Raw genomic sequence first — 53,597 nt, forward strand, 5'->3', positions numbered from 1 at the left:
CGCGGCCTGCTCACCGACTACAAGGTGCTGGTCCTCACCGTTGAGGAAAGCGTCATCAACCGTCGACTTCAGGAAATGCTGAAGGACGAGAACAACCAGCTGAAAGTCGACGACGCCGCCAAGATCGTCGGGTGCTGGAAGGCTCTGGCCAAGCAGGGCCTGCACGAACAGCTGATTGGTGATGACGAGCCGATGAAGCGCGCCGTGGCCTTCTGCCAAGTCATCTCGCCCAACTACAAAGGCACCAAGCACAAGGTCAGCTCCGTCAACATCGCCAACATGTTCCAGTCCGTGGTGGAGGCGTATCAGGAGTCCGAAGAGATCGACGAAGCGTCCCGGCTGATCTGCGAGGCCGAGCACGTCGACGGCGGCATGAATGCCAGTGCCAAAGAGGCCAAGCTCAAGTGGCTCAAGGATGAACCGCCCGCCAACACCTGCCGCATTCTCAGCAACGTGCGCTGCCTCTCGGAAGGGGTAGACGTACCGGCGCTGGACGCCGTGCTCTTCCTCACCCCGCGCAACTCCCAGGTGGACGTGGTGCAGTCCGTGGGCCGCGTGATGCGCAACGCACCGGGCAAGAAGCGGGGCTACGTCGTGCTGCCGGTGGTCATCCCGGCTGGCATGGAGCCCCACGAAGCGCTCAACGACAACCAAACCTACAAAGTGGTCTGGCAGGTGCTCCAGGCGCTGCGCTCACACGACGACAGCTTCGACGCCATGATCAACAAGCTCGATCTGAATGTCCCGAACCCGCGCAAGATGGAAGTCATCGCCATCACCGACAAGGCGGTGAAGAAGGCGAAGAAAGCCAGCGGCATCAGCAATGGCCTGGCCGGTAAAGGCCAGTACGGCATCGGCGAAAAGCGCTCCAAATACGATGTAGAAGGCCAAATGACGCAGCAGGCTGAACTGGCCTACGAAGTGGGTGAGATTGAGAAAGCCATCTACGCCAAGATCGTCGCCAAGTGCGGCAACCGCTACCACTGGGAAGACTGGGCCAACGACATCGCCAAGATCGCCCGCACCCACATCGACCGTATCCACGCCATCCTGGAAAACCCGGCCAACACCCAGGAGCAGGCCGCTTTCAACGCCTTCGCCGCCGAGCTGCGTGACGACCTCAACGACAGCATCAGCGATGGCGATATCGTCGAAATGCTTGCCCAGCACCTGGTAACCAAACCGGTATTCGACGCGCTGTTTAAGGAATACAGCTTTGCCAGCCACAACCCTATGTCCAAGGCCATGCAGGGTGTGCTGGACGCGCTTCATGAGCACCACCTAGCGAAAGAAGCCGACACCCTGGAGAAGTTCTACGCCAAAGTGCGCCAGCGTGCCGCCGACATCGACAATGCCCAAGGCAAACAAAAGATAATCGTCGAGCTGTACGACAAATTCTTCCGCAACGCCTTCCCCAAGATGACCGAGCGTCTGGGCATCGTTTATACCCCGGTCGAAGTGGTCGACTTCATCCTCCACAGCGTCAATCACCTGCTGCAACAGGAGTTCGGCCAAACCTTGGGCAGCAAGGGCGTTCACATCATTGACCCCTTCACCGGCACCGGCACCTTTATTACCCGCCTAATTCAATCGGGTCTAATCAAACCGGAAGAACTGCCCCACAAGTACAAGCACGAAATACACGCCAATGAGTTGGTACTGCTGGCCTATTACATTGCTGCCATCAATATCGAAGCGGCCTACCACGGCGAAGTGCTCGACGAATACACCCCGTTTGAAGGCATCTGCCTCACCGACACCTTTCAAATGTATGAGAAAGATGATTTGGTCGACGCCCTGCTTCAGGACAACAGCGCCCGACGTAAGCGGCAGAAAGCGCTGGATATAAGAGTGATTGTGGGCAATCCGCCCTACTCTGTCGGGCAGAAGAGCGAGAACGACAATAACGATAACGTCGAGTACCCCACGCTCGACGCGCGCATCCGTTCTACCTACGCGGCACGATCCCAAGCCATGCTCTCCAAAGGGCTATACGACAGCTATATCCGCGCCATTCGCTGGGCCAGCGACCGTATTGGTGATGCTGGCATCATTGGATTTGTAACCAACGCGGGCTTCCTGGACGCCAGCACCACAGATGGACTGCGCAAGTGCCTGGCGGATGAGTTCTCTAGCCTCTATGTGTTCCACCTGCGCGGCAACCAGCGCACCAGTGGTGATACGTCACGCAAGGAAGGCGGAAAGATCTTCGGCAGTGGCAGTCGAGCCCCTATCGCCATATCACTGCTGGTCAAGAATCCGGCTTTGCTAGATCACGGTCAGATCTACTTCCACGATATCGGTGACTATCTGAGTCGCGAAGACAAGCTGGAGAAGATCGCCGGTTACGCCAGCGTCGCGGGCATTGAGCAATGGCAGAGAATCACCCCGGACGAGCACGGCGACTGGTTGAAGCAACGTGACAACAGCTTCAATCAATTCATCGTCTTGGGTGACAAGAAGGGCGATGCGCCCAAGCTGTTTGAAAACTTCTCGCTGGGCGTAGTGACCAACCGCGATGCCTGGGCCTACAACGCTAGCCAGTCCAAGCTGGCAACCAACATGACCAGCATGATCGGCTTCTACAACGGCGAGGTGGCGCGTTTCAATGCGAAGTATCCGGGGTTGGATACCAAGACCCGTCAGGCACAGGTGGATGGTTTCATCGACACCGATCCGACCCGAATCAGCTGGACGCATAACGTCAAACAGGACCTTGTCAGAAATCACATCTATGCCTTTGAAAGCGGAAATATGGTTTCTAGCCTGTATCGCCCTTTCACCAAGCAATGGCTGTATTACAACCGCCGCTTCAACGAGAGGGTCTACCAGATGCCACGCATCTTCCCTGATGCCAGCGCGGAGAATTTGGTGATTGGGGTTTCTGCCGCTGGAGAGAAGGTAGCCTTTAGCGCTTTGATTTCACGTCATGTGCCCAGCCTTCACTTCGTGGATATCGAAGGCTCGCAATGCTTTCCGCTCTACCTCTACGACGAAGCAGCCCAAGCCTCAGATAACGACCTTTTTGCGGAGCCTGATGAAGGCGGACTGCGTCGCCGCGACGCCATCACAGATGCAGGTCTGGCGCACTTCAGAAACGCTTACCCAGACGAACAGATCAGCAAAGAAGACCTGTTCTACTACGTCTACGGCATCCTTCACTCCCCGGAATACCGTGAACGCTTTGCCGACAACCTCAGCAAGGAACTGCCGCGCATTCCAGCAGTGAAGAAGGCAACCGATTTCTGGGCATTCAGCAAGGCTGGCCGCGCCCTCGCCGACCTTCACCTGAACTACGAAACCGTCGCCCCCTACCCGCTGACCATCGAAGCCAAGGGCACGCTGTCCAACGCTGACTATCGTGTGGAAAGGATGAAGTTTGCCAAGAAAGGCGACAAGAGCACCGTCATCTATAACCACCGCATCACGATCAAGGGCATCCCCGAAGCCGCCTGGGATTACGTGGTCAACGGTAAGGCCGCGCTGGACTGGGTGATGGAGCGCCAGGCCGTGCGCCCTGACAAAGCCAGCGGCATCGTTAACGACGCCAACGACTGGGCCATCGAGACCATGGGCAACCCCAAATACCCACTGGAGTTGTTCCAGCGTGTGGTCACCGTCAGCCTGGAAACACAGAAGATCGTCGCCAGCCTGCCGCCCTTGGATATCTGATCCCCCCTGCACTGCTCGCAAAAAAGACGCCTTCGGGCGTCTTTTTTGTGGGTGGCCATATTCCACCATTGAGCGACGTTGAGAGCCGAAGCGTTGGCCTTGTGCAGTCAACAGGCGCCCCTAAATCGCCCCGCCCTACCTCAACTCCACCACCCTCGGCTCGGTATCCGGGTAGTAGATCGTCAGGGCGTTGTCGTTGGCGTCGGTGACCAGCCAGGGGTGGGTGAGGTAGGTGTCGAAGCGCTGGCGTTGGCCGGCGCGCAGTTCCTTGTAGAGGACGCGTTGGCCTTCGTAGTTGAGCCAGTACAGCTTGCGGGTGGCGCGGCTGTGGTTGATGAAGGTGATGACAGTCGTCTGCTCGCCGCTGATGGAGTAGGCGAGGTTCTTGGTTTCGGCTTCGTGCAGGGTGGCGGCCAGCAGGGGGTGGCTGGCCAGCATCAGCAGTGCGAGGCACCAGGCGCGTTTCATGGGGGCTGTCCTTGGGCGCGGGATGCGCTGGGTCGGGAGGGCAGGATATGCGCTCCTGCTTTCTCCCGGCGTGCAGGCCGCCACAAATGCGTGGGACGCCCGGTGCTTCAGTCGCTCGGGCTCAGGGGCAGCAGGGTGCGGATGGTGTCCCAGAAGATTTCGTCCGGGAAGTCGCCGCCGTTGACGGCGTCCATGACGAGGAAGTGGCCGCTCTCATACACCCCGGCCATCGGCACGACGAGCCCGAGCACGTGGTAGATGCCCCAGGTGGACGTCGACTCGGCGGCCCAGCGCAGTTCCATGACCACGGTCTGGCCGAGATAGTCCAGCGCGGCAGCGGCGTTGGACACGGGAAGTGCCTGCATCCGAGATCCCTCCTTGGGTACGCGCCCAGGCTGGCCTTCACCCGCAAGGGACGGGTTTACCTCCACAGCCCATGGCTTTTATTGCACTATGTTCAACTTTTCGGGGTACGCAGCTCCCGGCACAAGCCAGGAACCTGCGTACATTACAACGGATAATACATTTTGTACGGTATTTTTGTACAGTACAAATGACACGCTATAGATCGATATGGAATCAATAGACGATCGGATCAGAGCTCTCGTCGACATCACCGGCCTGGATGAGCTGGTGAGAACGACGGACATCAGCGGCACCCGCTGGAGAACGGTTCGCTACGACAAGCGCACCCGCATCAGTACCCAGGAAATGACGGCCCTCGTGCAGCTCTACCCGCAGTACGCGCTGTGGCTCGCCAGTGGCGAGATCATCCCCGAGAAGGGCCAGACCAGCCCGGCCTACGACGCGCAACAACAACCCAACGCACTCCATTGACCCGCTCCGCCGACCGGGCCCGTCTGCTCATCAAGCAGATCGGCCCCAAGAAACTCAGCGTGTTGAGCGGCACCGAGCACAGCCGTTGGCTCAACGTCAGCAAAGGCGCGGTGCGCGTCAGCAGCGAAGAGATCGACGTGCTGGTGCAGCTCTACCCGCAGTACGCGCTGTGGCTCGCCAGCGGCGAGATCATCCCCGAGAAGGGCCAGACCAGCCCGGCCCACGACGCCCAGGCCGCCGACCCCGCCGAGTAATCCCCCCTCCTCCCCCTGCGCCGTTGCGCCATCCGACAGGCTGCGCGCGGCGCTGGGTTACCATGCGCGCCTTTTCGTTCTGCTGGCGGCTGGCCCCTATGTCTTCCAACGCGCTCTACACCGACCTCTCCGCCTACTACGACCTGATGTGCGCGGACATCGACTACCAGGCCCAGAGCCATTGCGTGCGGCGCCTGCACCAGCTGTTCGGCACCTCGGGGCGGCGGCACCTGGACCTGGCCTGCGGGACGGGGCCCCATGTGCGGCACTTCCTCGATTTCGGCTACGCCAGCGCCGGCCTGGACATCAACCAGCCGATGCTGGACCTGGCCCGGCTGCGCTGCCCCGAGGCGCAGTTCAGCCGGCAGGACATGGCCAGCTTCACGGTGGACGCGCCCCAGGACCTGATCACCTGCTTCCTCTATTCCCTGCACTACAACCCGGGCCTGGCGCCGTTGCAGGCCTGCCTGGAGCGGGTGCACGGGGCGCTGGCGGCGGGCGGGGTGTTCTGCTTCAACACGGTGGACAAGCGGCAGATCGACAACCAGTCCTTCGTGCGCCATTCGGTGGAGCACGAGGGCAGCGCCTTCACCTTCGGCTCCGGCTGGTTCTACCGGGGCGAGGGGGAGCAGCAGGCGCTGCGCCTGTGCATCGAGAAGACCACCGACGGCGTCACCCAGCGCTGGGAGGACGAGCACCCGATGGTCGCCACCGGCTTCGACGAGCTGCAGCAGCTGCTGGCGCCGCACTTCGAGGTGCAGGTGTTCGAGCACGACTACGAGCGCATCACCCCCTGGGACGGCCGCTCCGGCAATGCGCTGTTCGTCTGCGTGAAGCGCTGAGCGCGCACCTCACCCCGCCGCGCTGACCACCCAGGCGACCCGGCACAGGGCGCGCTCCAGGGTCGCCAGGTCCACCGAGCCGAGGGCCACGCGCAGCGCGTGGGGCACGTGGGGCGCGGTGCAGAAGGGTTCGGCGGTGGAGACGGCAATGCCCTCCTCCAGCAGGGCCTGGGTGATGCGGTCGGCCCGTGCCGCTTCCGGCAACGGCAGCCAGCGAAAGTAGGAGGCCGGGTGGCCGAGGTGCTCGATGCCGGCCAACGCCTGGGCCGCGAGGGCCTGGCGGGCGCGGGCGTCGTCACGCTTCTGCGCCTCCAGGCGGGCCACGGTGCCGTCTTCCAGCCAGGCGCAGGCCAGGGCGGTGATCAGCCCCGGGGTATTCCAGGTGGTGGCGCGCAGGCTGCGCTCCAGGCTCGGCACCCAGTCTTCGGGGGCGGCGACGAAGCCGATGCGCAGCCCGGTGGCGAGGCTCTTGGACAGGCCCGAGACGTACAGGGTGCGCGCCGGGGCGAGCGTGGCCAGGGGCGGCGGCGGGTCCTCGGCGAGGTAGGCGTAGGCGGCGTCTTCGATCAGCAGCAGGTCATGGGCCTCGGCCAGGGCCACCAGGCGCTGCCGGGTAGCCAGCGGCAGCACCCAGCCCAGGGGGTTGTGCAGGGTCGGCATGCTGTAGAGCGCGCGCACCGGCCGGCGTCGGCACAGCTGCGCCAGGGCGTCCAGGTCCGGCCCGTCGGGCTTGGCGGGTACGGCCACCACCTCCAGGTGCAGGGCTTCGGCCAGCACCTTGAAGCCGGGGTAGGTCAGCGCATCCGCCGCCACCACGTCGCCGGGGCGCAGCCGGGCCATGAGGCTGATCGCCAGGCCGTGCTGGGCGCCGCTCACCAGCAGCACCTGGGCGGCCTCCACGCTCAGCCCACGCTGCTGCAGGTGCCGCGCCACCACCGCGCGTTCATGAGGGCGGCCGGCGTGGGGCTGGTAGCGCAGCAACGCCTCCAGGTCGCCGGAAAGCGCCAGCTGCCGCAGGGCGGTGCGCAGCAGTTCGGCCTGGCCGGGGAGCGTGGGGTAGTTGAAGTTGAGGTCGGCCACCCCGGCCGAGACGCCGGGCTGGTCCACCCCGTGTCCCGGCGGCAGGGCCAGCTCGCGGACGAAGGTGCCGCGCCCGGTCTCGCCGCTCACCAGGCCCATCTGTTCCAGCTCGGCGTAGATGCGCGTGGCGGTGGCCAGGGCGACGCCTTCGCGGCGGGCCAGCTCGCGGTGGGTGGGCAGGCGGGTGCCGGGGGGCAGTTCGCCGCTGCGGATCTGCCGGGCCAGGGCATCGACGACGGCCTTGTAGCGGGAGCGGGGCATGGGCGCTGTATCCATGACAATTATTTGAGCGTATCAACCGCCGGATCGTACGGTGACGGCGCCCAAACAGCGAGGAGCCCGTCGTGGAACGCACCGTCACCCCCTCTACCCCCACCCGTCCCCTGGCCGGCAGCGGCTGGCTGAACGGCCTGATCGGCGTGCTGATCTTCAGCGGTTCGCTGCCCGCCACCCGCGTGGCGGTGCTGGAGTTCGATCCGCTGTTCCTCACCGTGGCGCGAGCCAGCCTGGCCGGGCTGCTGGCGCTGGCGTTGCTGCTGGTGGCCGGGGCGCCGCGCCCTTCCCGTAGCCAGCTGCTGCCGCTGGCGGTGGTGGCGCTGGGCGTGGTGGTGGGCTTTCCGCTGCTCACGGCGCTGGCGCTGCAAACGGTGACCTCGGCGCACTCCATCGTCTTTCTCGGCCTGCTGCCGCTGGCCACGGCGGCCTTCGGCGTACTGCGCGGCGGCGAGCGGCCGCGCCCAGCGTTCTGGGGCTTCTCGGTGCTGGGCAGCCTGCTGGTGGTGGGCTTCGCCGTGGCCCAGGGGCTGACGGCCTCGCCCCGTGGCGACCTGCTGATGCTGCTGGCCATCGTGGTGTGCGGGCTGGGTTATGCCGAGGGCGCGCGGCTGTCGCGCAGCCTGGGCGGCTGGCAGGTGATCTGCTGGGCGCTGGTGCTGGCGCTGCCGGTGATGCTGGCGCTGGCCCTGTACCGCCTGCCGGCGGGCCTTGCCGGCATCACGCTGCCGGCCTGGCTGAGCCTGGGCTATGTGTCGCTGTTCAGCATGCTGATCGGCTTCGTGTTCTGGTACCGGGGCCTGGCCCAGGGCGGCATCGCGGCGGTGGGGCAGTTGCAGCTGCTGCAGCCCTTCTTCGGCCTGGCCCTGGCGGCTGGCCTGCTGGGGGAGGCGGTGAGCCCGGCGATGCTGGGGGTGACGGTGGCGGTGATCTTCTGTGTGGCCGGGGCGCGGCGCTTCGCCCGGTGAAAAACGGGCTGCTTGGCCGCTGCGGCGGCTTCGCTCACGTTTCTCGACAGCCGATTGGTAAGGCTCTATCTGCGTTAAGAGTTGCCAGGAGGTTTTTGGCCAAGCCGATTGCCGAGTTTTGCTGAGGGTTTCTGTTTCGCCTTGCCAGGCGAGTTTCTTTTTTCAGTCGCCAAAAAAGAAACCAAAAAGGCTTGCCCCTGCATACGGGTCTGGCTTCGCCAGACTTCCCTCACTCCATCATCGTTCCAGGGGCCCGCGCTGACGGGCCATCCATGGCCCGGCAGCGCTCTCGCGACATCCATGTCGCTCAACCCCCTCCACGATGACTCCGCTCGGCCTCCTGAAAGGGGCGTTTGGTCGCTGCTCCAACGTCTTCGCCAGAATCTTCATCGGTGTACGCATCACCTTCGGGGCACAGTGGCTTCCGTAGGGTGGCGAGCCGCAGTAGGCATCACAGGAAGCCTTAAATACCCAGGAAGCACCGTACTTGAGCCTTCGCATTGAGCTCACAACAGCAACGCAGACAGAGCCATTGGTAAAGGGCTCCCCAGGGCATGGCGGGCCTGCCAGACTGCGCACCTCTCCCCTCTTCAGGCCCAGCCATGTCCACCACCGCGACCCGCCGCTGGTTCGGCGACCGTTTCAGTGAGCTGCATCCCCAACTCCAGCACCTGCACAGCCACGGCGGGCGCCTGCTGGGCGAGGTGACCATCACCTACGGCCACGGGCTGGCGGGGGTGCTGGGGCGGCGTCTGGCGAAGAAGATGCGCTTCCCCGGCCCCGGCCCGCATCGCCTGGAGGTGACCATCGCCCACCAGGACGCGGCGCTGCTGTGGTCCCGCAGCTTCGACGGGCAGGCGCCGCTCACCTCCCACTTCGCGCCGGTGGGCTGCCTGGCCGAAGGCGGCCACTGGGTGGAGTCCACCGGGCCGCTGCGCCTGCTGCTGACGGTGGACGTGATCGACGGGGGCTGGTTCTGGCGCTGCCTGGGCATCCGCCTGTGGGGCCTGCCGGTGCCCCGCGCGCTGCTGCCGCGCACCGATGCCTACAAGCGCATCGAGGCCGGCCGCTACCGCTTCCATGTGGCCTTCTCGCTGCCGCTGCTGGGGCCGCTGGTGACCTACGAGGGACTGCTGGAGGCGGCGGGCTGAATCGCGGTTGAAACGGCGGGCCGGCGACCAGGGCCGGCCCGCCGGGCTCAGCCTGCCGGCAGCGCCAGCACGTGGCCGATGCGCGGGTCGGCGTGGCCGGCGAGCACGTCGCGGTAGACCTGTTCCACCGCCTCGGCGCCGGTGCCTTCCTGCACCTGCAGCCAGTGCCCGGCGAAGGTGAGGAACTGCGTCCAGCAATCCGCCAGGCGCGCCTGGAAGCCGGGGCCGCCCCATTCCTTGAGGCGCTTCTCGGCCTGGCTGGGGGCGAAGAACAGCGTCGGCCGGGGGCCGGGCAGTTCGCGGGGCAGGCCGCCGCGCTGGTCCCAGTGGGCGGCGCCCACCAGGCAGCTGTAGCGCAGCTGCTCGCCCAGCAGGCGGTGCAGGTGGCCGAGCAGTTCGCCGTTGCCGGCGAAGTCCACGGTCAGGGTGGGGACCTCGGCGCCCAGCTCGGCCACCTCGTCATAGCCGATGACCCGGTCGTAGCAGCCCAGGCCCTCGACGAAGGCGCGGTTGCCGGCGGAGGTCAGCCCCACCACTTCATAGCCGCCCCGGGCTTCGCGCTGGCGGTGCAGCAGTTCGGCCAGGCCGATGGCGGTCTTGCTGGAGGCGCTGGTGAGCACCACGCGACGGGCGCCGAACAGCTGGTTGTCGGCGAGGAAGTCGTCCAACAGGAAGGAGGTGGTGAACAGCGGGCGCAGCAGCATCTGCAGCGCTTCGCTGCCGGTGGCGTAGAGCGGGTCGCGGGCGCAGCGCAGGTACTGGTTGTAGATCACCGGCAGCGGCCGGCGGTGCTCGGCGCCGTCGAGGAAGCCGCCCTCGCGCACCTGGGCCGGCTCCACCACCAGGTGGCTGGACATGGGGAAGTAGCCGTAGACGCGCTCGCCCACGGCGATGCCGTCGCAGGCGCTGGCCTCCACCTCGGCGAAGCCCCACACCGGGACCTTGCCCCAGCCCTCGGGGGCGGGGAAGAAGCGCCAGTAGTGCAGGCTCTCGCCCATGGCGGCGTAGGTGACGTTGTTGGCGGTGAAGGCGAAGTGGTCGAGGCGCAGGCGCACCTGCCCCGGCGCCAGGGCTTCGGCCAGCGGGCTGGCCTGGCACTGGCAGCGGGTGAGGTCGTGGCGGTCGACGAGGAAGTCGAGTTGCTCGGCCATGGTCAGTCCTCGAGGCGGAAGGTGAGGCCGGCGTGGGCGGTGAGCCGCTGGATCAGCGCCTCGCCCATGGCCGGGGCGGTGGTCCAGATGCCGCCGGGGGTCTGGGTGGCGTCGCGCAGCAGGCACAGGGCGCTCTCGGTGATCATCCGCGAGGTGGAGCCGTAGCCGGGGTCGCGCTGGCCGGTGACGCCGGCGCGCAGGGTGCGTCCGTCCGCCGTTTCGCCGACGAACAGCAGGTCGTAATGGCCGCTCTCGCGCTCCTCGCGGGTCGGGCCTTCGCCGGGTTTGGGTGCACTGTCGCTGGCCAGGGAGCGGTCCGCCGCCACGGCTTCGGCGATGGCCTTGCCCTTGTCGCCGGGGCCGGTGAGGAGCATTTCGTCGTAGACGAAGTCAGCGCCGTAGGCGTGCCCGAGGAGGAAGTTGGAGCGGTGCACGTTGCGGGTGTTGATGGCCGCCATGATGAAGGGCGCGGCCCAGCTGCCGAGGGCTTCGTCGTAGGCGGGGCGGTCCCCGGCCGGTTGTGCCGGGCCGTTGAAGCCGGGGGCCAGGGCGAAGGGGTTGACCAGCAGCTGCAGCACCGAGGGGTCGGCCTTGGCGGCGGCCAGGGTGGCCTTGAGGCTGGCGGCGGTGCCGCCGGAGAAGGTGCCCTTGAGCTGGCGCACGCGGCCCTTGATGCGCTGCAGCGGAACGCCGAAGCGCGCCTTGGCGGCCTGCTGGAGGAAGAACACGCCGAGGTCGAAGGGGATGGAGTCGAACCCGCAGGAGAACACGATGCGCGCCCCGCTCTGCTGCGCGGCGGCGCTATGGGCGTCGATCATGCGGCGCATCCAGGCCGGCTCGCCGCAGAGGTCGACGTAGTCCACCCCGGCCTCGGCACAGGCCGCCACCAGAGGCTCGCCGTAGAGCTGGTAGGGGCCGACGGTGGTGAGCACGGCGCGGGTGCGCGCCACCAGGGCGCGCAGGCTGGCGGCGTCGTTGGTGTCGGCCACCACCAGGGGGGTGTCGGCCGGGGCGCCGATCTCGTCCCGCACCGCCGCCAGCTTGGCCAGGTCACGCCCGGCCATGGCCCAGCGCAGGGCGCGGTCGTTGCCGTAGGCCTGCACGAGGTATTCGGCCACCAGCCGGCCGGTGTAGCCGGAGGCGCCGAAGACAATCAGGTCGAACTCAGCCGTCTTTTTCATCGCGGTGTCCTTGCACGGGAGGGAAACCCCAGACGCTAGGCGCGGCCCCGAGTGCCGTCAATTTCAAGGAACGCGGGGAATCACGGGGCATAAGCGCGGGCGAGCACGACGGGTATTGCGGGATACATATGGATTTCCATATATTCGCCTTCCCATATATCCGGACCCTGCCGCCATGATCGCCCCACCCGACCTGTTCAAGTGCCTGGCCGACCCGACGCGGGCACGCGCGACGCTGCTCATCGCCCAGGAGGGCGAGCTGTGCGTGTGCGAGCTGGTGTGCGCGCTGGGGGACAGCCAGCCGAAGATCAGCCGCCACCTGGCGCAACTGCGCGCCGCCGGGCTGCTGCTGGATCGCCGCCAGGGCCAGTGGGTGTACTACCGGCTGAACCCGGCCCTGCCCGCCTGGGTGGGCGAGCTGCTGCAGGTGGCGCTGCGCGGCGCGGCCGAGTGGCTGGCGGCGGACGCGGTGCGGCTGCACGGCATGGAAGGGCGTCCGGGGCAGGCCGCCGCCTGCTGCCCGGCGTGCTGAGGAGGTGGCCATGCTGATTGCCTTGGCGGTCTTTCTCTTCACCCTGCTGCTGGTCATCTGGCAGCCGCGCGGGCTGGGCGTGGGCTGGAGCGCGAGCCTGGGGGCGCTGATCGCCCTGGCGGTGGGCGTGGTGTCGCTGCAGGACATTCCCACCGTGTGGGCCATCGTCTGGAACGCCACGGCCACCTTCATCGCGGTGATCGTCATCAGCCTGCTGCTGGACGAGGCCGGCTTCTTCGAGTGGGCGGCGCTGCACGTGGCGCGCTGGGCCAAGGGCAGCGGGGCGCGGCTGTTCGCCTACTGCATCCTGCTGGGGGCGGCGGTGTCGGCGCTGTTCGCCAACGACGGCGCGGCGCTGATCCTCACCCCCATCGTCATGTCGATGCTGCTGGCGCTGCGCTTCTCCCCGGCCACCACCCTGGCCTTCGTGATGGCGGCGGGCTTCATCGCCGACACCGCGAGCCTGCCGCTGGTGGTGTCGAACCTGGTCAACATCGTCTCGGCCGACTACTTCGGCCTGGGCTTCGCCGAATACGCCTCGGTGATGGTGCCGGTGAACCTGGCCAGCGTGGCGGCGACCCTGGCGGTGCTGTACCTGTTCTTCCGCCGCGACATCCCCGCGCGCTACCCGGTGGAGGCGCTGAAGGCCCCCGAGGCGGCCATCCGCGACCGCGCCACCTTCGTCACCGGCGGCTGGATGCTGCTGGTGCTGCTGGTCGGGCTGTTCGCCCTGGAGCCGCTCGGCGTGCCCATCAGCGCGGTGGCGGCGGCCTGTGCGGTGCTGCTGTTCATCGTCGCCGCGCGAGGCCATGTGATCGCCACGCGCAAGGTGCTGCGCGAGGCGCCCTGGCAGGTGGTGGTGTTCTCCCTGGGCATGTACCTGGTGGTCTACGGGCTGAAGAATGCCGGCCTCACCGACGGCCTCACCGCCCTGCTCGACCGCTTCGCCGAACACGGCGTGTGGGGCGCGGCGCTGGGCACCGGGCTGCTCTCGGCGGGCTTGTCGTCGGTGATGAACAACATGCCCAGCGTGCTGGTGGGGGCGCTGTCGATCCAGGCCAGCGCCAGCGAGGGCGTGGTGCGCGAGGCGATGATCTACGCCAACGTCATCGGCTGCGACCTGGGGCCGAAGATCACCCCCATCGGCAGCCTCGCCACCCTGCTCTGGCTCCACGTGCTGGCGCGCAAGGGCGTGCGCATCACCTGGGGCTACTACTTCCGCGTGGGCATCCTGCTGACCCTGCCGGTGCTGCTCATCACTCTCTCCGCCCTGGCCCTGCGCCTGGGGCTCTGACCTTGCGAGAACCCACCATGCGCGTCCTGTTCATGTGCACCGCCAACAGCTGCCGCAGCATCCTCTCCGAGGCGCTGTTCAACCACCTCGCCCCGGACGGCTTCGAGGCGGTAAGCGCCGGCAGCCACCCCAAGGGCCAGGTCCTGCCGCGCAGCCTGACCACCCTCGCCCGCGCCGGCATCGCCACCGACGGCTTGAGCAGCAAGGGCAACGACGCCTTCGAGCACAACCCGCCGGACATCGTGGTGACCGTGTGCGACAACGCCGCCGGCGAAGCCTGCCCGGTCTACTTCGGCCCGGCGCTGAAGACCCACTGGGGCCTGGCCGACCCGTCCGACGTGCAGGGCAGCGACGCCGAGGTAGACGCCGCCTTCGACGCCACCCTGCAACGCATCGAAGCCCGCTGCCGCGCCTTCTTCGCCCTGCCCTTCGCCCAACTCGACCGCCCCGCCCTGCAAGCCGAACTCGACCGCATCGGCCGGCTTTGAAGCCGGCCGACCGCCGGGCTGGCGTAGGGTGGAGCATGCTTCATCGATCCACCGTTTCCCTGGGCTGAAGCCCAGGCTACGAGTCTGACGCGCGCAAACCGTAGGGTGGGCCGGGCGGCGCTCCGCTTCAGCCCACCATCGGACCGCCGGCAAAACTCTGGTGAGTCTCCACCGATGCACCGGCAGGGGATATCAGGCGGTGCGTTCGCTGCGGGGAGTGATGGCGCGGAGGATGCCGGCCAGCAGCACGCCGTACAGCGGTACGAACAGCAGCAGGCTGACGCCGAGCTTCACGCCGTAGTCGACGGTGGCGATCTCCACCCAGTGCTCGGCCATGAAGGGGTTGTCGCTCTGCCAGAAGGCGACGGAGAAGAAGGTGAAGGTGTCCAGCAGGTTGCCGGCGATGGTGGAGACCACCGGGGCGATCCACCACTGGCGCATCTTGCGCAGGCGGTCGAACACCTGGATGTCCAGCACCTGCCCGAGCACGTAGGCGAGGAAGCTCGCCAGGGAGATGCGGGCGACGAACAGGTTGAATTCGCCCAGGGCGCCGAAGCCCTGGAACGCTGCATCCTGGAACAGCACCGAGACGACGTAGGAGGCCGCCAGCGCCGGCACCATGACCCGGGCGATGACCCGCCGCGCTGCCTGCTTGCCCATCAGCCGCACCGTCAGGTCGGTGGCGAGGAAGATGAACGGGAAGCTGAAGGCGCCCCAGGTGGTCTGCCAGCCGAACAGGGTCATGGGCAGCTGCACCAGGTAGTTGCTGGCGATGATGATGAGGATGTGGAAAACGATCAGGCCGGCCAGCGCAGGGCGCCAGGCCGCGGGAAACGCGACGGACATGGAGGTCATCCTTTTTGGCTGATGGGGTGAGGGAACCCATGCCATGGCCCTATGCCACAGCGGCGCGCATTCTAACTTGACCCGCGCGTCAACAAAAGGCGCTTCGTCTGCTCAGCCGCCCTCCCCGGACAGCGCCTCCAGGGTCTGCCCACGGGTCTCCACACCGAACAGCGCCACCACCAGCGCGGCCAGGCCGAAGCACAGCGCCCCGAGGGCGAACACCCCGACCTGCCCCGCCAGCGGGATCAGCAGCCCACCCAGGGTCGGCCCCAGCAGCGAGCCGATGCGCCCCACGGCCGAGGCGAAGCCCGAGCCGGTGGCCCGTGCCGAGGTGGGGTACAGCTCCGGGGTCCAGGTGTAGAGCACCGCCCACATGCCGAAGAGGAAGAACTGCATGGCCAGGCCGGTGCCGATCAGCAGCGCCTGGTTGCCGCCGAACACCGCGCTCTGCCCGTAGCAGAAGGCCATGACACCGCCGCCCAGCAGCGTCATCACGCAGGTGGGCTTGCGCCCCCAGCGCTCCACCAGCCAGGCGGCGACGAGGAAGCCGGGGATGCCGCCGAGGGAGATCAGCACCGTGTAGTAGACCGACTGGGTCACCGCGAACCCCGATTGCTGCAGCAAGGCGCTGAGCCAGGAGGTGAGGCCGTAGAAGCCCAGCAGGGCGAGGAACCACAGGCTCCAGATCATCAGCGTGCGATGACGGAAGCGCGGCGACCACAACTCGCCGAAGGCCGCGAACAGGCTCGGCGCACGCACAGCCTGGCGCGGCAGCCGCGCGGGCTCGGGCAACTGCACCAGGCCCAGGGAAGCGGCCACCCGCCGCTCGACGTCGCGCAACACGCGGTCGGCGTCCTTGAGTCGGCCCACCTGCTCCAGCCAGCGGGGTGATTCGGGGATGAAGAAGCGGATCACCAGCACGAACACCGCCGGCAGGGCCAGCACCAGGAAGATGTCGCGCCAGCCGATGCGCTCCAGCAGCAGGTAGGAGAGCACCCCGGCGCTGACGAACCCCAGCGGCCAGAAGCCGTCCATGAGGGCGATGTAGCGACCCCGCCGCGAGGCCGGGATCATCTCCGAGAGCAGCGACTGGGCGATGGGGAACTCCATGCCCATGCCGATCCCCAGGAGGATGCGGAACAGCGTCAGGCTCTCCACGTCCTGGGCGGTGGAACACAGGTAGCTGGCCAGCCCCCAGAGCACGATGCTGCCCTGGAACACCGGCTTGCGGCCGAAGCGGTCGGCGAGCATCCCCGACAGCGAGGCCCCCACCACCATGCCGACGAAGCTGGCGCTGGCGAGCATCCCGGCCTGGGCGCTGCTGAGGCCGAACTCGGTGCGGATCGACCCGAGCAGGAAGGTCATCATCGCCAGGTCCATGGAGTCGAAGAAGAACGCCAGGGCGATGATCAGGAAGATGAGGCGGTGGTAACCGCTGATGGGCAAGCGCTCCAGGCGCTCGGCGGCGGTGTATCCGGGTGCGTGCATGCGGTGTCCCTCGCGGCTCGGTGCGGTGTCCGCCACGAGTATGGGAGGGAGGGTCGGCGCGGCGATTGGCTGGATGCGACCTGCGGGGGCCCGTCGCCGACCTGGCGGGCGTCAGTCGTGGGGCGCGCGGCGGCGGCCGGTGATCATCGACAGCGGCAGGTTCTCCCGCAGCCGCACGCTTTCCACCACGGCCGCCAGCAAGTGCACGCAGACCAGGCCGGCCAGGGTGTTGGCCATGAGCTCGTGGATCTCCTTGGGCAGGTCCTCGCCCCAGAAGTAGTCCACCTCCTCCATCAGGAAGCCGCTCACGCCCAGGCCGAACATCAGCAGCAGCATGAGCACCATCACCAGCGCGCCGATGGGCGAGTGCCCCAGGCGGTGGTAGGGACGCCCGCTGACCAGCGCCCGAGCGTGCTCGGCCAGCCGCGAGGGCCAGGGCCAGAAGTCCGACCAGCGTGCCGGCGTGGGGCCGACGAAGCCCCACACCAGGCGCACCAGCACCGCCACCAGGGCGCTGTAGCCGAGCCAGCGGTGCCAGTCCTCGCCCGCCTCGGTGAAGAAGTAGTTGGCCACGAAGGCGGTGACCAGGGTCCAGTGGCCGATGCGTACCAGCGGGTCCCAGAGGCGGATGCGGGCGTCGGTCATGTCAGCCTTCGACGTTTTCCTTCACGGCCTTGCCGGAGACCGGGTCGTAATAGATCTCGACCTTGCGCTTGTCCTTGTCCCAGCCATAGATCTCGTAGCAGTTGCCGCTGGTGACCTTGAACTTCTTGATCTCGTAGCCCTGGGCCTTGAGGGCCTCCTGGAACTTGGTCTGGTCCTGCCACTGGGCCTTGTCGGCGGTGGTGCACTGGGGCCCGGCGATGGCCAGGGGGCTGGCGAAGGCCAGGCAGAGCAGCAACGTGCGCATGGGAATGTCCTCGTGGTTCGGTTTGGGTCCAGCAGGTATAGGCCACGGCCGCCGTGGCTGCCAGGCGCGAAACCCTTGTAGCGCTTCGCGCCGGCCTCAGGCCCCCGCCGAGGACCCCGCGTGGATCGCCAAGCAGCCGCGCCCCGAGCGCTTGGCCTGGTAGCAGGCCGCGTCGGCCTGGCGCAGCAACTGCTCGGGGTCGCTGTTGCCCGACCGGATACGCGACAGGCCCAGGCTGGCGCCGACGCTGAAGGGCTGGTCCTCCCACTCGAAGGGCATCTGGGTGATGCCCTCGATCAGCCGGTTGCCCAGCAACTGGGCGCGATCCAGCGGGCAGTTGCGCAGGATCAGCGCGAACTCGTCGCCACCCAGTCGCGCCAGCACATCGCCGCTGCGTACCAGGGACTGCATCAGCCGGGCGATGCGCCGCAGCATCTCGTCGCCGGCGGCATGCCCGGCGGTATCGTTGACGTGCTTGAAGCGGTCCAGGTCGATGAAGCAGAGCACGCTGTGGCGGTCGTTCTGCTCGGCGTCTTGGCAGCTCTCGGCCAGGGCGCTCTCGAAGGCGGAGCGGTTGAGCAGCGCGGTGAGGGCGTCGTGGGTGGCGGCGTAGCGCAGGTGCTTCTGCATCGCCCGCGCCTCGCTGACGTCGGTGAACACCAGCACGCTGCCCAGCAGCTCGCCCTGGCCACTGCGGATCGGCGCAGCCTGGCCGCGCACCGCCACCAGGCCGCCGGCCGGGTGACGCAGGGAGGAAAGGCCGGGAATGCTGGCGTGGGTGCCCTGCTCCAGGCACTGCCGCACCGGGTTCTCCAGCACCTCGCCATGCTCGCCCTCCAGGGGCAGCACCGTCTCGATGGGCTGGCCCAGGGCACGCTCGTTGCTCCAGCCGCTGAGGCGCACCGCCACCGGGTTGAGGAAGTTGACCCGGCCCTGCAGGTCGGTGGTCACCACCCCGTCGCCGATGGAGTTCAGGGTCACCTGCAGGCGCTCGCGCTCGTCCCGCAGGCGCTCGGCCAGCTGGCGCAGCTCGGTCACGTCCCAGGCGGTGCCGACCATCCGCTCCGGCTCGCCCGAGGCGTCACGCACCAGGCTGCCGAGGGCACGCAGCACGCGCACCTGGCCGTCCGGGTGGATGACGCGGAACTCGATGTCCGCCTGCTCCTGGCCCTGGCGCACCTGCTGCAGCTGGCAGTGGACGCCGGGGGCATCCGCCGGGTGCAGGTAGCGCGCCCAGTCGCCGTAGCTGACCGCGCCGGGCCGGGGCGCCAGGCCGTAGAGGCGGAACAGGCTGTCGTCCCACATGATGCGGTCGCTGGCCAGGTACCACTCCCACACGCCCACGCCACTGCTTTCGGTGGCCAGGGAATAGCGCCGCAGCAGGTCGGCCTCGCGGGCTTCGGCGCGCTTGCGGCGGTCGATGTCCTCGATCTGGGCGATGAAGTATTGCGGCCGCCCTTCGTCGTCGCGCACCAGCGACACCGCCAGCAGCGCCCAGACTTCGCGGCCGTCGCGGCGCAGGTAGCGTTTCTCCAGGCGGTAGCTGGTGCGCTGCCCGGCCAGCAGCTCGTCCAGCAGCGCCAGGTCCCGGGGCAGGTCGTCGGGGTGGGAAATCTCGCGGAACGACAGCCGCAGCAGGTCGTCTCGGTTGTAGTCGAGCATCTCGCACAAGGCACGGTTGACGCGCTGCCAACGCCCGTCCAGGTCCACCAGGGCCATGCCGATGGCGGACTCGTCCATGGCCGAGCGGAAGCGCGCCTCGCTGGCCGCCAGGTCACGGCGACGCCGCCGGCCCTGCTCCACCGCCGCCGCCAGCAGCAGCGGCGGCAACAGCGACAGCAGCAACGGCAGGTAGATCGCCAGCTCGCGGGCCACGCCGTCGACCCGCGGCGCATCCAGCTCGCCGGCGGCGATCACCAGCCCGCCCAGCAGCGACATGCAGCCCACCAGCAGCGCGGTGCCACCGAAGCTCAGGCGCGCCGCCGCCAGCAGCAGCGGCAGGGACAGGTAGACGAAGGGGAACGGCACGTAGAGCAGCGTCACCGGTGTCATCACCAGCACCGCCAGGGAGTAGAGGCCGAACTCGCGGGGGCGGCGGCGGATATCCAGGGAGCGCAGGCCGTGGAGCTGCACCTGCACCATCAACGGCAGGATCGACACGGTGCCGAGCACCGCCCCCTCGAACCACGACAGCGCCGTGCGCCAGAAGCTGCCGTAATCGGCCCATTGCAGCAGGCCGGCCGCCAGCGGTGCGCTGAACAGCGGCGGCACCAGCACGCCGAGCAGGATGAAGCGCAGGAAGGCCAGGGGGCTGCGGTCCATGTACACCGCCACCCCGGTGCGCCGCAGCAGCCAGGCGGCCAGGCTCATCTCCAGCAGGTTGGCGGGGACGAAGCAGGCGGACATCTGCGGCGTATCGCCGATCAGGCTGCCGGCCAGCACGTTGGCGCCCGCCATCACCCCCAGCAGGGCGGGCCAGCGGCGCGGCGACTGGTTCCACAGGAAGGCGATGCCGAAGGCGTTGGCGTACCACAGGGTGGAGATGGTGCCCGGCTGGCGGGACAGCCACGCCGCCCCGAGGGCGAGCAGCAGGTAGCCGACGAAGAGCACCAGCAGGTGGAGGCCGAGCCGGGGTGGCGTCAGGTCGAGCGGGAAACCTCGCGAGGGCGGGCGGGGATCGGGGGGCAGCAAGGAGGTCTCCCTGGGTGCAGTCGCGGCGCTGCAGGGCGCCTTTGAAAAGGTAGGCGAGCCGGTCAGCGCAAGATCAAACAAGCGAAAGAGTGCAGTTTACGCGGTGTCGATGAGCATGTTGATCGGACTCGCGCACGAGGCCGTGCTTCACCCGGCAAGCCAGCACAGGTCGCGTCTGGAAGTGCCCTACAGGCGCCCACGATAGCCGAAGCCGGGCCATGAGCAACCCTGCGGGCGCGCTTTCCGTCAGCGCGTCCAGGGCGCGCGGCGCAGCAGCTCGTCGCAGCGCTCGCGGAGGAACTCCCGCAGCAGCTTCACCGGCTTGCCCAGCTGGTCGCGGTGCGCGCACACCAGGTTCAGCGGCGTGGGCTCGCCCCGGTAGCGCTCCAGGGCCAGTTGCAGGCGCCCGTCGGCCACGTCGCCGGCCACGTCCAGCCAGGACTTGTAGGTCAGCCCGCGCCCGGCCACCGCCCAGCGCCGCACCACGTCGGCGTCGTCGCAGAGGCGGTCGCCCGCCACGCTGACCAGGTGGGTGCGGCGCCCGTCCTCGAAGCTCCAGCGGTCGTGGGCGCGGCCGCCCAGCAGGTAGAGCAGGCAGGTGTGCCCGGTCAGGTCCTCGGGCTGGGCCGGGCGGCCGTGGCGGGCAAAGTATTCGGGGGCGGCGCAGAGCACCCGGCGGTTGTCCGGGGCGATGGGCAGCGCGACGAGGCTGGAGTCCTCCGGCTCGCCGTAGCGCAGGGCGATGTCCACCGGCTGGCGGAACAGGTCGGCGGTGCGGTCGCTCAGGTACAACCGCAGGGCCAGGCGCGGGTGCTCGGCCTGGAAGGCGTCGAGCCAGGGCAGCAGCACGTTGCGGCCGAAGTCCGAGGGTGCCGACAGCTGCAGGGTGCCGCTGATGCCCTCGCGGCCGCCGGCCAGCTGCCGCCGGCCCTCCTCCAGGCTGCGCAGCGCCTCGCGGGCGTGGACCAGGAACTGCTCGCCCTCCGGGGTCAGGCGCAGGCTGCGGGTGGAGCGGATCAGCAGGCGCGTCTCCAGCTTGGCCTCCAGGCGCTTCAGGGCGGCGCTGGCCACGGCCGGGGAGATGTCCAGCTCGCGGGCCGCAGCGGAGAGGCTGCCCCGGTCGGCAGTGCAGACGAACAGGCTGAGGTCGTCGAGGCGCAGCATTTTCAAAATTCCTTTGAAAGACTGTCGCCTTCTAGCGGATTTCTCCACGCCGCGAAATAGCCCAACCTATGCGCCATCGTTCCCGGAGAGCCACCATGACCTCGCCCCTGCACCTGATCGCCCACATCGACGCCCAACCCGGCCAGGCCGAGGCCGTGGAAGCCGCGCTGCGGGAGCTGGTCGCCGCCAGCCGCAGCGAACCCGGCTGCCTGCAGTACGACCTGCACCGGGACCGCGCCGACGCCCTGCGCTTCGTCATGCTGGAGACCTGGCGCGACGACGCCGCACTCGCTGCGCACCAGGCCACCGCCCACTACCGACACTTCGGCGATGCCCATGGCAGCCGCCTCAAGGGCGTCACCCTCACCCTTCTCGAACACCTCGCCTGAACCCAGGAGCCCCCGATGAAAGCCGTTGCCTATTTCCAGAACCTGCCCATCGACCACCCCGACGCCCTGCAGGACATCGACCTGCCCGAGCCGACCCCGGGCCCGCGCGACCTGCTGGTGGAGGTCCGCGCCATTTCGGTGAACCCGGTGGACACCAAGATCCGCCGCAACGCCGCCCCCGAGAACGGCCAGCCCCGCGTGCTGGGCTGGGACGTCTCCGGCGTGGTGAAGGCGGTGGGCCAGGACGTCAGCCTGTTCCAGCCCGGTGACGAGGTGTTCTACGCCGGCGCCCTGACCCGCCCCGGTGGCAACGCCGAGCTGCACCTGGTGGACGAGCGCATCGTCGGCAAGCGCCCGCAGAGCCTGGACTTCGCCAAGTCCGCCGCCCTGCCGCTGACCGCCATCACCGCCTGGGAGCTGCTGTTCGACCGCCTCGGCATCGCCGAGGGCCAGGCTGACCAGGGCCAGAGCCTGCTGGTGGTCGGCGCGGCCGGTGGCGTCGGTTCCATCCTCGTGCAGCTGGCTCGCCGGCTCACCGGGCTGACGGTCATCGGCACCGCCTCGCGCCCGGAAACCCAGGCGTGGGTCCGCGAGCTGGGCGCCCACCACGTCATCGACCACAGCCAGCCGCTGGCGGCCGAACTCAAGCGCATCGGCCTCGACAGCGTCACCCACGTCGCCAGCCTGACCCAGACCGACCAGCACTTGGAGCAACTGGTGGAAGCCCTGGCGCCCCAGGGCAAGCTGGCGCTGATCGACGACCCGGCCGGCCTCGATGTGCTCAAGCTCAAGCGCAAGAGCATCTCGCTGCACTGGGAGTTCATGTACACCCGCTCGATGTTCGAGACCGCCGACATGATCGAGCAGCACAAGCTGCTGAACCGCGTCAGCGAGCTGATCGACCAGGGCGTGCTGAAGACCACCTTCGGCGAGCACTACGGGCGCATCGAGGCGGCCAACCTCAAGCGCGCCCACGCCCTGCTGGAGAGCGGCAAGGCCAAGGGCAAGATCGTGCTCGAAGGCTTCTGAGGCCGCGCCGGGCACCCTGTCACCGGGGTGCCCGTCGGTCGCCTCGATGGGCAATGGCCCGACCGCCAGTCGGGCCATTGACCGATGTCATTTCCGGGCCATCTCCGCGCTCTACACTGGGTGCTCGAATTTTTCGAACCAGGGAGGTGACCACCATGAAAGTGCTCGTCCGTCCTACCCGTACCGCCCAGGGCCCCAGCTGGCAGGTGTGCATCGATCAGCACGCCGTCAGCTTCCGCACCGAGGCCGAGGCGCAACGCTTCGTCGCCGTGCTGGAGGCCCGCCTCAAGGCGCCCCACGTCCTGCCCGAACAGCCCCGACGAGCCGTCGGCTGACCCCTGACAGACTGCTAGCCCAGCACTGAAGGCTGCCCGCGCGTCCGCCACCAGGTGAAGGTGGACGCGCTCACCGCCCCCGTTGCGCAGAGCGCGATGACGGTCGCCATGGGCACCGCCGTGCCGTCGTGCAGCACGCCCACCAGTGCCGCGGCACCGGCGGCGACGCTGAACTGCAGGCTGCCCATCAGCGCCGAGGCGCTGCCGGCATGGCGCCCCTGGCCGGCCATGGCCGAGGCCGACGCGTTGGGGATGATGCAGCCCAGGCAGGCGGTGGCGCAGAACAGCGGCACCAGCAGCGGCCACAGCGCCTCGGTGTGGGCGTGGGCCACCACCAGCATCGCCACGGCGAAGCCCAGCAGCACCCAGACCATGCGCCGCAGCCAGTAGGCCGGGCCGTGGAAGCGCATCAGCCAGGCGTTCACCTGGGCCGCCAGGATGAAGCCCAGCGCGTTGCTGCCGAACAGCCAGCCGTAGTGCTCGGCCGGCACGCCATAGAGCTGGATGAAGACGAAGGGCGAACCGGCGATGTAGGCGAACATGCCGGCCATGGCCAGCCCGCCGGACAGCGCATAGCCGATGAACACCCCGTCCCCCAGCAGGCGCCGGTACTGCCCCAGGGCACCGCGCAACGGCGGGCGCTCGTCACCGTGGGTGAGGGTTTCCGGCAGCCAGGCGCAGACCCCGGCCAGCACCAGCGCGCTGAACAAGGTCAACGCGTAGAAGATCGACGGCCAGCCGAAACTCTCCAGCAGCAACCCGCCGCCCAGGGGCGCGAGGATCGGTGCCAGCCCCATCACCAGCATCAACTGGGAGAACACCTTGGCCGAGGACACCGGGTCGCACAGGTCACGCACCACCGCCCGCGACACCACCATCCCCGCACAACCACCCAGGGCCTGGATGAAGCGCGCGGTGATCAACCACTCCAGGCTCGGCGCCAGGGCGCAGGCCACCGAGGCCAGGGTGAACAGCGTCACCCCCGCCAGCAGCGGCGGCCGCCGGCCGAAGCGGTCGGCGATGGGGCCGTAGAGCAGTTGGCCGATGGCCAGGCCGACGAAGTAGGCCGCCAGGCTCAGCTGGACATGCTCGACGTCGGTCGCGAACGCCTTGGCCAGGGCCGGGAAGCTGGGCAGGTAGAAATCGATCGCCATGGGGCCGAAGGCACTCAGCGCCCCCAGGATCAGCAGGATGCGGAAATTCATGGATCACCTGAAAACAGGGCGCCGCCCCGAGGGCGGCGCCGTTGACTGCAAAAGAGACCGTGGAGCGGGCGTGCGGTTCGATGTCCGGTGGGCGCCGGACGTCACTCGGCGGCCGGTGCCTTCTTCTTGCGCCCCAACCTGTCGGCAGCGGATTCCACCAGCAGGTAGAACATCGGGATAAGGAAGGTTGCCAGCACCGTGGCCGCTAGCATACCGCCAATCACCCCGGTGCCGATGGAATGTCTGCTCGCCGAGCCCGCACCGCTGCTGATCGCCAGCGGCACGCAGCCGAGGATGAAGGCCAGGGAGGTCATCACGATGGGCCGGAAGCGCAGGCGCGCCGCCTCCAGGGACGACTCGAAGATGCCCATGCCCTGCTGCCGGCAAAGCACGGCGAACTCGATGATGAGGATGGCGTTCTTCGCCGCCAGGCCGATCAGCGTCACCAGCCCCACCTGGAAGTACACGTCGTTGGACAACCCGCGCAGCCACACCGCGAGGATGGCGCCGAACACCGCGAAGGGCACGGCGGTGACCACCGCGATGGGCAGCGTCCAGCGCTCGTACTGGGCGGCGAGGATGAGGAACACGATGATCAGCCCGAACAGGAAGGCGGTGCCCCCCGAGCCCTGGGTGGCCAGCTCCTGGTAGGCCGAGCCGACCCAGCCCAGGCTGTAGTCCTCGCCCAGCACCTCGTCCGCCACCGCCTGCATGGCCGCCAGGGCCTGCCCCGAGCTGTAGCCCGGCGCCGGGCCGCCGAGGATCTTGGCTGCCGGGTAGACGTTGAAGCGCGCGTAGGAGTCCGGCCCGAGGATGCGCTGCACCCGCACCAGGGACGACAGCGGCACCAGGTCGCCGGAGGCGGAGCGCACGTACACCTGGCTGAGGTCCTCGGGCTTGCGGCGGAAGTCCGCCTCGGCCTGCAGGCTCACCTGCCAGGTGCGCCCGTAGAGAGTGAAGTCGTTGACGTAGTAGCTGCCGAAGGTGGACTGCATGGCCGTGAACACATCGTTCACCGCCACCCCCAGGGCGCGGGCCTTGGTGCGGTCCAGGTCGAGGAAGTACTGCGGCACGTTGGCGTTGAAGGTGGTGCTCACGCCGGCCAGCTCGGGTCGCTTGGCGGCGGCGGCGACGAACTTGCCGACGATCGCCTGCAGCTGTGCGATGGAGCCGCCGGAGCGGTCCTGCAGGTAGGCCTCGAAGCCGCCGGTGGTGCTCATGCCGGTGATCGGCGGCGGGTTGAAGGTCATCACCACGCCGTCCTTCTGCCCGGCCCCCATGGCCATGAAGGCGCGCGGCAGGTTGCGCGCGTCGAGGTCCGCGGTGGTGCGCTCCTTCCAGTCCTTCAGCGGGATGAACGACACCCCGGCGTTGCTGCGGGTGCCGAAGGTGAGCACGTCGAAGCCGGCGAAGGTGACCACGTCCTGCACCGCCGGGTGCTTCATCAGCTGCTCGGTGACGGCGCTGGTGACTTCCTCGGTACGGGTGAGGGAGGCGGCCGGCGGCAGGAAGTAGGCGTTGATCACGTAGCCCTGGTCCTCGTCGGGCACCAGGGAGCCGGGCACCCGGCCGAACAGCATGACCATCAGCGCGATCATCCCGCCGAACAGCAGCAAGCCGATGGCACTGCGCTTGAGGAAGAAGCGCACCCCGGCGGCGTAGCCGTCGGTGGCACGGTCGAAGGCCCGGTTGAACCAGCGGAACGGCGCTGCCGGCTCCTCATGGGTGGGCTTGAGCAGCAGGGCGCAGAGCGCCGGCGAGAGGGTCAGCGCGACGATGCCGGAGATCACCACCGACACCGCGATGGTGATCGCGAACTGCTTGTACATCTGCCCCGCCAGGCCACCGAGGAAGCCCACCGGGACGAACACCGCGCAGAGCACCAGCACGATGGCGATGATCGGCCCGGTCACCTCCTCCATGGCCTTGATCGCCGCCTCGCGCGGGCCGAGCTTCTCGGTGCGCATCACCCGCTCGACGTTCTCCAGCACCACGATGGCGTCGTCCACCACGATGCCGATGGCCAGCACCATGCCGAACAGCGTCAGCAGGTTGATGGAAAAGCCCAGCAGGTACATGCCGGCGAAGGTGCCGATCAGCGACACCGGGATGGCCAGCACCGGGATCAGCGTGGCGCGCCAGTTCTGCAGGAACAGGTAGACCACCAGCATCACCAGCACCAGGGCCTCGACGAAGGTGTGGATCACCTCCTCGATGGAGACCTTGACGAACTTGGTGGTGTCGTAGGGGATCTTGTAGTCGATGCCCTGGGGGAAGCGCTTGGCCAGCCGGTCCATGGTCTGGCGCACGGCCTCGGCGGTGTCCAGGGCGTTGGCGCCGGGCTGCAGGTAGATGCCGAAGGCAGCGTTCTGCTGGCCGTTCAGCGAGGTCATCAGCGAGTAGTCCTGGGCCCCCAGCTCGACCCGCGCCACGTCCTTGAGCAGCAGGCTGGCGCCGGTGGCGTCGGTGCGCAGGATGACGCTCTCGAACTCCTTCGGGTCGGTGAAGCGGCCCTGGGTGGTGACGGTGTAGGTGAAGTCCTGGGGCTGGTTGAGCGGCTGCTTGCCGAAGCTGCCGGCGGCGAACTGGGAGTTCTGCTCCTGGATCGCCTTGACCACGTCGGTGGGCGTCAGGTTGTACTGGGCCAGCTTGTCCGGCCGCAGCCAGATGCGCATGGAGTAGTTCTTCGAGCCGAACTGGCTGGCATCACCGACGCCGGGGATGCGCTTGAGCTCGTCGATCACGTTGATCAGCGCGTAGTTGCTGATGTAGATCGGGTCGCGGGAATTGTCCGGGGAGAACAGCGTCACCACCTGGAGGATGTCGGAGGACTTCTTCTCCACCTTCACGCCCTGCCGGCGCACCTCCTCGGGCAGCTTCGCCAGCGCCGCCTGGACCTTGTTGTTGACGTCGATGGTGGCCTGGTCCGGGTCGGTGCCCACCTGGAAGTACACGGTCAGGCTCATGGCGCCGTTGCTGTCGGAGTTGGACAGCTGGTAGATCATCCCCTGCACGCCGTTGATGCCCTGCTCCAGCGGCGCAGCCACCGTCTCGGCGATCACCTGGGAGCTGGCGCCGGGGTAGCTGGCGGTCACCGCCACCTGCGGCGGGAGGATCTCCGGGTACTGGGCGATGGGCAGCGCGCGCATGGCGGCCAGGCCGCCGAGCATGATGACGATGGAGATGACCGCGGCGAACACCGGCCGGTCGATGAAGAATCGCGAGATCACGGCGCGCCCTCCTCAGGACTGCTTCGGCGGGGTGCCGTCGGCGGGGGCTTCCACCGCCTTCACCGGCGCGTCCGGGCGTACCCGGGGCAGGCCCTCGACGATCACCCGGTCCCCGGCGGAGACGCCGGAGAGGATCACCCAGCGGCCCTCGGTGGTGTCGCCGGTCTTCACCTCGCGCATGCGCGCCACGCCGTCCTTGTCCACCACGAACACGAAGGTGCCGCGCGGTCCCTGGGACAGCGCGCGCTCCGGCACGGTGATGGTGCCGGGGCGGGTGATCCCCTTGATCAGCACCCGCACGAACTGGCCCGGCAGCAGCTTCTGCTCGGGGTTGGGCACCACCGCGCGGGCGCTGACGGTGCCGGTGCCGGTGTTGACGAAGCTGTCGGTGAAGTCCACCCGGCCCTCCAGCGGGTAGGTGGAGCTGTCGCCGAACTTCAGCACGGCGGTCAGCTTGCCGTCGGCCGGCAGGGTCAGGCGGCCGCTCTGCACGCCCTCGCGCAGGCGCTCGGCCTCGGTGTCGGGGTAGCCGAAGTTGACGTACAGCGGGTCCAGCTGGGTGAGCTGGGTCAGCAGGCTGGAGTTGGGATCGCCGGCCACCACCAGGCTGCCCTCGGAGCGGGTCTCCTTGCTGGTGATGCCGCTGATGGGCGCCTTCACCGTGGTGTAGTCGAGGTCGATCTGCTTGGCCTGGACGTTGGCCTCGGCGGCCTGCACGTTGGCCTTGCTCTGCTCGAAGTTGGAGATGGCGTTGTCCAGCTCGCTCTCGCTGGCGAAGCCTTTCTTCTGCAGCTCGCGCACGCGCTTTAGGTCGCGCTCGGTCTGCCGGTAGCGCGCCTGCTCCTGGGCCAGCGCGCCCTTGGCGCTGCCCAGGGCGGCCTGGTAGGTGCGCGGGTCGATGCGGAACAGCACCTGGCCCTTCTGCACCCGTGCGCCCTCCTGGTAGGTGCGCTCCTGGAGGATGCCGCTGACCTGCGCGCGCACCTCCACCTCGCGGTAGCCGGCGGTACGCCCGGCGTACTCCAGCACCAGCGGCAGGGGCCCCTCGCGCACCGTCTCCACCAGTACCTCGGGCGCCGGTGCGCCCCCTCCGGCGGGAGCGTCCGCTGCGGCCAGGGGGCCGGACAGCAGGCAGGCGACGACCGGCAGGACGTGGCGCAAGGGCAGGCGGCGAGCGAGCGGCATGGCGATTCTCCACGGCCATTCCTGCCAGGACGGGTGGAATGGCATTTCGATTGAGAGGACGAAAAGAGGGGAAGCCGAAGCGCCGGGGCGGCAGCAATGTCGCTAGAATCCGACTCCCGAGAAGAAGCCTAGACACTATTCACCTGACTGCTATGCGCAGAACCAAAGAAGAAGCGGAGAAAACCCGCGCCGACATCCTGGCCGCCGCCGAGCTGCTGTTCCTCGAGAACGGCGTGGCCCATACCTCCCTGGAACAGATCGCCCGGGCTGCGGGCGTGACCCGGGGCGCCGTCTACTGGCACTTCCAGAACAAGGCCCACCTGTTCCACGAGATGCTCAACCAGGTGCGCCTGCCCCCGGAGCAGATGACCGAACGCCTCTGCGGCTACAGCGGCCGCGACGCGCTGCTGTCGCTGCGCAACCTGTCCATCGAGGCGATCACCTCACTGGCGGTGGACGCCCAGCGCAAGCGCATCTTCACCATCCTCCTGCACCGCTGCGAGTTCACCAAGGAACTGCGCGAGGCGGAGGACCGCCACAACGCCTTCGTCAACCAGTTCATCGACCTGTGCGAGGCACTGTTCGCCCTGCCCGGCTGCGTCGAACGCCTGCACCCGGGGCTCACCCCGCGCCTGGCCTCGCGCGGGCTGCATGCGCAGATCCTCGGCCTGTTCACCGACTGGACCCGCGACATCTCCCTGTTCGACCCGCAGCAGGACACCGCGCCGCTGCTGGACGCGGTGTTCCGTGGGCTGATCCGTGACTGGGATGAGGTGCTGCGCAGCGCGTCCTAGCGCCGTCACGGCTGGGGGGAGGATGCCTCCAGCGGGCTCGTCTGCCCGGCTTCAGGCACCGTTTCGCCGCTGATCAGCCAGAACGCGTAGTGCGGATACAGGCGCACCAGCACGGCCAGTTCCTCCGTGCCCATGCGGATGGCGCCCTTGCTGATGTTCTTCCAGCGCTCGTGGTTGGTCTCGCCTAGCTGGCTGAGCCTCTTCGGCCCAGCCAGGTGGAGGAGGTAGAGCGCTCTGTTTCTGATTTCGTCCATGTTTTCAAACGAATCTCTGGCGCCGTCAGGACTGGGAGGAGAATGCGTCCGTACATGCGTCGTCATGGGCCGGGCTCGTCTGCCCGGCTTCCGGAGCGACCGTCCCGGTCGCCAGCCATAGGCCATAGCGGGGGTACAGCCTGACCAGCACCTCCAGTTCCTCGGTGCTCATCCGAACCTTTCGATGACGGAGGTTCTTCCAGCGGCTGTAGTTGATCTCGGATGCTCGGACCAGATGGTCCAGGCCGGTCTTGTAGATCAGGGCTATTGCCCTTTCCTGAATGGATTCCATTTCTCAGTCACCCCAGAAGGGCCCGCAAGGAGGGCAAAACAGACGGCGTCCGCAGAACTCGGTCAGCAGCGTGTCACCACAATACGGAACAGGGACGTAGCCGCCCCTTCGACCATTCCAGCGTGGAGGCCGCTATTCCACACTCGGCGGGGCTCCATCGAAGTCGGGCGATACCTGCCCCTTGGCCGGGTCCACATCCCCCTTCAGAAGCCACAGCTCGTATTGGGGGAATGCCTTCAGCACCTCCTCCAGATCCTCAACACGCGCCTTCACCTTTCGGTTTGTGGCAACCGTCTGCCAACGCTGGCGCTCCTTGATAGCGGTCGTATCGGCAAGTCGAGTCGCACCGAGGTGGCGGACAAGCGTTCTAAGACGCTCCTCAATCATTCCTAAAAACTCTAATTATTAATAAATAATTTATTGATAAATTATTCATTACGGATACCATGCCCGTGGATGATGAATTATTTATCAATTGACTGTCCGGTAATCGCCGAATAGTGACGGAACGAGCCTGGAACGGAAAGGGCTGCGCGTGCCTGCCAGGAAGCCAACCCAGCGCGTTGAGTCACACCATGGAAACCGCTTGATAGGAGATCGAGCATGGCCGACTTCACCTTCGACGCCGCCTGCGCATTGATTGGCCGCACGGCCTGGATAGAGCTGAACTGGCCCGACGTCCCGGAGCCCACCTTCACCTGCGTGCATATCGTCGGCGTGGTGATGGCGCTGGAGGGCGTCTACGACGCCCCGCACTTCCTCACCTTCCAGTACCACGGCTCGGAAATGTTCCCGGAAGAACTCTTCTGGTCCGACATCCGCGCATTGCATCCGGTCAGGACGGTAAAGCGAGAAGGAATGGGGCGGAAGGCAGTGGACGTCGAACCCAGTAAGGAACGGCTGTCGTCCTCCACCGGGTTCGAAGCCCGGCCGCGACGCCGGGCGTGATGGCCTTCCAGGGGTGTGCTGGGCGCTAGGCCAGCTCGGCCGGGTAGCCCTCCTCGCGGATGGCCTCCAGTACCTGCTCGGCCGCCAGGCGGCTGGCCACCCGCACTTCACCGGCGCCCAGGTCCACCTGGACCTCCGCCGCCGCGTCGCGGGCCTGCACCGCCTCGGTGACAGCGCGTACGCAATGACCACAGGACATGCCCTGGACCTTGAACACTTGCATGATCGACTCCTCGTGATGGCTGGATGAACGGCCCGCAGTGTCCGCCTTGCCACCGTGGCAAGGTCAAGCCCCGCGCACCTACACTTGCTCCACTGCCCCTCCGGAGCCCTGCCATGAAAGCCCTCACCCTGTTGCTCGCGGCCCTGCTCGCCCTGCCCGGCCTGGCCCGCGCGGAAGCCCCGCTCAACTACGGCATGCTCGTGGTCTCCCGCGAGCGGATGCAGCTGGCCACCGGCTGCGACGTGGCCCTCTACGTTCAGGACCGTCTCATTGCGCGCCTTGTGCAGGGCCAGTCGGTGGAGCTGAACCTGCCTCCGGGCCGGGTCTCGGTGCGCCTCGGCCTGCTCGACGCCGCCCCCTGCCGTGCCGGCATGGGCGTGCAGGAGCCTCAGACCATCACCCTGCAGGCCGGGATGGTCAGCCGCTATGAACTGGGCATGAACGACCACGGGTTGTACCTGATTCCGTCGGTGCCGTTGCCCTGACACGTCTTTGAAAAGGGCACTCAACGACGTTCTGTTCCGCCGTTCTAGAACCAGACCTGCAGCCTGCTCTCGCTCGATGAGCAATTTTCGAGCGCACTCTGGATTCATGCCTGGTCGAGAAAGGTGAGGCGGGGAAAGCCGCCCCTTCAGGAGGCCGAGCGGAGTCATCGTGGAAGGGGTTGAGCGACATGGATGTCGCGAGAGCGCTGCCGGGCCAGGGATGGCCCGTCAGCGCGTGCCCCTGGAACGATGATGCAGCGAGGGGAGTCCCGCAACGCGGGACCCGTATGCAGGGGCAAGCCCTTTTGGCTCCTTTTGGGGCGACTGCCAAAAGGGGCTCGCCCGGGAGGGCGAAACAAGAAACATCCGCAGAACTCGATAACCAGCTTGGCGTTGAAACAGCGCACTGGAACATCGCCATCGAAGACCCACCGGCTTTTCCTCAGCAGCCCTCTCCCCTCTTGACCTTGCCACGGGGTCAAGGTTGATCCTGTGCCCCACGAGGAGGATCAGCCATGACCGTATCGTTCGACCTGCCCATCACTGGAATGACCTGCGCCAGCTGCGCCGGCCGCGTGGAGCGCGCGTTGGCCAAGGTGCCTGGCGTGGAGTCCGCCAGCGTCAACCTGGCCCGCGAGCAGGCCCGGGTCCAGGCCCCCGCCGATGCCCTGCCCGCCCTGCGCGAGGCGGTGCTGCGGGCCGGCTACGAGGTGCCCCAGGGGCGCCTGGAGCTGGAGATCGGCGGCATGACCTGCGCCAGCTGCGCCGGTCGTGTGGAGCGTGCCCTGGCCAAGGTGCCGGGGGTGCTGGAGGTGAGCGTCAACCTGGCCAGCGAGCGGGCCAGCGTGCAGCGGCTGGACGGGGTGGACGACCAGGCGCTGATCCAGGCCGTGACCCGCGCCGGCTACCAGGCGCGGCTGCACCAGGCCGAGCACGCCGATGACAGCGAGGCCCGCGCCCGACAGGCGCTGCAACGGGAGCGCCTGGCCCTGGCACTGGCCCTGCTGCTGGCGGCCCCGCTGGTGCTGCCGATGCTGGTGGAACCCTTCGGCCTGCACTGGATGCTGCCGGCCTGGGTGCAGTTCGCCCTGGCCACGCCGGTGCAGTTCATCCTCGGCGCGCGCTTCTACCGCGCCGCCTGGAAGGCCGTGCGCGCCGGCGCCGGCAACATGGACCTGCTGGTGGCCATCGGCACCAGCGCCGGCTACGGCCTGAGCCTCTACCAGTGGGCCACCGCCCACCCCGGCCACGTGCCGCACCTGTATTTCGAAGCCTCGGCGGTGGTCATCGCCCTGGTGCTGCTGGGCAAGTACCTGGAGAGCCGCGCCAAGCGCCAGACCAGCGCCGCCATCCGCGCCCTGGAAGCCCTGCGCCCGGAGCGGGCCATCCGCCTGCGCGACGGCCGCGAGGAAGACGTGGCCATCGCCGAACTCCAGCTGGGCGACGAGGTGCTGGTGAAACCCGGCGAACGCTTCCCGGTGGACGGCGAGGTGCTGGAGGGCCAGAGCCACGCCGACGAGGCGCTGATCAGCGGTGAGAGCCTGCCGGTGCCCAAGGCCCCGGGCGACCGTGTCACCGGCGGCGCCATCAACGGCGAGGGGCGCCTGCGGGTGCGCACCACCGCCCTCGGCGGCGAGACGGTGCTGGCACGGATCATCCGCCTGGTGGAAGACGCACAGGCGGCCAAGGCGCCGATCCAGAAGCTGGTGGACCGGGTCAGCCAGGTGTTCGTCCCGGCGGTGCTGCTGATCGCCCTGGCCACCCTCGGCGGCTGGCTGCTGGCCGGCGCGGCGCTGGAGACGGCGCTGATCAACGCCGTCGCCGTGCTGGTGATCGCCTGCCCTTGCGCCCTCGGCCTGGCCACGCCGACGGCGATCATGGCCGGCACCGGCGTCGCCGCCCGCCACGGCATCCTGATCAAGGACGCCGAAGCCCTGGAGGTGGCCCACGCCGTCACCGCCGTGGCCTTCGACAAGACCGGCACCCTCACCTCCGGCAGCCCGCGCATTACCCATCTCGCCGCTGCCGATAGCGACGACGCGCACCTGCTGGCCTGGGCCGGCGCCCTGCAGCGCGGCAGCGAGCACCCGCTGGCCAAGGCGGTGCTGGATGCCTGCGACGAACGCGGCCTGGCGGTGCCCGAGGTGGGCGACAGCCAGTCCCTCACCGGGCGTGGCATCCAGGGCGTGGTCGAGGGCCGCCTGCTGGCCCTGGGCAACCGCCGCCTGCTGGACGAGCACGGCCTCGACGGCGGCGCCCTGCTGGCCTCGGCGCAGGCCTGGGAAGCCGAGGGCCGTACCCTGTCCTGGCTGCTGGCGCTGCAACCCCAGGCACAGGTACTCGGCCTGTTCGCCTTCGGCGACAGCCTCAAGGAGGGTGCCCGCGATGCCGTGCAGGCCCTGCGCGGACGCCACATCGCCAGCCACCTGATCACCGGCGACAACCGCGGCAGCGCCCGGGTGGTGGCCGAAGCACTGGGCATCGACGACGTGCACGCCGAAGTGCTGCCCGCCGACAAGGCCGCCGAGGTGGCCCGGCTGAAGGCCGGCGGCGCGGTGGTGGCGATGGTCGGCGACGGCATCAACGACGCCCCCGCCCTGGCCGCCGCCGACGTGGGCATCGCCATGGGCGGCGGCACCGACGTGGCCATGCACGCCGCCGGCATCACCCTGATGCGCGGCGACCCGCGCCTGGTCCCCGCCGCCCTCGACATCGCCCGGCGCACCTACGGCAAGATCCGCCAGAACCTGTTCTGGGCCTTCATCTACAACCTGGTGGGCATCCCGCTCGCCGCCGCCGGCATGCTCAACCCGGTGGTCGCCGGCGCCGCGATGGCCCTCTCCAGCGTCAGCGTGGTGAGCAACGCCCTGCTGCTGAAGACCTGGAAACCGGCCGGGGAGAAACACACGGAAGACTGATGCCAGGACGCCGTTCTGGCAGGGGCGAACTCATTCACCAAGCGCCCCACAAGGGGCGCCCGGACACCTCAACCCAAGAGGACAGCTGCATGAACATCGGCCAGGCCGCGAAGAAGAGCGGGCTCACCGCGAAGATGATCCGCTACTACGAATCCATCGGCCTGCTCCCCGAGGCCGGCCGCAGCGACAGCGGCTACCGGCAGTACAGCGAGCAGGACCTGCACAGCCTCGCCTTCATCCGCCGCTCGCGGGACCTGGGCTTTTCGCTGGAGGAAGTGGGCCGCCTGCTCACCCTGTGGCGCGACCGGGGCCGTGCCAGCGCCGACGTGAAGGCCCTGGCCAATGCCCACATCGACGAACTGAACCAGCGCATCGCCGAGCTGGTGGGCCTGCGCGACACCCTGCAGGAGCTGGTGGATCACTGCCAGGGCGATCACCGCCCCGACTGCCCGATCCTCAAGGACCTGGCATCGGGCGGTTGCTGCGGGGCAACAGGCGCCCCAGCAGGTCCTTCGGCAACACGGTGATCGCCAGGCCGACGAACACCAGGGCACAGGCCGCCAGCGCCGACGGGCTGAGGGCCTCGCCCAGCAGCAGCCAGCCGGACAGCAGCCCGGAAATCGGCACCGCCAGGGCGAAGGGCGTCACCAGGCTCGCCGGGTGGCGACTGAGCAGGAAGCTCCACAGGGCGAACCCCAGGGTGGTGGCACCGAAGGCCACGAACGCCAGGGACAGGTAGCCGGTGAGGCTGGCGTGGGCAAAGGCCGCCGCCATCGCCTGCGGCCCCTCGAACACCCAGGACAGCGCCAGCAGCGGCAAGGGCGGCACCAGGCTCACCCAGCAGATCAGCCGCAGCATGTCGCGGGCACCGGCGCGCTTGGTGGCGATGTTGGCGAAGGCCCAGGCCAGGGCCGCCACCAGCACCAGCACGAAGGCCAGCAGGCTATCGCCCAGGGGCCGTTCCAGGCCGATCAGCACCAGCCCCGAAGCCGCCAACGCCAGGCCCGCCAACGCCCGCAACGTGGGCCGCTCGCCCAGCACCAGCGCGGCGATCAGCACGGTGAAGAACACCTGGCTCTGCAGCACCAGCGAGGTCAGCCCGGCCGGCATGCCCAGCTTCATGCCGATGAACAGCACCCCGAACTTGAACACCCCCAGCAGCAGCCCGATCTGCACGATCCGCCACAACGGCGCCGGCAGCGGCCCGCGCAGGAACAGCAAGGGCGTCGCCGCCAGGGCAAAACGCAGGGCGCAGAACAGCAGCGGCGGGAACTCGCCGAGCCCGAGCTTGATGACGACGAAGTTCACGCCCCAGACCAGAGTGACCAGCAGGGCAAGGAGGATGTGCGGCAACGGCATGGCAGGGACTCCGGGAGCGGGTGGGGCCACGCTAGCAGGTCACCGGGAGGCTGTATGGATACAGATTCCGGGGATTCGAGGGATACAGGGCCGCAACAGAAGACCGGCACGCCGCCACAAAAAAGCCCCCGGAGAGGCATCTCTCCGGGGGCTTTTACATGAACGGTCGCGAGGCCGATCAGCTCTGGGATTGCAGGTAGTTCTGCAGACCGACCCGGTCGATCAGCCCCAGTTGCTGTTCCAGCCAGTAGGCGTGGTCTTCCTCGGTGTCCTGCAGCTGCAGGGCGAGGATGTCGCGGCTGACGTAGTCGCCATGCTGCTCGCACAGGGTGATGCCCTTGCTCAGCGCGGCGCGCACTTCGTATTCGAGGTTGAGGTCCGAGCGCAGCATCTCCGGCACGGTGGCGCCGGGGTGGATGGCCTTGGGCGTCATGTCCGGGGTGCTTTCCAGGAAGAGGATGCGCTGCAACAAGGCATCGGCGTGCTCGGTCTCTTCCTCCATCTCGTGGTTGATGCGCTCGTAGAGCTTGGTGAAGCCCCAGTCGGCATACATGCGCGAGTGCAGGAAGTACTGGTCGCGTGCGGCCAGCTCACCTCGCAGCAGGTCCTTGAGGTATTCGACGACTTCCGCTTGCCCTTTCATCTGTGTTCTCCCCTGCAAACGCGGTGATCCGAGGGCGCAATGGTCGTCCTCGGGAACCGCCCGGTCAAGCAGCCCGATGCCACACCCTCATTCCTTCATCCAGGGCGGGGTCGGCGGTTCGTCGCTGGTGTCCTTCAGCAGCGCCTGGCGGCGCTCCTCCTCGGCGAGGGCGGCCTTGATCTCGCGCATCACCGCATCCACGTCGGCCGCTTCCTCGGGCTCGGTGAACTGGCCGGTGAGCCGGGTATCCGGGGTCAGCTTGCCGTCCTCGTAGAGCGCCCACATCTCCTTGGCGTAACGGGTGTAGCGCAGCTCGGGGGCGAACTGGCCGAAGTACGCGGCCATGTTGCCGACGTCGCGCTCGAGCATGCGGAAGGCGTGGTTGTTGCCGGCGGCGTCCACCGCCTGGGGCAGGTCGATGATCACCGGGCCGTAGGGGTCGAGCAGCACGTTGAACTCGGACAGGTCGCCATGGACCAGGCCGGCGCAGAGCATCTTGACGATCTCGCCGATCATGAAGGCGTGGAATTCGCGGGCGTCCTCGGGGGTCAGGTCGACGTCGTTGAGGCGCGGGGCGGCGTCGCCGTAGCCGTCGGTGACCAGCTCCATCAGCAGCACGCCGTCGAGGAAGTCGTAGGGCTTGGGCACCCGCACGCCGGCGTTGGCCAGGCGGAACAGGGCGGCCACTTCGGCGTTCTGCCAGTTCTCTTCCTGCTCCTTGCGCCCGTACTTGGAGCCCTTGGCCATGGCCCGGGCGTCGCGGCTGTTACGAACCTTGCGCCCTTCCTGGTACTCGGCCGCCTGGCGGAAGCCTCGCTTGTTGGCCTCCTTGTAGACCTTGGCGCAGCGCAACTCGCTGCCACAACGCACCACGTAGACGGATGCTTCCTTACCGCTCATCAGCGGCCTGACCACTTCGTCGATCAGGCCATCCTCCACCAGGGGTTCGATGCGCTTGGGTGTCTTCATGCCTTGCCGGCGTTCCTCGGGAAAATGGGTTGGGACTGGAATGGTCCGACTTTATACGGCATGCGCGCCGACAGGACCATCAGCGCCGCGACAGGCTGTGACGCAAGGCCTCGATGGCATAGCGCACCTTGGCCGGCTGCGCGTCGCGCCGTGGGGTGACGATGTACAGGCCGATCTCCGGCGGGCGCCAGTCGGGCAGCACCCGCAGCAGCCGGCCGCTGGCCAGCTCCTCGCGGATCTCCGGTTCCGGCTGCAGGGACAGGCCGGCGCCGGCGAGGGTGAAGCTGCGCGCGGAGAGGATGTTGTTGCAGCTGACGCGGCTCTCGATGCGCAGCCGCTGCACCTCGCCGCCGGGCCCGACCAGGGTGATCGGCCCCAGGGCGCGCTCGGCATGCAGGGTCACCCAGTCCAGCTCCAGCAGTTGCTCGGGACGGACGATGGCCGGCAGCCGGGCCAGGTAGCCGGGCGCGGCGCAGAGCAGCGACGGCCAGTCCCCCAGGTGCCGCGCCACCAGGCTGGAGTCGTCCTGGCGGCCGACGCGGATGGCCAGGTCGATGCGCCGCTCCACCAGGTCGATCTGCTCGTCGTCGAAGAACAGCCGCAGCGTCAGCCCGGGGTGGGCGGCCAGCAGGGGTGCCAGCGCCTCGGTGACCATGCGATCGGAGAAGCCCACCGGGGCGGCGATGCGCAGCTCCCCCACCGGCGCATCGCGCAGCTCCGCCAGGCGCTGTTCGGCCTGCTGCGCCAGCTCCAGCACCTGGGCGCAGTTGCGGTAGAACAGCGCGCCGGCCTCGGTGAGGGTGAGCTTGCGGGTGGTGCGGTGGAGCAGGCTGACCTGGGTAGCGTCCTCCAGCTTGCGGATCTGCTGGCTGACTGCGGACGCGCTCATGCCCAGGGCTTCGCCGGCGGCAACCATCGAACCCTTCTCCACCACTGTGGCGAACACCGCCATGCGCTTGAGCTGCTCCATTCGTAAGCCCTGCTTAATTGTGAAAGCGGTTTTTGCCACTTTTTCCGCTGATTATCCAGCTGCAAGATGGCGACCGTCGCAAACGATTCTCAACAGGAGACAGCCATGAAGATCGCCATCCTCGGTGCCACCGGTTTCGTCGGCAGCGCCGTCGTCCAGGAAGCCCTGCAAAGCGGCCACCAGGTCACCGCCCTGGTCCGCCACCCGGAAAAACTGCCGGCCCATGAACGCCTGACCGCCGTGAAGGGCGATATCCACGACGTGGCCGCCACCGCCGCCGTCCTCGCCGGGCACGACGCCGTGGTGCATGCCTTCAACCCCGGCTGGGGCAACCCCGACATCCGCGAGCAGTTCATCCAGGGCACCCGCGCCATCTTCGACGCCGTGCGCCAGGCCGGTGTCCGTCGCCTGCTGGTGGTGGGCGGGGCGGGCAGCCTGTACGTCGCGCCGGGCCTGCAACTGATCGACACCCCGCAGTTCCCCGCCGAGTACAAGGAAGGCGCCGAGGGCGCACGCCAGGCGCTGAACCTGATCCAGGCCGAGACCGACCTGGACTGGACCTTCCTCTCCCCGCCGGCGCTGCTGGAGCCGGGCGCACGCACGGGCCGCTTCCGCATTGGCGGCAACGAGTTGCTGATGGACGGCGACCACCCGGCGCGCATCACCGTGGCCGACCTGGCGGTGGCCATCGTCGACGAGCTGGAGAACCCCCAGCACCTGCACAAGCGCTTCACCGTCGGCTACTGAAGCCGGGTGCCCGCCCTGCGTTACCCAATCAGGTCGCCGGTTTTTCCGGCGGCCTGCTCCCGTTTCCACCGTTCAGGAGTCCCTCAATGACCCTCGTCGCCTCCACCCATGTCGTCACCGAAACCCCGGCCCGCTACATCAGCCGGCTGTGCAAGCACTTCGCCCACCGCATCCCCGTCAGCCATGACGAACAGCAGGGGCGCATCCAGTTCGACATCGGCCTCGGCCTGCTCCAGGCCGAGGCCGGCGGCCTGACGCTTCGGGTAGAAGCCGAAGACGCTGTCAGCCTGGAACGACTCAAGGAGGTGATGGCCAGCCACTTCGAACGCTTCGCCTGGCAGGAAGCGCTGCAGCTGAACTGGCACTGAGGCCGTCTGGGACGGGCATCGCACGCGCCTGACCGTGACCACGCCACCCGAAATTGACTGGGTGGCAATTTGCTGGCCCGTGAACCGGCACACGCAACGGCTTGTTACGAAACGCTATAGTCCCGTCCCTGCATGACCCATGCAGCACCTGCCAGCCATGTCCAAACGCCTGGCATCAATCGATATGAACAGCCGCCAGGCGGCGAAGAAAGGGAGTTCCGCAATGGAATGGTATTTGAAGTGCCTCAAGCAATATTTTGATTTCAACGGCCGTGCGCGTCGCAAGGAGTACTGGATGTTCACCCTGGTGAACCTCGTGATCTCCATCGCGCTGACCGTGATCTTCGGCGTGATCAGCGAGAAGCTGCTGCCGCTGGCCAACCTGTACAGCCTGGCCGTCCTGCTGCCGGCCCTGGGCGTCACCGCCCGCCGTCTGCACGACATCGGCAAGAGCGGCTGGTTCATGCTGATCGCCCTGATCCCGCTGGTCGGCCTGTACCTGATCTACCTGCTGGCCAAGGACAGCGACCCGGGCCAGAACGCCTACGGTCCCAACCCGAAGGCCTGATCCAGGCCGGGGTTCCCGCCTGAACGGGAACCCTCGGGCGACGCGACTGTCCCACGGCAGTCGCTGCAACGGGCGGGCAACCGCCCGTTTTGCTTTCTTGCTTTCAGAAACGGACGTTCAGGAACCCACAGGATGTCGGAACCCCAGGTATCCCTCTTCAAGGGCGGTCTCTTCGCCCTCCTCGGCCTGGCCCTGCTGGCCGCCATGGCCATCAACGCCTCTTCCCGCATGGGTTTCCTGCAGTCGGCCCTGATCGCCGACGGCGCCGTGGTCGCCCTGAACGCCGGCGGCTCGCACCCGGAGATCGCCTTTACCGACAGCACCGGCGCCCGGGTTTCCTACCCCCAGGGCGGGCTGATCTTCGGCTACCAGGTCGGCCAGCCGGTGAAGGTCCACTACCAGGCCAACGACCCCACCGGCAGTGCCGTGGTGGATGACTTCGGCGCGCTGTGGGGCACCGCCGCCCTGCTCGGCGTACTCGGTGCGGTGTTCACCGCCACCGGCCTGATGACCCTCTTCGGCCGCCGCCCCTGACCCACAAGGACGTACCCATGTCGCAGATGCCCATTCCCTTCCCCGCCAACCCCAGCCGCTGGCAGTACGTCACCGCCAGCGGCGGTGGCCTGACCATCGCCTTCGTTGCCGGGGGCGGCGGCTCCATCACCCTGCGCTCGCCCCAGGGCCAGGACCTGCCGTTCCGTTACGGCGGCATCGGCGCCGGCCTCGGTATCGGCGCCAAGCTGCCGCGCTTCGGCAAGGTGGACGTGAAGATCAAGGGCAAGAGCATCGGCGGTGCCGGGGCGGCGGAAGCCTTCCCCAGCGACGGCGCGGTGTTCGTCGCCGACGACATCAAGGACCGCGACCTGACCCGCGATGAGATCACCGGGCCCTGCCTGTACATGGAAGTGGGCGCCGGCGTGCTCGCCGGGGTCTCCGGCACGGCCATGCTGTTCGGCCTGGACGCCAAGCTGCTGGCGGCGGTGATGCTGATGAACGCCAGCCCGCTGACCAGCCTCTCGGTGTCGCCGATGCTGACCCAGCAACTGCTCAAGTCGGCCCGTGGCGCCCTGGTGATGGGCGGTGCCAACGTCGGCCTGCAGGCGGGCGCCGGCGGCGCGGCCTACCTCGGCGCGCTGTTCTGACGCGCCCTCAGCGCAACTGACTGTCCTTGCTGCCGCGCCGGTTGTAGCCGGCGTACGCGGCGTTCTCGCGGTCGTGTTCGGCCTGGCAGTTCACGCACAGGCGCACGCCCGGCACCGCCTCGCGGCGTGCCTGGGGAATCACGGCGTCGCATTCTTCGCAATGGGTAAGGCTCTCGCCCTTGGGCAACTGGCTGCGTGCCCGCTGCACGGCGTCTTCGATGGTGCTGTCGATCTGCTCTTGCACCGCGCCGTCTCCCGCCCAGCCACTGGCCATCCCGACCTCCCGTTCTCGCTGTCGATGACCCTGGAGTTATGCGGGCGGCCGGCGGCCTTTTGCAAGGCCGTGGGCCGATGGGCGACAAGTGGAGGTCGCTCCGGGCTATTCCTTCACGTTCATGTACTCCCGCGCCCAGACGATGTAGTCCTCGGGCAGCGTGTACTTGTGGGTCAGCTCGGTGGCGCTGAGTTCCGGTGCGCTGGTGTCGATGTGGCGCTGCTCGCGCAGGCAGTCGTAGGTGGCCTTGATGGCGGCGAAGTAGGCGGCGTGGCCGTTGACCACGATGCGCACGCCCAGGTCGGCCAGGCGCTGGTTGTCGCGCAGCTTGGGGTTGCCGTAGGTGACCAGCATCAGCGGCACGTGGAGCCCGGCGGCGATGGCCTCCAGGTGCTCGAAGTCCTCCACCCCGACCATGCAGATGCCGTCGGCACCGGCGGCCTGGTAGGCCTGGGTGCGGACGATCACCTCGTCGGTGCCGAGCACCCCGGCGTGGGTGCGGGCGATGATCGCCAGGTCCGGGTCGACCCGCGCCTCGAGGGCCGCGCGGATCTTGCCGACGCCTTCCTCGACGCTGATCAGGTCGGTGGACTTGCGGCCGAACTGGGCCGGCAGCAGCGTGTCCTCGATGGTCAGCGCGGCGATGCCGGCGCGCTCCAGCTCCACCACCGTGCGCATCACGTTGAGGGCGTTGCCGTAGCCGTGGTCGGCGTCGGCGATCACCGGCAGGCGGGACACGCGGCCGATGCGCACGGCCTGCTCGACGAACTCGCTGAGGGTGATGAGGGCGAAGTCCGGCGCTGCCAGCACCTGCAGCGAGGCGACGGAACCGCCGAGGATGCCCACCTCGAAACCGAGGTCGGCGGCGATGCGCGCGGACATGGGGTCGAACACCGAAGCGGTGTGGTAGCAGGCGGAGGAGTTCAGCAACGCACGGAACGCCGTGCGCAATTCATGGTGGGAGGCTCTTCTCATTGTGATGTCCAGACAGCAGGCAAGGTTGATCGACGAGAAGGATGCAAGTATCGCACCCCCAGGTCACACCGACCGGCGGATAGGCCGTGGGCGCATTCTACGCGCCTCCGTCTTTCAGCTTCCTTAACGGAAGCGATGCCCCCGCAGAAAGCAGTTCACCTGGGCCCCGCCGCTCCGCTAGATTGCGCATCCCAGCGAACGAATCGCCGGAGCCCAACCCAAGGAGATACCCGTGAAACACCGCATCAAGATGGCCGCAGGCCTGCTGTCCGCCCTGGTACTCGCCGGCTGCACCGGCACCCCGATGAAGACCCAGAACCTCGACAGCAGCCAGTACACCGTGATCGGCCATAGCCAGGCCAGCGCCACCGGCCTGCTGGTCGTGGGCTTCATCCCCGTGCAGCAGAACAACCGTTTCGTCCGCGCCCAGCAGGCCGCCATCAAGGCCAAGGGCGGCGACGCAATGATCAACACCCAGGTCCAGGAAGACTGGTTCTGGGCCTGGGTCCTGACCGGCTACACCACCACCGTTTCCGGTGACGTGGTGAAGCTGAACGGCACCCGCTGATCCCCCCGCGAGGGCCCGCCGGCCCTCGCTCCCCGCCCGCATGACCGACCTGCTCGCCTACACCAGCCTGTTCCTCGCCGCCTTCGGCGCCGCCACCCTGCTGCCCCTGCAGTCGGAGGCCGTGCTGCTCGGCCTGCTGCTCAACGGCGCGCAGCCGACCTGGGCGCTGCTGCTGGTGGCCACCGTCGGCAACGTGCTGGGTTCGCTGGTGAACTGGCTGCTGGGGCGCTACCTGGCGGATTTCCGCCAGAAGCGCTGGTTCCCCGTATCGGAATCCGCCATCGAGCGGGCCCGTCGGCACTACCTGCGCTACGGCCGCTGGACCCTGCTGCTGTCCTGGCTGCCGATCGTCGGCGACCCGCTCACCCTGGTGGCCGGGCTGATGCGCGAATCGCTCGGCGTGTTCCTGCTGCTGGTGCTGCTGGCCAAGGCCGGCCGCTACGCCGTGGTGGCGGCCCTGGCGCTGGGCTGGGGATAAGTCGTCGCGACGGGCCGTGAGCGGCCTACGGCTTCTTCAGGCATTCGCTCATGAAGGCCTTGCGTTCGTCCCCCTTGAGCGCCTTGTCCGAGGCCGTCTTGTTGCAATTGATCATGCGTTCCTGCTGGGTGATCTTCAGGCACTGCGACATGAACGCCTTGCGCTCGTCGCCCTTGAGCCCCTTGGCGGTGGCGTCGGCGTTGCAGGACTTCATCTTCTCCTGCGGGGTGGCGGCCAGGGTCGGCAGGCTGGCCAGCAGGGCGAGGACGAGCAGGGGCAGGCGGAGCGTCTTCATGGCGTGACTCCCAGGGCGGTGGTGCCGGCAAGTCTAGACGGTGCGACGGACTGCGCCGGGCCAGGCGCGCAACCCGCCCTCGCCTCGCGTATAGTGCGCGGCCGTTTTTCCACCCCCGGACCGTTCGTACCATGAGCACCACCCTCCCCGCCCGCGCCCTGGGCATCGACTTCGGCACCTCCAACTCCACCGTCGGCTGGTGGCGCCCGGACTGCGAGCCGCTGATCGTCCTGGAGGACGCCAAGGTCACCCTGCCGTCGGTGATCTTCTTCAACACCGAAGAGCGTCGCCCCGCCTTCGGCCGCCAGGCCCTGAACGAATACCTGGAAGGCTACGAAGGCCGCCTGATGCGCTCGCTCAAGAGCCTGCTGGGTTCGCCGCTGCTCAAGAGCGAGACCACCGTGCTGGGCAGCGCCCTGCCCTTCAAGGACCTGCTGGGCATCTTCATCGGCGAGCTGAAGAAGCGTGCCGAAGCCGCCGCCGACCGTCCCTTCGAGCAGGTGGTGCTGGGCCGCCCGGTGTTCTTCGTCGACGACGACCCCGAGGCCGACCGCGAGGCCCAGGACACCCTGGTGGCCGTCGCCCACAAGCTCGGCTTCAAGGACGTCTCCTTCCAGTACGAACCCATCGCCGCCGCCTTCGACTACGAGCGCGAGATCCAGCGCGAGGAGCTGGTGCTGATCGTCGACATCGGCGGTGGTACCTCCGACTTCTCCCTGGTGCGCCTGTCGCCTGCGCGCCGCGACGTGGCCGACCGCCAGGGCGACATCCTCGCCACCGGCGGCGTGCACATCGGCGGCACCGACTTCGACAAGCAGCTCTCCCTCGCCGGGGTGATGCCGCTGTTCGGCTACGGCAGCCGCATGAAGAGCGACGCGCTGATGCCCACCAGCGTGCACCTCAACCTGGCCACCTGGCACACCATCAACGCCGTCTACGCGCAGAAGTCCCAGCTGGCGCTGAAGAACATGCGCTACGACATCGTCGACACCACCGGCATCGACCGCCTGTTCCGCCTCATCGAGCAGCGCGCCGGCCACTGGCTGGCCATGCAGGTGGAAGACAGCAAGATCGAGCTGACCGAAGCCCTGGAACGCCCCATCGACCTCGGCCGCGTCGAGCCCGGGCTGGTGGCGCCGCTGGACCGCGCCGGCTTCGAGGAGGCCGTCGGTCCGCTGCTGGAGCGCATCCGCGCCAGCGTCACAGCCATGCTGGCCCAGGCCGGTGTCGCCCTGGAGCAGGTGGACACGCTGTTCTTCACCGGCGGCTCCAGCGGCATTCCCGCCCTGCGCCGCTGCGTCGCCGACCTGCTGCCCAACGCCCGCCATGTCGAAGGCAACGCCTTCGGCAGCATCGGCAGCGGCCTGGCCATCGAAGCGCGCAAACGCTACGGCTGACCGCAGGTCGGCCCCCGCGCCCATTCGCGCCGGCCCCGCTTGCCGGCGCCGGGCGGCGGGAGCACCGTGAGGGCCTCGTCACCGGAGACACCCTCATGCGCACACCGCTTCTCCTCACCCTGGCCGCCCTGCTGCTCAGCGGCTGCGGCCTCGGCGAAACCGCCGCCACCGGCGCGGCCCAGGCCAAGGCACAGGCCGACCAGGCCCGCCAGCTGCAACAGCAGGCCGACCAGCTCAAGCAGCAGATCGACCAGGCCAACGCCCAGAACCAGGCCCGCCTGGACGCCGCCGAAGACGCCGCCCGCTGAACCCGCGTCGCCCCTGCCGATCCGCCAGGGCGCCCTGCAAATATTCCTCGAACTCTCCAAGCGAGCCCGTGCTCGAAAGTCCCGTAGGCCCACCGCGCCCCATACGAGGACACCTTCATGTACAAGCACATCCTGCCCGCCGCCCTGGCCCTGGCCGCCGTGACCGGTTGCGCCACCAAGCTGGAAAACCCCACCGACTACGTCACCTACCGCAACGAGCCACTGGTGAAGCAGGTGGAAGACGGCATGGACCGCCAGCAGGTGCTCACCCTCGGCGGCCCGCCCTCCAGTGAAGTGCGTCGCGTGGTGCACCCCGGCACCTGCAACAACTACGTGCTCAACAAGGAAGGCCACCAGCAGCCCTACTACGTCAGCTTCGACGCCAACGGCCGGGTCGATGGCAAGGGCTTCATGACCTGCGAGCAGCACGAGCGCAACGAGGCCGAGGCCGCCAAGCGCTGATGCCACGCCTCCCGGGGCCCCGCCCCGGGATGGCCCCGTGCCGAATTTGCCGACTGACGCACACCCGCCGCCCCGATCCGGGCGAACCGCGGGCGCTCCCTGCTGTCCAAGCGCTGTTATCAACAGCCGAACATGACGGGGACTGTGCATGCATTCACGCGCGCTCCTGCTTGCAGCCGCTCTGGCCTCGGGGGCCGGCTGTGCGACGAAGATCGAGAACCCCACCGACTACCTCACCTTCCGCAACGAGCCCCTGGTGCGCCTGGTCAAGGAAGGCATGAGCAAGGAGCAGGTGCTGGCCATCGGCGGACGCCCGTCCTCCATCGTCCAGCGCAGCATCCACCCCGGCTCGTGCAACAACTACATCCTCAACCGCCAGGGCCACCAGCAGGCCTACCACGTCAGCTTCGGCGCCAATGGCCGCGTGCAGCACAGCGGCTTCATGACCTGCGGCCAGCGCGAGACGGTGGAACGCGACGGGCTGTTCTGAGGCACAGATTTCCTAAACTTTTCCCGCTTCGCCGCACTCACACACCAGGGAGGCCGCTGCGCCTGCGACCCCAGAGTCGCGCCACGGCCCGAGAACCCGTGAAGGAGAACCGTGATGAGTGACGTGCAACTGACCGATGTGAACACCCTGCGCCAGCGCGCCCGCCAGAACGTGCTGGATGGCGCCGTGACCGAGGGCTACAACGCCGACCGCCCCACCGTGCTGCGCCTGCTGAACGAAGCCCTGGCCACCGAGCTGGTCTGCCACCTGCGCTACAAGCGCCACTACTACATGGCCACCGGCCTCAAGGCGAGCATCGCCGCCGCCGAGTTCCTCGAACATGCCCAGCAGGAGCTGCAGCACGCCGACCAGCTGGCCGAGCGCATCGTGCAGCTGGGCGGCGAGCCCGACTTCAACCCCGCCGGGCTGGAAGCGCGCTCCCACGCCCAGTACGTGGCCGGCCGCAATCTGCGCGAGATGGTCACCGAGGACCTGATCGCCGAACGCATCGCCATCGACAGCTACCGCGAGATCGTGCAGTTCCTCGGCGACAAGGACCCGACCACCCGCCGCCTGTTCGAGGAGATCCTCGCCCAGGAGGAGGAACACGCCGACGACATGGCCGATATCCTCGAAGACCTCAAGGAATGATCGCCCGGGGCCATCATGCCCCTTGATCCCGGCGCGCGCTGGCCGCACAGTCTGCCGAGCAGACTGCCGAAGAGGACACGGCCATGCGCGCGCGCATCATCGAACGCCCCGCCTTTCAGGTCATCGGACTGGAACGTCCGGACGCCCCGCCCGAGGACATCGGCCAGCTGTGGGAGCGCTTCCTGCCCCGCAGCGAGGAAATCAGCGGCCGCGATGGCGTGCCCTGCGGGCTCTGCCTGCACCGCCCCAACGGCGAGCTGGGCTATCTGGCCGGCTACCCGGTCAAGCCCGGCACCCCGGTGCCGGACGGCATGACCCTGATCGAGGTCCCCGCCGGTCGCTACGCCGTGTTCACCCACGTCGGCAGCACGCCGGACATCGCCCTCAGCTTCCAGGTGATCCACGACTTCCTGCTCGCCGAGCGCGGGCTGGAGGCCAGCCCCGGCATCTGCTTCGAGGAATACGGCGACGGCTTCCACGGCCCCCACGACCCGAAGTCGGAAACCCTGCTCTGGGTGCCGGTGTTCTGACCCCGCCGCCCTCGCCTAGCGCGAGGGCTTGGCCAACAGGCCCTGGCAGGCGTTGCTGCCGCCCTCGCTGGGCGCCACCAGCGCCAGCAGCCCGGCCGCCGGAGCCACCACCGCCCCCAGCACCACCATGCCCGCACCCCGCGCCAGCAGCGGCACCGTCTTGACCCCGGCATCGGGCTTCCTGAAGGTGCCGCGCACGTAGAGCGGCGAGCGCAGGGAGAAGATGCGCAAGCCCTTGGACTCGGGGCTCACCGTCAGGTCCAGCCGTTCGCTGGCCAGGTTGGCGCTGCCGTCCACCTGCACCAGGGCGTTCTCGGTGTCCAGCAGGAACAGCCGGGGCGTCACCAGCCCTCGCGTCACCTGCAGGTCGGCGGCGGCGCAGTTGATCTTCACCTCGTCGTCACCGAACAGCTTGCCCACCAGGTAGTTGCCCAGGTTGAGGCCGGCGATCTCCATCAGCCCACGGCTGACCGCGCCGTCGTTCATCAACAGCTTGAGGTTGCCGTTGGCGCTGCCCAGCAACGCCGCCACGGAGTTGCCGCTGCCGGCCAGGTCGGCGTCGCCGTTCAGCTCGCCGAAGCTGGTGCGCATCGGCTCGAAGGTGGGGAACAGCTGCTTGAGCTTGAAGTGCCGCGCACTGAGGCGGGCGCGGCCTTGCAGGGGCACGCGGCCGCCCTCCAGGCGCACGGTGGACTCCAGGGTGCCGCCGGCCATGCCGAAGCGCAGGGGTTCAAGGCTCAGCGTGCCGTCGTCCAGCACCAGGTGGGCCTCGAGGTCGTTGAAGGGCAGCTTGTCGCTGTGGACGATGCGCTTGCCGGTGAAGCGCACATCGGCATCCATCACCCGCCAGCGCTCGGTGCGGAACTCCTCCACCGGCAGCACCTTGTCCGCCGGCTGCTGGCGGGTGACGCCACGGGCCTTCTTCTCGGCGTTGGAATCGGCGCCGATCAGCGGCGCCAAGTCGGCGAAGCGCAGCTGGTTGGAGGTGAGCGCGCCGGAGAGCTTCGGCCGGGGCTGGCCTGCCAGGTAATGCAGGTCGCCGTGGATGTCGCTGTCGCCGATGGCGCCGTTGAAGCCCTGGTAGTGGAACTGCGCCCCACCGGCGTCGCGCAACTGCGCCACCAGGCGGCCATCGGTGGAATAGGCCGGGGTGTCCGGCAGGGTCACGCCGGTGAGCGGGTAGAGATTGCCCAGGCTGTCGCCGGACAGCGCCAGGCGCAGGTCCAACGCCCCCAGGTGGGTCGGATCGGTGAGGGTGCCGGCCACCGCGATACGGGTCGCGCCAATGCGCACATCGGCCTGCAGCGGGAACGGCCGCCGGGCATCCTTCAGCGCCAGCAGGCCGCCGACCTTGCCGGTGCCCGTCAGGGCCTGGCCCTTGTAGCGCCCCTTGGCGCTCCAGCCGAAGGCGTAGTCCTGGGGCGTGGCGCCTTGCTCCGCCGCCTTGCCGGCGACCTGCTCGCCGACGATGTCGCTGAACGGAATGGGCTGGCCCAACGGGTCCACCTGCAGGGTGAGGCGGGTCTGGGTGGGGGCGTCGTCCACCTTCACCTCGCCCTGGTCGAAACCGATGGCGCCGATGTCCAGCGTCCACGCCGACGGCGCGTCGCCGTCCTGCTGCGGGGTGTCGAAGGTCCAGTTGTTGCGCCCGTCGGCCTGGCGCCGCAGGTCCGCTCGGGGTTCGGTGAGGTCGATGCGGGGAATGCTCACGGTCTTCCACAGCAGGGGCAGCGGCGACAGGCTCAGCTCCACCCGCGCCAGGCTGGCGAAGGGGCCTTCACCGGCCCACTCCGGGTTGCCCAGCACCAGGTCCTCGGCCTTCACGTGGGGCCAGGGCACCCAGGCGCGCAGGCCGGGCTCGGTGGGCTCGCGCTGCCAACTCACGCTCAGGTCCCCGCGAATGGCGAACGGCCGCCCAAGGGCTGCGGACACCCGCTCATTGAGGGGCGCCTTGATGCGGTTCCAGTCGAAGGTGGCGATGAACACCCCCAACCCGACCAGCACGGCCACCAGGCTGCCAACGGTCCAAGCGAGGATTCTGCGTCCGCGCGTCATGCCTATCTCCCGTGTTCGGTATCAGCGAGCCACTACCGGCCTTTCCCATCCGACTGGCAAACGCACCGGATGACTCCGCAAACGAGCCGCCCCGTCACTCGGATCACGCTCGCAGCGCGCCGCCCAAGGGGCGCAAGGCACTGATTCGACAAGGTATTTCCAACCATCAGCGATGTCGATGGCGACTATCGCGGTTGTTCACTTCCTGACCAGCGTGCCGCTGCGGAACATAGGCCCCGTCGCCACAACGGCCCCCCACTTCCAGGAGAACCACCATGAAAAGCCAAGCCCTCGCCGTCCTCTTCCTCGCCGGCCTGTTCGCTGTACCGGTCGTCCAATCCGCCGTGTCCTACACCGTTGCCGAAGATGGCTCGGCCCGTACTCAGGGCTTCCGCGTCGCTGAAGACGGTTCGGCTCGTACCCAAGGCTTCCGCGTTGCCGAAGACGGTTCGGCTCGTACCCAAGGCTTCCGCGTCGCTGAGGACGGTTCGGCCCGCACCCAGGGCTTCCGCGTCGCTGAAGACGGCTCGGCTCGCACCCAAGGCTTCCGCGTCGCCGAGGATGGTTCGGACCGTACCCAGGGCTTCCGCGTTGCCGAAGACGGTTCGGCTCGTACCCAAGGCTTCCGCGTCGCTGAAGACGGTTCGGACCGCACCCAGGGCTTCCGCGTCGCCGAGGACGGCTCGGCTCGCACCCAAGGCTTCCGCGTAGCTGAAGGCGGTGCTGATCGCTCCAACCGCGTGGCCTGATGCGAGCCAGCGGTCACTGCAGTCAAAGCCCGGCACAGGCCGGGCTTTTTGTTGGCTGTGCCCAATGAGGTGTTACGGGGCCAAGCTGGTTATCAGGATCAATGCCATCACCTCCATCAATGACCACCATCGCCCACCTTCACTTCTCCCCGGGCGCCCGATCCGTACCCTAGGCAACGTGTCTTTCACACCTTGCAGAGGAGTCCGATCATGAAAGCCCACGCCCTCGCCGCCCTCTTCCTCAGCGTCCTGTCCAGCGCCGCCTTTGCCCTGCCCGCCGAACACCCGCCCGTGCTCGGTGAAGCCCGCGATGGCGCGGCCGAACGGCCGGTGGTGGAGCCGCTGGCCGGCAACCGGGTTCAGCACGCCCCCGCCCAATGGCTGGCCGAAGGCGGCTCGGACCGCCTGCTGCGCGCCCACGGCGCCGCCTGAGGTCAGGCCGCCGGCAGCGCGGCTTCCGGCCGGCGGTAGACCCAGATGCGCCGCAGCACGGTGGCGAACTGCCGGGACAGGCGCCCGGTGTTGTACTCCTGCCCGTAGCGCCGGGCGATCTCCCGTACCTCCACCGCGAGCTGGCCGTAGCGGCGGGCCGGGAGGTCGGGGAACAGGTGGTGCTCGATCTGGTGGCTGAGGTTGCCGGTCATGAAGTGCAGCAGCGGGCCGCCCTCCAGGTTGCTGGAGCCCCGCAGCTGACGCAGGTACCACTGGCCACGGGTCTCCCCTTCCAGCACTTCCGGCGGGAACACTGCCGCCCGCTCGGTGAAATGCCCGCAGAAGATCACCGTGAAGGTCCACAGGTTGCGGATCAGGTTCGCCAGTGCATTGCCCGCCAGCACCGCCCAGGCATTGGCCCCCAGCAGCAGCGCCAGCAGCGGGAACACCCCGTAGTCCTTGACCAGCTGGCGCAGCACCTTGGCGTTGAAGGTGCGCAGGCGCGGGCGCAGTTCCTCCAGGGTCATGCGGCCCTTGAGGTACTTGTCCAGGCGCAGGTGCTGCACCGCCACGGCGAACTGGAACAACAGCGCCTGCAGCGTCACCCACAGCGGCTGCCAGCGGAAGAACGGTTTCCAGCGCTGCTCGGGGAACAGCCGCACCAGCCCGTAGCCGACATCGTCGTCGTGCCCCAGCACGTTGGTGTAGGTGTGGTGGATGTGGTTGTGGGTGTGCCGCCAGAAGTCGGCCGGCCCGACGATGTCCCACTCGTAGGTGCGCCCGGCGAATTCCGGGTCGTTCATCCAGTCGTACTGGCCATGCATGACGTTATGGCCCAGCTCCATGTTCTCGATGATCTTGCCCAGCCCCAGCAGCAGGCTGCCCAGCAGCCAGGTGGGCGGGAACCAGCCCAGCATCAGCAGGGCCCGGCCGCTCCAGCAGCAGGCCCGGGCGATGCTGCGCACGCGGCGGATGTAGCGTGCGTCGGTCTCGCCCAGGTCGGCCAGGGTGCGCTGGCGCAGGGCGTCCAGTTCTTCGCCGAAGGCACGGGCGGCCTCGGCATCGAGGGGGCGGTCGTGGCGCATGGCAGTCCTCGTCACAGGTCGAGCGTCACGTCGCCCACCGGGGCGCTGACGCAGAGGCGGATGGGTTGGTCGGGCTCGTGCTGGATGGCGCCGCTGCGCAGGTCACGCACCGCACCGCTGAGCAGCCGGCAGGTGCATTGCGCGCAGACGCCCTGGCGGCAGCCGTGGGCCGGCCGCAGGCCCAGGGCCTCGGCCTGTTCCAGCAGGCTGCCGTGGGTGTCGCCCTCACCGTCGATGCGGGAGCGGGCGAAGCCCAGGCGCACGGTCTGGCTGGCCGAAGACGGCGCCGTACGCGGCAGGCTGAAGGCCTCCAGTTGCAGGCGACCGGCGCGGGGCGCGGCCTGCCACCACTGGCGCACCGTGTCGACGAAGCCGTGGGGGCCGCAGACCAGCAGGTCCCGAGGTGCCAGGCCGGCCAGGTGCTCCGGCTGGAAGCGCCCGGCCAGTTCACCGGGCGCCGGCGCATCGCCGCTGAGGCCCCAGCGCACGTTGAAGTTCGGGTAGCGCCGGGCCAGGGCCAGCAGCTCATCGACGAAGGCCCGCTGGCCCCGTTCGCGCACGTAGTGCAGCAGCGTCACCGGCGTGGAGAAGCCCCGCGCCAGCGCCTCCCGCAGCAGGCCGAGCAGCGGCGTGATGCCGCTGCCGGCGGCCAGCAGGAGCACATCGCCCTGCCCCTCGGGCCAGCTCAGCTCGCCCTCGGCCTGGCTCAGCTCCAGCACCTGCCCCACCTCCACCCGCTCCAGCAGGTGGCCGGACAGGCGCCCACCCGGCTGGCGGCGCACCGCCAGCTCGACACGGCCATCGCCATGCACGGCCGTCAGGCTGTAGCTGCGCGCCAGGCGCACGCCGTCCAGCGCCAGGTGCAGCTGCACGTGCTGGCCGGCCCGCCAGTGGCGGGCGTTGCCGTTGCAGCGCAGGGTCAGCGCCAGCATGTCCTGGGCCACCCAGCGACGCCCCTCGACGCGGGCGAACACCCGGTTCAGGCGCAGCACCGGGTGCAGCCGGGCGAGAAAGAAATCCACCTCCGACTCGCGCAGCCAGGCCCGGCGCACCAGCGCACGCAACGGAGCCAGCCACGCGCCGAGTCGGCGGGCCAGGGAAAAGGGGATGAGGGCCATGGATCTATCCAGTGAACAGTCGTGCACTAGGCTGCCTGAAGGCGGGAATTCCAGTCAACAGTCGTTCACTGAAAAATCCGACGCCCGCCCTCCAGCCCCACCGGGCGCCGCGCAACTTGCACCAATGCGGTGACAGCCCCTAGAGTGCGGCCCATTCTTCGGCCTCGACTTCGCTCCATGTCCACGACGCCCCGCTCGGAACAGAAACAGCAGACCCGCCACGCTCTGATGGACGCGGCGCGCCAGCTGATGGACAGCGGACGCGGCTTCGGCAGCCTGAGCCTGCGGGAAGTCGCCCGCACCGCCGGCATCGTGCCCACCGGCTTCTACCGCCACTTCGCCGACATGGACCAGCTCGGCCTGGCCCTGGTGGAGGAAGTGGGCGAG

59 protein-coding genes and 1 tRNA gene (2 of these 60 running past the window's edge) are annotated in these 53,597 nt (G+C 68.3%); 32 read left to right on the forward strand and 28 right to left on the reverse strand.

All coding sequences use genetic code 11. The features are described 5' to 3' along the window. Positions 1-3,672, forward strand: the 3' portion of a protein-coding gene (locus BM198_RS12885) for a DEAD/DEAH box helicase (protein WP_074970410.1). The gene continues 1,215 nt to the left of window position 1, outside the view; only the last 3,672 of its 4,887 coding nucleotides appear in the window; its start codon lies beyond the left edge, outside the window; the stop codon is at positions 3,670-3,672. A 135-nt stretch (positions 3,673-3,807) separates the two neighbouring features. Here BM198_RS12885 and BM198_RS12890 read toward each other — a convergent pair whose 3' ends face one another. Beyond that, entirely contained in the window at positions 3,808-4,140 is a 333-nt protein-coding gene (locus BM198_RS12890) for a VHL beta domain-containing protein (RefSeq protein ID WP_083422380.1), read from the reverse strand. A 107-nt stretch (positions 4,141-4,247) separates the two neighbouring features. Next, entirely contained in the window at positions 4,248-4,505 is a 258-nt protein-coding gene (locus BM198_RS12895; RefSeq protein ID WP_069566654.1) for a hypothetical protein, read from the reverse strand. 208 nt (positions 4,506-4,713) lie between these two features. Between BM198_RS12895 and BM198_RS12900 the strand changes: the two genes are divergently transcribed. The 3 genes from BM198_RS12900 to BM198_RS12910 all read left to right on the forward strand — a co-directional run bounded on the left by BM198_RS12900 (position 4,714) and on the right by BM198_RS12910 (position 6,073). Next, entirely contained in the window at positions 4,714-4,977 is a 264-nt protein-coding gene (locus BM198_RS12900) for a hypothetical protein (RefSeq protein WP_074970412.1), read from the forward strand. Next, positions 4,974-5,231 (forward strand): DNA-binding protein, encoded by a 258-nt coding sequence (locus BM198_RS12905; RefSeq protein WP_074970414.1) that lies wholly within the window; start codon positions 4,974-4,976, stop codon positions 5,229-5,231. The genes BM198_RS12900 and BM198_RS12905 overlap by 4 nt, the downstream gene beginning before the upstream one ends. Before the next feature lie 98 nt (positions 5,232-5,329). Next, positions 5,330-6,073, forward strand: a complete 744-nt coding sequence (locus BM198_RS12910) for a class I SAM-dependent DNA methyltransferase (protein WP_074970416.1) — start codon at positions 5,330-5,332, stop codon at positions 6,071-6,073. A gap of 9 nt (positions 6,074-6,082) precedes the next feature. On the opposite strand, the gene BM198_RS12915 is transcribed toward BM198_RS12910, so the two are convergent. Further along, the gene (locus BM198_RS12915) at positions 6,083-7,414 is read right to left on the reverse strand and encodes an aminotransferase-like domain-containing protein (RefSeq protein WP_074970417.1); all 1,332 of its coding nucleotides are present in this window, start codon (positions 7,412-7,414) and stop codon (positions 6,083-6,085) included. An 83-nt stretch (positions 7,415-7,497) separates the two neighbouring features. Here BM198_RS12915 and BM198_RS12920 point away from each other — a divergent pair, with 83 nt between their 5' ends. Together BM198_RS12920 and BM198_RS12925 are read left to right on the forward strand one after the other, a co-directional pair. Next, positions 7,498-8,394 (forward strand): DMT family transporter, encoded by an 897-nt coding sequence (locus BM198_RS12920; RefSeq protein WP_074970419.1) that lies wholly within the window; start codon positions 7,498-7,500, stop codon positions 8,392-8,394. A gap of 602 nt (positions 8,395-8,996) precedes the next feature. Further along, positions 8,997-9,545, forward strand: a complete 549-nt coding sequence (locus BM198_RS12925; RefSeq protein WP_074970421.1) for a DUF4166 domain-containing protein — start codon at positions 8,997-8,999, stop codon at positions 9,543-9,545. A 47-nt stretch (positions 9,546-9,592) separates the two neighbouring features. Here the strand turns inward: BM198_RS12925 and BM198_RS12930 are convergent, their stop codons facing one another. Both BM198_RS12930 and BM198_RS12935 read right to left on the reverse strand, forming a co-directional pair. Further along, positions 9,593-10,696 (reverse strand): DUF2855 family protein, encoded by a 1,104-nt coding sequence (locus BM198_RS12930; protein WP_074970423.1) that lies wholly within the window; start codon positions 10,694-10,696, stop codon positions 9,593-9,595. A 2-nt stretch (positions 10,697-10,698) separates the two neighbouring features. Further along, positions 10,699-11,877, reverse strand: a complete 1,179-nt coding sequence (locus BM198_RS12935) for a saccharopine dehydrogenase family protein (RefSeq protein ID WP_074970425.1) — start codon at positions 11,875-11,877, stop codon at positions 10,699-10,701. Between the two features lie 175 nt (positions 11,878-12,052). Here BM198_RS12935 and BM198_RS12940 point away from each other — a divergent pair, with 175 nt between their 5' ends. From BM198_RS12940 to BM198_RS12950, 3 genes are read left to right on the forward strand one after another with little or no spacing between them, the layout of a single operon-like run. Then, on the forward strand, positions 12,053-12,409 hold the full coding sequence (locus BM198_RS12940) for a metalloregulator ArsR/SmtB family transcription factor (protein ID WP_074970427.1): 357 nt from the start codon (positions 12,053-12,055) through the stop codon (positions 12,407-12,409). A 10-nt stretch (positions 12,410-12,419) separates the two neighbouring features. Beyond that, complete coding sequence (locus BM198_RS12945; RefSeq protein ID WP_074970429.1) at positions 12,420-13,703, forward strand: arsenic transporter; 1,284 nt, start codon at positions 12,420-12,422, stop codon at positions 13,701-13,703. A gap of 17 nt (positions 13,704-13,720) precedes the next feature. Continuing rightward, positions 13,721-14,191, forward strand: coding sequence for an arsenate reductase ArsC (locus BM198_RS12950; RefSeq protein ID WP_044413622.1), 471 nt, complete (start codon positions 13,721-13,723; stop codon positions 14,189-14,191). Positions 14,192-14,383: 192 nt separating this feature from the next. Here the strand turns inward: BM198_RS12950 and BM198_RS12955 are convergent, their stop codons facing one another. From BM198_RS12955 to BM198_RS12980, 6 genes are all read right to left on the reverse strand, one after another. Continuing rightward, positions 14,384-15,037, reverse strand: a complete 654-nt coding sequence (locus BM198_RS12955) for a 7-cyano-7-deazaguanine/7-aminomethyl-7-deazaguanine transporter (RefSeq protein WP_069563199.1) — start codon at positions 15,035-15,037, stop codon at positions 14,384-14,386. A 111-nt stretch (positions 15,038-15,148) separates the two neighbouring features. Next, positions 15,149-16,525 (reverse strand): MFS transporter, encoded by a 1,377-nt coding sequence (locus tag BM198_RS12960; RefSeq protein WP_074970430.1) that lies wholly within the window; start codon positions 16,523-16,525, stop codon positions 15,149-15,151. A gap of 111 nt (positions 16,526-16,636) precedes the next feature. Continuing rightward, positions 16,637-17,170, reverse strand: coding sequence for a cytochrome b/b6 domain-containing protein (locus BM198_RS12965; RefSeq protein ID WP_074970431.1), 534 nt, complete (start codon positions 17,168-17,170; stop codon positions 16,637-16,639). Position 17,171: 1 nt separating this feature from the next. Continuing rightward, on the reverse strand, positions 17,172-17,435 hold the full coding sequence (locus tag BM198_RS12970; protein WP_074970432.1) for a PepSY domain-containing protein: 264 nt from the start codon (positions 17,433-17,435) through the stop codon (positions 17,172-17,174). A 96-nt stretch (positions 17,436-17,531) separates the two neighbouring features. Then, positions 17,532-20,126 carry a PAS domain S-box protein gene (locus tag BM198_RS12975; RefSeq protein WP_074970433.1) on the reverse strand — a complete coding sequence of 865 codons (2,595 nt, stop codon included), beginning with the start codon at positions 20,124-20,126 and terminating at the stop codon, positions 17,532-17,534. A 246-nt stretch (positions 20,127-20,372) separates the two neighbouring features. Next, positions 20,373-21,290 (reverse strand): LysR family transcriptional regulator, encoded by a 918-nt coding sequence (locus tag BM198_RS12980; RefSeq protein WP_074970434.1) that lies wholly within the window; start codon positions 21,288-21,290, stop codon positions 20,373-20,375. Positions 21,291-21,385: 95 nt separating this feature from the next. Between BM198_RS12980 and BM198_RS12985 the strand changes: the two genes are divergently transcribed. The 3 genes from BM198_RS12985 to BM198_RS12995 all read left to right on the forward strand — a co-directional run bounded on the left by BM198_RS12985 (position 21,386) and on the right by BM198_RS12995 (position 23,043). Beyond that, the gene (locus BM198_RS12985; protein ID WP_044412996.1) at positions 21,386-21,679 is read left to right on the forward strand and encodes a putative quinol monooxygenase; all 294 of its coding nucleotides are present in this window, start codon (positions 21,386-21,388) and stop codon (positions 21,677-21,679) included. A gap of 15 nt (positions 21,680-21,694) precedes the next feature. Then, positions 21,695-22,708, forward strand: coding sequence for a zinc-binding alcohol dehydrogenase family protein (locus BM198_RS12990; RefSeq protein ID WP_074970435.1), 1,014 nt, complete (start codon positions 21,695-21,697; stop codon positions 22,706-22,708). 155 nt (positions 22,709-22,863) lie between these two features. Continuing rightward, positions 22,864-23,043 carry a hypothetical protein gene (locus BM198_RS12995; RefSeq protein ID WP_044413002.1) on the forward strand — a complete coding sequence of 60 codons (180 nt, stop codon included), beginning with the start codon at positions 22,864-22,866 and terminating at the stop codon, positions 23,041-23,043. A 14-nt stretch (positions 23,044-23,057) separates the two neighbouring features. Here the strand turns inward: BM198_RS12995 and BM198_RS13000 are convergent, their stop codons facing one another. From BM198_RS13000 to BM198_RS13010, 3 genes are all read right to left on the reverse strand, one after another. Further along, positions 23,058-24,248, reverse strand: a complete 1,191-nt coding sequence (locus BM198_RS13000; protein WP_074970436.1) for a multidrug effflux MFS transporter — start codon at positions 24,246-24,248, stop codon at positions 23,058-23,060. A gap of 101 nt (positions 24,249-24,349) precedes the next feature. Further along, positions 24,350-27,478: an efflux RND transporter permease subunit gene (locus BM198_RS13005; RefSeq protein WP_074970437.1), complete on the reverse strand. Its 3,129-nt coding sequence runs from the start codon at positions 27,476-27,478 to the stop codon at positions 24,350-24,352. Between the two features lie 12 nt (positions 27,479-27,490). Continuing rightward, entirely contained in the window at positions 27,491-28,663 is a 1,173-nt protein-coding gene (locus BM198_RS13010; RefSeq protein WP_074970438.1) for an efflux RND transporter periplasmic adaptor subunit, read from the reverse strand. A gap of 152 nt (positions 28,664-28,815) precedes the next feature. Between BM198_RS13010 and BM198_RS13015 the strand changes: the two genes are divergently transcribed. Next, positions 28,816-29,457 carry a TetR family transcriptional regulator gene (locus BM198_RS13015; protein WP_074970439.1) on the forward strand — a complete coding sequence of 214 codons (642 nt, stop codon included), beginning with the start codon at positions 28,816-28,818 and terminating at the stop codon, positions 29,455-29,457. A 5-nt stretch (positions 29,458-29,462) separates the two neighbouring features. Here the strand turns inward: BM198_RS13015 and BM198_RS13020 are convergent, their stop codons facing one another. The 4 genes from BM198_RS13020 to BM198_RS13040 all read right to left on the reverse strand — a co-directional run bounded on the left by BM198_RS13020 (position 29,463) and on the right by BM198_RS13040 (position 31,174). After that, complete coding sequence (locus BM198_RS13020; protein ID WP_074970441.1) at positions 29,463-29,711, reverse strand: DNA-binding protein; 249 nt, start codon at positions 29,709-29,711, stop codon at positions 29,463-29,465. Between the two features lie 25 nt (positions 29,712-29,736). Next, entirely contained in the window at positions 29,737-30,003 is a 267-nt protein-coding gene (locus tag BM198_RS13025; RefSeq protein WP_074970443.1) for a hypothetical protein, read from the reverse strand. An 864-nt stretch (positions 30,004-30,867) separates the two neighbouring features. Continuing rightward, a tRNA-OTHER gene (locus BM198_RS30155) sits at positions 30,868-30,960 on the reverse strand. Positions 30,961-30,976: 16 nt separating this feature from the next. Further along, a complete protein-coding gene (locus BM198_RS13040; protein WP_069563211.1) occupies positions 30,977-31,174 on the reverse strand; it encodes a heavy-metal-associated domain-containing protein in 198 nt (65 codons plus the stop codon). A gap of 113 nt (positions 31,175-31,287) precedes the next feature. Between BM198_RS13040 and BM198_RS13045 the strand changes: the two genes are divergently transcribed. The 3 genes from BM198_RS13045 to cueR all read left to right on the forward strand — a co-directional run bounded on the left by BM198_RS13045 (position 31,288) and on the right by cueR (position 35,104). Further along, on the forward strand, positions 31,288-31,659 hold the full coding sequence (locus BM198_RS13045) for a hypothetical protein (protein WP_074970449.1): 372 nt from the start codon (positions 31,288-31,290) through the stop codon (positions 31,657-31,659). A 515-nt stretch (positions 31,660-32,174) separates the two neighbouring features. Further along, positions 32,175-34,577, forward strand: coding sequence for a heavy metal translocating P-type ATPase (locus BM198_RS13050; protein ID WP_074970451.1), 2,403 nt, complete (start codon positions 32,175-32,177; stop codon positions 34,575-34,577). An 89-nt stretch (positions 34,578-34,666) separates the two neighbouring features. Then, complete coding sequence (gene cueR / locus BM198_RS13055; RefSeq protein WP_044401376.1) at positions 34,667-35,104, forward strand: Cu(I)-responsive transcriptional regulator; 438 nt, start codon at positions 34,667-34,669, stop codon at positions 35,102-35,104. Here the strand turns inward: cueR and BM198_RS13060 are convergent. The 4 genes from BM198_RS13060 to BM198_RS13075 form a co-directional block, all read right to left on the reverse strand. After that, the gene (locus tag BM198_RS13060) at positions 35,034-35,936 is read right to left on the reverse strand and encodes an EamA family transporter (protein ID WP_074970453.1); all 903 of its coding nucleotides are present in this window, start codon (positions 35,934-35,936) and stop codon (positions 35,034-35,036) included. The genes cueR and BM198_RS13060 overlap by 71 nt on opposite strands. Before the next feature lie 178 nt (positions 35,937-36,114). Then, the gene (bfr, locus tag BM198_RS13065) at positions 36,115-36,579 is read right to left on the reverse strand and encodes a bacterioferritin (protein ID WP_044401369.1); all 465 of its coding nucleotides are present in this window, start codon (positions 36,577-36,579) and stop codon (positions 36,115-36,117) included. Positions 36,580-36,666: 87 nt separating this feature from the next. Further along, entirely contained in the window at positions 36,667-37,548 is an 882-nt protein-coding gene (locus BM198_RS13070; protein WP_074970455.1) for a PA4780 family RIO1-like protein kinase, read from the reverse strand. Positions 37,549-37,627: 79 nt separating this feature from the next. Then, entirely contained in the window at positions 37,628-38,518 is an 891-nt protein-coding gene (locus BM198_RS13075) for a LysR family transcriptional regulator (RefSeq protein WP_074970456.1), read from the reverse strand. Between the two features lie 105 nt (positions 38,519-38,623). Here BM198_RS13075 and BM198_RS13080 point away from each other — a divergent pair, with 105 nt between their 5' ends. From BM198_RS13080 to BM198_RS13100, 5 genes are all read left to right on the forward strand, one after another. Continuing rightward, positions 38,624-39,265, forward strand: a complete 642-nt coding sequence (locus tag BM198_RS13080; protein WP_074970458.1) for an NAD(P)-dependent oxidoreductase — start codon at positions 38,624-38,626, stop codon at positions 39,263-39,265. A gap of 86 nt (positions 39,266-39,351) precedes the next feature. After that, on the forward strand, positions 39,352-39,633 hold the full coding sequence (locus tag BM198_RS13085; RefSeq protein WP_074970460.1) for a DUF2218 domain-containing protein: 282 nt from the start codon (positions 39,352-39,354) through the stop codon (positions 39,631-39,633). A 223-nt stretch (positions 39,634-39,856) separates the two neighbouring features. Then, on the forward strand, positions 39,857-40,201 hold the full coding sequence (locus BM198_RS13090) for a DUF805 domain-containing protein (protein ID WP_044401354.1): 345 nt from the start codon (positions 39,857-39,859) through the stop codon (positions 40,199-40,201). A 132-nt stretch (positions 40,202-40,333) separates the two neighbouring features. Beyond that, the gene (locus BM198_RS13095) at positions 40,334-40,735 is read left to right on the forward strand and encodes a DUF3592 domain-containing protein (RefSeq protein WP_074970462.1); all 402 of its coding nucleotides are present in this window, start codon (positions 40,334-40,336) and stop codon (positions 40,733-40,735) included. 17 nt (positions 40,736-40,752) lie between these two features. Further along, positions 40,753-41,343 (forward strand): hypothetical protein, encoded by a 591-nt coding sequence (locus BM198_RS13100; protein ID WP_044401348.1) that lies wholly within the window; start codon positions 40,753-40,755, stop codon positions 41,341-41,343. Between the two features lie 7 nt (positions 41,344-41,350). On the opposite strand, the gene BM198_RS13105 is transcribed toward BM198_RS13100, so the two are convergent. Beyond that, positions 41,351-41,617 carry a DksA/TraR family C4-type zinc finger protein gene (locus BM198_RS13105; protein WP_044401346.1) on the reverse strand — a complete coding sequence of 89 codons (267 nt, stop codon included), beginning with the start codon at positions 41,615-41,617 and terminating at the stop codon, positions 41,351-41,353. Positions 41,618-41,722: 105 nt separating this feature from the next. Continuing rightward, positions 41,723-42,592 (reverse strand): isocitrate lyase/PEP mutase family protein, encoded by an 870-nt coding sequence (locus BM198_RS13110; RefSeq protein WP_074970464.1) that lies wholly within the window; start codon positions 42,590-42,592, stop codon positions 41,723-41,725. A 250-nt stretch (positions 42,593-42,842) separates the two neighbouring features. On the opposite strand from BM198_RS13110, the gene BM198_RS13115 reads away from it, so the two are divergent. Together BM198_RS13115 and BM198_RS13120 are read left to right on the forward strand one after the other, a co-directional pair. Next, positions 42,843-43,160, forward strand: coding sequence for a hypothetical protein (locus BM198_RS13115; RefSeq protein ID WP_107331337.1), 318 nt, complete (start codon positions 42,843-42,845; stop codon positions 43,158-43,160). Positions 43,161-43,200: 40 nt separating this feature from the next. Beyond that, positions 43,201-43,638 (forward strand): YqaA family protein, encoded by a 438-nt coding sequence (locus BM198_RS13120; protein WP_074970468.1) that lies wholly within the window; start codon positions 43,201-43,203, stop codon positions 43,636-43,638. A 25-nt stretch (positions 43,639-43,663) separates the two neighbouring features. On the opposite strand, the gene BM198_RS13125 is transcribed toward BM198_RS13120, so the two are convergent. Continuing rightward, the gene (locus BM198_RS13125) at positions 43,664-43,933 is read right to left on the reverse strand and encodes a PsiF family protein (protein ID WP_044401336.1); all 270 of its coding nucleotides are present in this window, start codon (positions 43,931-43,933) and stop codon (positions 43,664-43,666) included. A 131-nt stretch (positions 43,934-44,064) separates the two neighbouring features. On the opposite strand from BM198_RS13125, the gene BM198_RS13130 reads away from it, so the two are divergent. From BM198_RS13130 to BM198_RS13155, 6 genes are all read left to right on the forward strand, one after another. After that, positions 44,065-45,330, forward strand: a complete 1,266-nt coding sequence (locus BM198_RS13130) for an Hsp70 family protein (RefSeq protein WP_044401333.1) — start codon at positions 44,065-44,067, stop codon at positions 45,328-45,330. Positions 45,331-45,425: 95 nt separating this feature from the next. Then, entirely contained in the window at positions 45,426-45,638 is a 213-nt protein-coding gene (locus BM198_RS13135; protein WP_044401330.1) for a hypothetical protein, read from the forward strand. Between the two features lie 117 nt (positions 45,639-45,755). Further along, on the forward strand, positions 45,756-46,100 hold the full coding sequence (gene osmE, locus BM198_RS13140; protein ID WP_044401327.1) for an osmotically-inducible lipoprotein OsmE: 345 nt from the start codon (positions 45,756-45,758) through the stop codon (positions 46,098-46,100). Between the two features lie 148 nt (positions 46,101-46,248). Then, positions 46,249-46,590, forward strand: a complete 342-nt coding sequence (osmE, locus tag BM198_RS13145; protein WP_074970470.1) for an osmotically-inducible lipoprotein OsmE — start codon at positions 46,249-46,251, stop codon at positions 46,588-46,590. Between the two features lie 114 nt (positions 46,591-46,704). After that, positions 46,705-47,241: a ferritin-like domain-containing protein gene (locus tag BM198_RS13150; protein ID WP_044401322.1), complete on the forward strand. Its 537-nt coding sequence runs from the start codon at positions 46,705-46,707 to the stop codon at positions 47,239-47,241. 83 nt (positions 47,242-47,324) lie between these two features. Next, positions 47,325-47,771: a GyrI-like domain-containing protein gene (locus BM198_RS13155; RefSeq protein ID WP_074970472.1), complete on the forward strand. Its 447-nt coding sequence runs from the start codon at positions 47,325-47,327 to the stop codon at positions 47,769-47,771. Positions 47,772-47,786: 15 nt separating this feature from the next. Here BM198_RS13155 and BM198_RS13160 read toward each other — a convergent pair whose 3' ends face one another. After that, complete coding sequence (locus BM198_RS13160) at positions 47,787-49,826, reverse strand: AsmA family protein (RefSeq protein WP_074970474.1); 2,040 nt, start codon at positions 49,824-49,826, stop codon at positions 47,787-47,789. A 275-nt stretch (positions 49,827-50,101) separates the two neighbouring features. Here BM198_RS13160 and BM198_RS13165 point away from each other — a divergent pair, with 275 nt between their 5' ends. Then, positions 50,102-50,575 carry a hypothetical protein gene (locus tag BM198_RS13165; RefSeq protein ID WP_074970476.1) on the forward strand — a complete coding sequence of 158 codons (474 nt, stop codon included), beginning with the start codon at positions 50,102-50,104 and terminating at the stop codon, positions 50,573-50,575. Positions 50,576-50,785: 210 nt separating this feature from the next. Then, positions 50,786-51,007, forward strand: a complete 222-nt coding sequence (locus BM198_RS13170) for a hypothetical protein (RefSeq protein ID WP_074970478.1) — start codon at positions 50,786-50,788, stop codon at positions 51,005-51,007. A gap of 2 nt (positions 51,008-51,009) precedes the next feature. Here BM198_RS13170 and BM198_RS13175 read toward each other — a convergent pair whose 3' ends face one another. Beyond that, a complete protein-coding gene (locus BM198_RS13175; protein ID WP_074970480.1) occupies positions 51,010-52,092 on the reverse strand; it encodes a fatty acid desaturase family protein in 1,083 nt (360 codons plus the stop codon). An 11-nt stretch (positions 52,093-52,103) separates the two neighbouring features. After that, the gene (locus BM198_RS13180) at positions 52,104-53,210 is read right to left on the reverse strand and encodes a ferredoxin reductase (protein ID WP_074970482.1); all 1,107 of its coding nucleotides are present in this window, start codon (positions 53,208-53,210) and stop codon (positions 52,104-52,106) included. A gap of 177 nt (positions 53,211-53,387) precedes the next feature. On the opposite strand from BM198_RS13180, the gene BM198_RS13185 reads away from it, so the two are divergent. Then, positions 53,388-53,597 carry the 5' portion of a TetR family transcriptional regulator gene (locus BM198_RS13185; protein WP_044401292.1) on the forward strand. Its footprint extends 426 nt past the window's final position, so 210 of the gene's 636 nt are visible here — the first part of the coding sequence; the start codon lies at positions 53,388-53,390; its stop codon lies beyond the right edge, outside the window.

It is taken from the genome of Metapseudomonas otitidis (assembly GCF_900111835.1).
Classification (GTDB): domain Bacteria; phylum Pseudomonadota; class Gammaproteobacteria; order Pseudomonadales; family Pseudomonadaceae; genus Metapseudomonas; species Metapseudomonas otitidis.

Coding starts and splice junctions, on each gene's coding strand:
- BM198_RS12925 (WP_074970421.1), top strand. CDS start 8,997: ATGTCCACCACCGCGACCCGCCGCTGGTTCGGCGACCGTTTCAGTGAG.
- BM198_RS13025 (WP_074970443.1), bottom strand. CDS start 30,003: ATGGAATCCATTCAGGAAAGGGCAATAGCCCTGATCTACAAGACCGGC.
- BM198_RS12955 (WP_069563199.1), bottom strand. CDS start 15,037: ATGTCCGTCGCGTTTCCCGCGGCCTGGCGCCCTGCGCTGGCCGGCCTG.
- BM198_RS13165 (WP_074970476.1), top strand. CDS start 50,102: ATGAAAAGCCAAGCCCTCGCCGTCCTCTTCCTCGCCGGCCTGTTCGCT.
- cueR (WP_044401376.1), top strand. CDS start 34,667: ATGAACATCGGCCAGGCCGCGAAGAAGAGCGGGCTCACCGCGAAGATG.
- BM198_RS12945 (WP_074970429.1), top strand. CDS start 12,420: ATGCTGATTGCCTTGGCGGTCTTTCTCTTCACCCTGCTGCTGGTCATC.
- BM198_RS12970 (WP_074970432.1), bottom strand. CDS start 17,435: ATGCGCACGTTGCTGCTCTGCCTGGCCTTCGCCAGCCCCCTGGCCATC.
- BM198_RS12960 (WP_074970430.1), bottom strand. CDS start 16,525: ATGCACGCACCCGGATACACCGCCGCCGAGCGCCTGGAGCGCTTGCCC.
- BM198_RS13150 (WP_044401322.1), top strand. CDS start 46,705: ATGAGTGACGTGCAACTGACCGATGTGAACACCCTGCGCCAGCGCGCC.
- BM198_RS13010 (WP_074970438.1), bottom strand. CDS start 28,663: ATGCCGCTCGCTCGCCGCCTGCCCTTGCGCCACGTCCTGCCGGTCGTC.
- osmE (WP_044401327.1), top strand. CDS start 45,756: ATGTACAAGCACATCCTGCCCGCCGCCCTGGCCCTGGCCGCCGTGACC.
- BM198_RS12985 (WP_044412996.1), top strand. CDS start 21,386: ATGACCTCGCCCCTGCACCTGATCGCCCACATCGACGCCCAACCCGGC.
- BM198_RS12950 (WP_044413622.1), top strand. CDS start 13,721: ATGCGCGTCCTGTTCATGTGCACCGCCAACAGCTGCCGCAGCATCCTC.
- BM198_RS13095 (WP_074970462.1), top strand. CDS start 40,334: ATGTCGGAACCCCAGGTATCCCTCTTCAAGGGCGGTCTCTTCGCCCTC.
- BM198_RS12965 (WP_074970431.1), bottom strand. CDS start 17,170: ATGACCGACGCCCGCATCCGCCTCTGGGACCCGCTGGTACGCATCGGC.
- BM198_RS13180 (WP_074970482.1), bottom strand. CDS start 53,210: ATGGCCCTCATCCCCTTTTCCCTGGCCCGCCGACTCGGCGCGTGGCTG.
- BM198_RS12995 (WP_044413002.1), top strand. CDS start 22,864: ATGAAAGTGCTCGTCCGTCCTACCCGTACCGCCCAGGGCCCCAGCTGG.
- BM198_RS13045 (WP_074970449.1), top strand. CDS start 31,288: ATGAAAGCCCTCACCCTGTTGCTCGCGGCCCTGCTCGCCCTGCCCGGC.
- bfr (WP_044401369.1), bottom strand. CDS start 36,579: ATGAAAGGGCAAGCGGAAGTCGTCGAATACCTCAAGGACCTGCTGCGA.
- BM198_RS13000 (WP_074970436.1), bottom strand. CDS start 24,248: ATGAATTTCCGCATCCTGCTGATCCTGGGGGCGCTGAGTGCCTTCGGC.
- BM198_RS12935 (WP_074970425.1), bottom strand. CDS start 11,877: ATGAAAAAGACGGCTGAGTTCGACCTGATTGTCTTCGGCGCCTCCGGC.
- BM198_RS13050 (WP_074970451.1), top strand. CDS start 32,175: ATGACCGTATCGTTCGACCTGCCCATCACTGGAATGACCTGCGCCAGC.
- BM198_RS13075 (WP_074970456.1), bottom strand. CDS start 38,518: ATGGAGCAGCTCAAGCGCATGGCGGTGTTCGCCACAGTGGTGGAGAAG.
- BM198_RS13160 (WP_074970474.1), bottom strand. CDS start 49,826: ATGACGCGCGGACGCAGAATCCTCGCTTGGACCGTTGGCAGCCTGGTG.
- BM198_RS13080 (WP_074970458.1), top strand. CDS start 38,624: ATGAAGATCGCCATCCTCGGTGCCACCGGTTTCGTCGGCAGCGCCGTC.
- BM198_RS13135 (WP_044401330.1), top strand. CDS start 45,426: ATGCGCACACCGCTTCTCCTCACCCTGGCCGCCCTGCTGCTCAGCGGC.
- BM198_RS13175 (WP_074970480.1), bottom strand. CDS start 52,092: ATGCGCCACGACCGCCCCCTCGATGCCGAGGCCGCCCGTGCCTTCGGC.
- BM198_RS13105 (WP_044401346.1), bottom strand. CDS start 41,617: ATGGCCAGTGGCTGGGCGGGAGACGGCGCGGTGCAAGAGCAGATCGAC.
- BM198_RS12890 (WP_083422380.1), bottom strand. CDS start 4,140: ATGAAACGCGCCTGGTGCCTCGCACTGCTGATGCTGGCCAGCCACCCC.
- BM198_RS13060 (WP_074970453.1), bottom strand. CDS start 35,936: ATGCCGTTGCCGCACATCCTCCTTGCCCTGCTGGTCACTCTGGTCTGG.
- BM198_RS13090 (WP_044401354.1), top strand. CDS start 39,857: ATGGAATGGTATTTGAAGTGCCTCAAGCAATATTTTGATTTCAACGGC.
- BM198_RS12895 (WP_069566654.1), bottom strand. CDS start 4,505: ATGCAGGCACTTCCCGTGTCCAACGCCGCTGCCGCGCTGGACTATCTC.
- BM198_RS12940 (WP_074970427.1), top strand. CDS start 12,053: ATGATCGCCCCACCCGACCTGTTCAAGTGCCTGGCCGACCCGACGCGG.
- osmE (WP_074970470.1), top strand. CDS start 46,249: ATGCATTCACGCGCGCTCCTGCTTGCAGCCGCTCTGGCCTCGGGGGCC.
- BM198_RS13155 (WP_074970472.1), top strand. CDS start 47,325: ATGCGCGCGCGCATCATCGAACGCCCCGCCTTTCAGGTCATCGGACTG.
- BM198_RS13130 (WP_044401333.1), top strand. CDS start 44,065: ATGAGCACCACCCTCCCCGCCCGCGCCCTGGGCATCGACTTCGGCACC.
- BM198_RS13125 (WP_044401336.1), bottom strand. CDS start 43,933: ATGAAGACGCTCCGCCTGCCCCTGCTCGTCCTCGCCCTGCTGGCCAGC.
- BM198_RS12900 (WP_074970412.1), top strand. CDS start 4,714: ATGGAATCAATAGACGATCGGATCAGAGCTCTCGTCGACATCACCGGC.
- BM198_RS13115 (WP_107331337.1), top strand. CDS start 42,843: ATGGCCGCAGGCCTGCTGTCCGCCCTGGTACTCGCCGGCTGCACCGGC.
- BM198_RS13020 (WP_074970441.1), bottom strand. CDS start 29,711: ATGGACGAAATCAGAAACAGAGCGCTCTACCTCCTCCACCTGGCTGGG.
- BM198_RS13170 (WP_074970478.1), top strand. CDS start 50,786: ATGAAAGCCCACGCCCTCGCCGCCCTCTTCCTCAGCGTCCTGTCCAGC.
- BM198_RS12915 (WP_074970417.1), bottom strand. CDS start 7,414: ATGCCCCGCTCCCGCTACAAGGCCGTCGTCGATGCCCTGGCCCGGCAG.
- BM198_RS13040 (WP_069563211.1), bottom strand. CDS start 31,174: ATGCAAGTGTTCAAGGTCCAGGGCATGTCCTGTGGTCATTGCGTACGC.
- BM198_RS13070 (WP_074970455.1), bottom strand. CDS start 37,548: ATGAAGACACCCAAGCGCATCGAACCCCTGGTGGAGGATGGCCTGATC.
- BM198_RS13015 (WP_074970439.1), top strand. CDS start 28,816: ATGCGCAGAACCAAAGAAGAAGCGGAGAAAACCCGCGCCGACATCCTG.
- BM198_RS12980 (WP_074970434.1), bottom strand. CDS start 21,290: ATGCTGCGCCTCGACGACCTCAGCCTGTTCGTCTGCACTGCCGACCGG.
- BM198_RS12930 (WP_074970423.1), bottom strand. CDS start 10,696: ATGGCCGAGCAACTCGACTTCCTCGTCGACCGCCACGACCTCACCCGC.
- BM198_RS13100 (WP_044401348.1), top strand. CDS start 40,753: ATGTCGCAGATGCCCATTCCCTTCCCCGCCAACCCCAGCCGCTGGCAG.
- BM198_RS13085 (WP_074970460.1), top strand. CDS start 39,352: ATGACCCTCGTCGCCTCCACCCATGTCGTCACCGAAACCCCGGCCCGC.
- BM198_RS12990 (WP_074970435.1), top strand. CDS start 21,695: ATGAAAGCCGTTGCCTATTTCCAGAACCTGCCCATCGACCACCCCGAC.
- BM198_RS13120 (WP_074970468.1), top strand. CDS start 43,201: ATGACCGACCTGCTCGCCTACACCAGCCTGTTCCTCGCCGCCTTCGGC.
- BM198_RS12910 (WP_074970416.1), top strand. CDS start 5,330: ATGTCTTCCAACGCGCTCTACACCGACCTCTCCGCCTACTACGACCTG.
- BM198_RS13110 (WP_074970464.1), bottom strand. CDS start 42,592: ATGAGAAGAGCCTCCCACCATGAATTGCGCACGGCGTTCCGTGCGTTG.